The organism is Mesorhizobium sp. M0030 (genome assembly GCF_040323695.1).
In the GTDB taxonomy this organism is placed as follows: domain Bacteria; phylum Pseudomonadota; class Alphaproteobacteria; order Rhizobiales; family Rhizobiaceae; genus Mesorhizobium.
In genome coordinates this window covers 1-57671 of record NZ_JAMYVE010000017.1, presented here as the reverse complement: position 1 = coordinate 57671, position 57671 = coordinate 1, and the positions used below count along the sequence as shown (strand labels likewise).

Sequence of the window (57671 nt, the reverse complement as noted above, 5' to 3'; positions counted from 1 at the left end):
GACGATCATATGGAAGACCATGTTTGGCTGCAGAATCCACTTATCTTCCGCCATGAAGTCGCGTGTCGCCCATTCGCCGGATACCGGCGGGAAACCTACTCCCAGAGAATATCCCACGCGCGCGTGATAGGTTTCTCTTAGCCCTGCTTTGAGAACAGGCCTGCGGACTGCTTCATCAATATCGCCCGCCACCGCGCCTGGTCGCATTAGGCTAAACGCCTTCTCCTGACTTTCCAGCAGAATGTCTGCGGTCCGAACCAAATCGTCGCTTGGTGCCCCCATTACGACAGTACGCATCAGGGCAGCGCTGTATCGCTTAATGCAAGCCGTGATCTCAAACCTAACAGCATCTCCGTCTTCAAGCACCTTGTTTGACGGCGTGGCGTGACCAAGAGTTCTCCGACGACCAGACGAGATATAGTGAGGCAGACTCAGATACTCTGATCCTTCTCGAATTTGCGCCTCGTATATTGCTGCAGCGACATGGTTCTCGGTCTTCCCTACAGCCATAGCGGCATAGCCCGCAGATATTCCAATGTCGGTTATCTCAGCAGCGCGCCGGATGTAAGCAACTTCCTGTGCAGACTTAATCAGTCGAACCTGATTTACTAAACCAGATCCGTCTTCGAGAACTACCCCCCCTAATGCTAGGCGTAGCCGTTCGAAATGCTGAACAGTCAAGCACATCTCGGCCTTCTCAATGCCGATTGGTTGAGATGCCGAGAGCCATCCGAGGTCAGATATTAATCGCACGGTTACATCAACGGGATGCTCAGTATCGATATATATCGCCTGTTGCTGACGGGAGAGCCAGGAGTATTCATCAGCGTTAGTGCGCTCCAGCTCACGCACCAACAAGAGCGGATCTCCATGAGCGGGCAGTAAAAGGACCTGGTAAGCAAAAAATCCAGAGGTCTGGTAGCCGGTCAAATAGTAGATATTAGCCGGCGAAAATACCAATAGCCCAGCGAGGTTCTTCTCCTGGATCAATTTCTGCACGCGGTGGATGCGAGACCGGAACTCATCTGTCGAGAATGGCTGGTTGTTTGAGGAGGAGGGGTTGGCAATCATTTCGGCCTCTCGTCATTTTTGGTCATTGTCATCCTAGCCGCCACGGGCTCGACGAAATCCCCCGCCGCGCCGCCCGCACGTCAAAGGAGAGGTAACAAGGGACCAGACTGAACGTCCGTCACGTTCCTGTCAAGAAATTTTTTGGTTAAATAATGTACATATCTTTTCACACTGGGAAAAATATCTTTTCGAACCGCATTGCATGTACCCGCGTCTTTCCGGCAAGGCGCCCAATGTGGCATCGTGCCTGATACTTCTCCTTCTACTTGCAGCCTAGGGCGATCCTGCTTTTCCGGCAGATTTTTTCGCCGGTGTACGGTTCTCGGCTTGACGCCTCTGGGCGTTTGCGAACTGCGAAGCCTTCATGGCTTCCATTCTATGGTCTACCCAGGAAATGACCATACGAGTGCATTAGCGAGGCAGGCCACGTCTGGCTTGCCGAAATTGCTGTTGTCGCGATGTTCGGTCGACCTCAAGAGGAGACCACACTGTTAAAACGAAGTCAGTCGTTCCCTGCTCGAATCTCTGGCTGCCGGTGGCTCCACGGTCTGGCGTGCTCCAGATCACGTGCGATCTGGACTAGTGTGGCCTCGTCGCCAAAGCGGCCGACGATCTGAAGGCCGATCGGTAGCCCGCTGGTGCTTTGTGCCAAAGGCAACGATACCGACGGATGTCCAGTAACATTAAATACGCCTAGGTACTGATAGAGCGCCGCATCCGCTTGCATAAATTCCTCTGCGGACAGAATCGGGTTGGTCGTACTGTAGATGGCACTATGCGGCAGGGCCACGGTTGGCATTGTAGGCGTCAGCAAAATGTCAAAGGCTTGGGTCCCCTCGCCCACGCCAAGCCGCATTCTACGCATGGCCTCATGGACGTACTTTGGATCGGATACTTGTGAATTCCGGTAATGTTCGTAGAGCTTGAGGTTGACCGGTTCCAAGGTATCTTCGTTGATGGCCCGTCCCGTTGCTCGTGCAGCCTCCTCAAGTGAACTTCCGCCGAGGCTTGACAGGCCGAGCAGTATTTCAACGTACTCGAAAGAGTTATACGGCGGCTCGAAGTCTGTCACCATGTGCCCCAGGTCCTCAAGAAGTGTGGCCGTCGATTCGACTGCCCGCAGGACTTCTGGATCCAGGTTGACCGCGCCCCGTTCTAGCGACCCCGACCCGCAAAGTGCCGGTGGGCTGTGATAGTTCCTCTACATACGCGCGGTTCGGCTGCATGATGATAAATGGATCGCCGGTCAGGACGCCGGGATGCGAATCGAGCCACCTCCGTCGGTGCCATGTGCAATCGGTGTAATACCAGCAGCCACTGCCGCTGCGGCTCTCCTGACGAGCCTCCCGCCGACCGCGTTAAATCCCATGGATTGCGCGTTAAGCCATTGAGGACGCTTTCCGTGAAACCGGATGTGCCAAGCTCAGGTGTTGTTGTCCTTCCCAGAGTTCGAAGCCCGGCCTCCTGGGAGCGACGAAAATAATAGCTGTCGGTATCGGGACGAGAGCCTTTGAACAGGCGGCTGCCTTTTTCCTGGAGGCGGCCAGCTTCGGTGGCGCTAATATCCTTTCGAAGGAAAGGCACACCGTCAAATAGCCCTGCGCGCGCGCCTGCAACAGTTTCAGCATCTTCGTAGAATTCAATGACGGCATTGATGCGCGGATTGACCTCATCGTGGGCCTGGCGCGCCAACCGTGCCAATTCCACAGGTCTCACTTTGCTGGCGCTCACGAGAGAGGCCAAGCCGGAGGCGTCGTACTCTACGTATTCACCTACCCTCATTTCCAATTGTCCTTTCTCGTTTGCCTCGTGCAGTGGGAATTGGCACAAAAGCGCGAATATAAATTATGCCGAGCAAGAAGCACACCGAGCGCTACCGTGTTAGGAATGAACCGGCGAAAGCACATGGACCGCTACAGGTTCCCATAGTTCGGCGTCCGGCATGGCTTCAGGAAACTGCCGGCAGGATGGTTTTTTGATACCCATTCACTGAAGGCTTTCCACAGGCCAGATGCATTTCTCCGCGTCCGCAATCCATGACAATCGAAAACGCCGTCTCGGTTGGTTCGTTCGCCGACGCCGTCTTGCAGACAGCATTGGGTGCTCCCGTTTCGTCGCAGAGCACTCGCTTCACACCCTCCACACTCAGCTCCTCACGCTCAAGCGCGCCTCGGAGCGCTTGAAGTCGTGCAGCCGACGAGGGATAGGTGCCGTGTAGGGCATCCTGATTTTCCTCGCCACGCGTTGCGGGTAGCAACGAATTGTTGGTGTGAAGATACGCATCTGCCGGCGCCAGAAAATTTGCACCGCTCTTCGCGGACACCTCTGCGGCACCGATTTGTCCAGTCCCATCACCGATTAGGTAAGAACGACCACCCATGTGCGGCAGGGCCGCAAGCATATCAGCAGCGGATTTGACGTCGGGCGTTGCCAGTAGGATCCGCCGTACCACTTGGCTTGGGATGCCGTCCTTGTATCCATCAAACAAGAGGTCGTTGTTAACCAACGCGAAGCCATGCCGATTCATTCCAACCCAGCCAAGGCCCCCAAATGAAGCGACAACGGCGAATTGGAAGGCATTCTGCGAGATGTGCACAAACAGACCAAGTTCGGAATGTTTCTCAAGGGGCGCATCCCAGTTCTGGGCAACAACTGCCCCCGTTTCCGTCTTCAGTGCGATTGCGCTGCATCCAGAGTCGCTGTTTCGCTTGAAGAGTTCGAACCCACTGCGCAGGACAAGGTCGTGTATCGACTGACCGGCGCCCTCAGCGATACCTGAGATCTCCTCAGCTGTGTCGGGCGATGCCGCCCGAATTCTCTCAAAGGCGGCGGCGGCGCGTCGGCGTGCGGCGGACCGCTCGGTTCCCGGTACAGTGCCAAGGTCCCGCGCAAGAACACTGGCGATTTCATTTTGGAAAAGGGTCCCATGGGCGACACCTCGCTCATAAGGAGAGCCGACCAAAACCACTACCGGCATCTGCATCTCAGAACCTCCGCGACTCGCTGGAAGACGCGCAGCCGCATTAGCTGTCCCGCAAACGAGATCTATCGTCCATCCTATTTTCTAGGTCATGCCATCATGCCGGACCATTTGCAAGGCTGATTTTTCACGGTAGGATAAATCTCATTTTTTATAGGTTATCTACTTTTCACAACAAGGGAAATCGGTTCGGATTCGACCCAAGCCGCCGCAACGGGTGTCCCCAATGGGCGTTCAATCGAGGCGGTGGTCCAGTGGCGCGTCGAAGATGATTTCGATGATGATCGCCTAGCCTTCGCGACTGGCCGGTCATTGCCTGAGGCAATGACTGGTGAGATCCTTGTAGCGGTCCCAGTACTTTCGGATGAGCCATCCGACGGCTCGGTAACCGGCATGCCGAGCAGGTCGCGGCAGTGGGCGAGCTTTTGCGCGCGATAGTGATTGCCGAGAAAGTCGTAGTAGCAGATAGGATGGAAGCCTCGGGCAGGACGTGCAACAAGAAGCGGCGAATGAACTCGTCGCCCGCAACGGCCAACCTTTTCCCGACTGCCGTGCCGATAGTCCTTCCAGCGAAATTCCCTTTGCCGTCCTCGATGGCGACGAGGCGATCGTTGGAAAAATGGCGACGGGGTGGGTATAATGACAGACGTAATCGAGGACCTGTTCGGGTCCAGCGAATGGCGGCTTGGCATAGATGACCCACTCGGCCTTTCGTAGCGGCGCCAAATATCCAGGAAGAAGCAGGGCTTACAGGCGACCCATTAATCACTGTCGGCAGAAGGGCCGCACCGCGCTCGCTCAAGGGCTGCAAGTCAGAGAAGAACTTCAACTGGCCAGCGTCGAAGGCTTTCTCCAGATGTTGCAGGAACAAGCGGCGGAACAAGCTGCCGGTCCGGGTGCTCTTGCGTGGATGAGAAGCAGGTTTTGGCCCTAGGTGAGCAACACGGCGAAGAAGCCGATCTCTTCACCCAGATGCTTGGGATCGGCAGAAACGGTGCGCAGGGTCTCGGCGGCGGCACGGAAGAGCAGGGCGTAGACAAGCGCCTTGTTTTAGTAGGCGGTGGCGCAATGTCGCCGGGCAGCATGAAGACGACGTGAAAGTATTGCGTGTCGAGGAGCTCGGTGCGACGATCCTCCAGCCATTGCGCGCGGGCGAGCGACTGGCACTTTCGGGCAATGGCGATCGCAGGACCGTGCCGGGCGCGTCGAATAGACTTTGCGCCTTTCGTTTCTTCTACGGCGTGAGGCTGGGTCGAACTGATCTGCCTGAGCGCCCGCTTGGCTCGATTGCCCCGAAAAAACCGTGTCCATCGCTCGCCTCTTTACTGTATCGGGAGCGGACTGTGCCTGTCGCGATTGGACGCTTTGCCAAGGACCCTCACAGATGGAGAGGAAGAATTCAGATACTGTCTAGCGCAACCGGCACCGAGGCGCGTCAGCACCTCCTGTGGATTAACGCCAGCGGCCGCTGCAAGGTCATCGACAGTGAAGTCTTGATTCAGCAATTCCACAAAGATACCTGGACCGCAAATCGCCTCAGGAACGTCTGTTATGTCTATCGTTATGCTCTCCATGGATATTCTTCCAATTAGAGGAGCCGAATATCCAGCAAACCGAACCGATATCTTATTCGCGCAGGTCCATGGAAGACCATGCTTGTAACCGATCCCGGCGATCGCTATGCGGCTCATTCGGGCCGTACGAAATGTAGCGCCATATCCAACAGCCTCCCGCCTCGCTACATTGCGCACATCGAGTATTTTGGCTCGGAGGCTTGCAACGGGCTGCAGCGGATTTGGTTGAACGCCAGCATTGTTGAGCCCGTACAGTGCTGAACCCACCCGTACCATGTCGAAATGATAGGACTTTCCTAGCCAAATGCCGGCGGAGGCAGCCAGACTGCCGAGGGTAGGGTTAAGCATATCGTAGATTGCCCGAAAGCGGTTCCTTTGCAAAACATTAGTCGGGTCTGCAACTCGTTCGCTGCATGCCAGGTGGCTAAGTACAACCGAAGGGGGGTTCTTTTCGAAGGTCCCCAAAAGATACGCGCGGCGCACGTCAACAAAAGCGAGCCCAAGCCGGGATAACCCCGTTTCCACGTTGAGAAAGTATTTCTGCGCCTCCCCTGCAGCGCCAATCGCGTCCAATTCAGTGCGGTTATTCACAACTGGTATGAGGCCATTGTATCGATAGCATCCGCCGAACCTCGCAAATTCATCAAAAAAAACCGCAACAGCCGCGCCTATGCGGGACGACCTTAGAAGCAGTGCTTCGTGCAGATTGGCGACAAAAAGCAGGTCGCAGCCGGCATCAATGAGCGCTCTTGCAACCTCTACGAGACCCAGCCCGTAGGCGTCACATTTGACGACAGCGGCCGCCCTTACGTGCGGCCCAATGAGGTCCGAGATGGTCTGGAAGTTCGCCTGAATCGCCCCCAGATTGATTTCGAATACAACATCGACAGGCCGTACCAAAGACACCATCTTCTGCTCTCCCATCGTGCCGGGTCCCGCTTTCTCGCCGGTCGCGACGCGGCATTTAACCGTCATACCGAGTAAGCTGAGACCTGCTCGGTGCCATGTCGTCAGCAGAACAAGCGTATGGTCGCAGTTGTAACAGATATAAGGCAGAAGCGCGGCAATAACTATTCCCTAATATTACAAGATCATAAAGTTTTTTGTTATTTCGTTTACAGATTTGTAATAGCCAATAGCCTAAGTTTTATAGTTAGCTCCCTTGTCTTTTCGACAATTACTGTTGTATGTTGCGATATCACGAACTCCCATTGGTACCTTATTCCACAATCATCTCGGAGTCATTCGATGCAAGACCGCGTAAATATCCTGATTATTGGCCACGGCGTGCTTGGTGGGGCAGTCCTTGATTTTCTCAGTCAGAGCGGCAGACCCTACAATCTCTATGTCGGAGCAAAGGATGTACAGCGGGCCTCACTTAGGGCGAATCTGGCTGAGCACACAGCCTTAAACCTCGGCCATCACCCGAGCATTGAGGTGGTGCCCATGGATCTCATGAATATAGAGTTTACAGCAGAACAGCTTGCAGTTCTCCGTCCTGATATCATTTTCAATGCAACGACATTGCATTCATGGTGGGTGATAACCCAATTGCCGCCCGATGCTTATCGGCAGATCGATCGAGCACGCGGCGGCGTATGGACGCCGATGCATCTCGTTCTCGTGCGACGCCTGATGAGAGCTGTGCGAGAGGCCGGACTTGAGAGCGTGGTCGTGAATGCATCCTACCCTGACGTGACAAATGCCGCCCTTGCAGCCGAGGGGCTCTCGCCAACGATTGGCATCGGTAACGTCGCGAATGCCGTACCTGGCATCAGGTTGGCGGCCGCGCATCTTTTAGGTTGCGAACTGAAAGCGATCCACGTGCAGTTCTTTGCCCAACACTACGTCAGTTATCGTATGCCGCGAACCGGTTCCATGGACGGAGCGCCCTACTATTTGGCCATATATCGGGAGGGCCAGAGAATTGGGCCTGAGGACGTGGCTCACGATGTGATCTTCGCGAACGTTGCCGGGCGTTTTCGGCGGGTGGGAGGCCTCGAGGGACAATCGGTGACTGCATCCTCGGCGACAGCTGTCCTTCGTGCGTTGGCTGATGGGGTAGAATGCGTCGTTCATGCGCCGGGTCCATTGGGTCTCGTAGGAGGCTATCCCGTTAGGGTAGCTCCAGCAGGCATTTCGATCGATTTGCCTGAAGGCCTGTCATTAGACGATGCGGTGGAGATCAACAGGGGGTGTCAGAAATACGACGGTATTGAGGCCGTCGAATGCGATGGGACGGTGCGCTTTACGCCGGAGTCTGCAGAAGTTATGCGCGAGTTGCTCGGCTACGATTGTGAAGCAATGGCGCCGGACGAGTGCGAAGATCGTGCGGAGGAATTGGCAGCAAAATATGGTGAATATCGTCGTCGCTTCCAGTAGCCTGGCGCCCTTCGCGCCGTCTGCCGACAAAGGCACACCGGCGGCCGCAGTGGCAAAGCTAACCCGGAATGTACGAATGACCGCCATCGCATGGTAGGATCGGGCAGCCGCCGAGCGACGGTTGCGATTGGCCGACGGGCTTGCGGCTGCGTTCACGATCCGCGTCACCGGCAGCGGCTTAGCTCCGCCATGGCCGAGATCCTGCGCGCCCGCATCTTTGCGATCGAGCGCGGCTTAGGAGGAGGCAAACGATCTCGACCGGCTGCGCGCCAATCCGGCCTTTGGTCGCCTGCGGACGGTTGCCCGCACCGGGCTGGACCTTTGTCCGCAGCCGATACGCTCGCGGCGGGAGAGCGTGCCAACCTGAAGACCGTCATCCTTCGGCGATGCACTGTACCTTTGGCTGTCGAGCTATGCCGCCCCGCCCAAGACGGGATGCTCGACACGCTCGATGTCGTTCTCGGCCACCAGCAGCTGTCGCTCTGCCACGCCATTATGACGAGCGATGCTTCCTGCCGATCCATTTCTAACGCCGCCACCGGCCGCACGGTCGCTACTGCGGCCCGGCTGAGGCTGACAGGCAGGGAGATCGGCGATCGTCTGCCCTTTCGTGCGACGCATCCAAGCCCCGGCCGACCACAGTGGGTGGCGATGCCATTAAGGCCGGCGCAAGCCAAGGCATGGTGCGAGGACGACGGCATCGATCACATCTTCGGACCGTCCGTGCCTGCCTGATCGCTAGAGGCCAGACCCCGGCGACCTCGGAATGGAAGTAGTCGATTCGTCACCGGCTTGGGTTTGTGCCGTAGCGTTCGCTCAATTCCTTGATCGAAGCTTCGATCGCTGTCGCAGCTCGGACCGCGTGAGTGGTCGTGGCGCACCCGTGAAGTAGTTGTCCCATAGAGAGTCCTTGTCGATGGCTGTATTAACGCTACCACCACACAGCGGGACTTCTCTATTCGCGTGTCGGGGTCAAGCGCCTTCTAGCCTTGCTCAGCCATGACTTTTGATGTCTTTCGCGGGGCCTTGCTTCTCTTCGGAATCGGCGCGCGCGGCTCTCTCGGCAAATTCGGCCATTGGCTCGAAGGCTTACGGATTTCCCTGCGCCTTTTTTGCTCGGATGAACAGCGATCTAAAAGCCGAGCGCTGTTTAGCCATTCTCGAGTCAAGCGGTTCGCCAACCGCTCCAGGGTATATCCGTTCGTGGATCTGGCGCGCCAAGGAAACGGCGCTTTCGTAGTCGCTATCCAAGTGGACCCGCAACACTGAAGAACCGAGTTCGGTCACCACGGTTCTTGATCCAATGACCGACTGAGTGCTCGTCAGTGCGACAAGCCGCAGCGCGAAATCAATGTCGCTTACAATGCATATACCGGCCCGGCAGTTGCCCTCCAGACAGATCGTGCTGATGTCGTATTGATTGAGAAGCGCGCGGAGGTTATCGCGTTCTGTGATGCTGGCGCACAACAGCATCGCTGCGTCACGAGCCACCGTCACTGAAGGGGCGTTCCCATTGCCTGTTACAATCGTGCCCATGACGGCTCCGTCGTTGGTGAGCGATTTGCAAACGATCGCGACTGCGTGCTTCTCGGCATAATCCACCGCTCTGTGGTGCAGTACTTTTGCGCCATGTCGCGACATTTGTGCAATTGTCCCGTAGCCAATCTCCCGAATAAGTAGTGCTTGTGGTACAAGATAAGGGTCTGCCGTGTAGATGCCGGGAACATCAGAGTAAATTTCGCAAGCTGGCTCTCCCAACATGGATGCAATTACGATAGCTGTCAGATCAGAGCTGTTTCTCCCGAGAAGCGTCAACCTTCCGTACTGATCAACTGCCTGAGCGCCCGCAGCGATGACTACATCATTCTCCTGCAATCCTGCAATAATTGGCTTAGGATCTACACTATCCACTGACGCGCGACCGAAATCTGAATTCGTCCGTATTCCAAGGGAATAGCCGTTCAACGACGTTACAGGAATCCCTAGCCGGCTGACGGCAGCCTCCAGCAGGCAGGCACTGAGCATCTCTCCGGTTGCGAGTGCCGAATCGAGGTTCGAAGGCGATGCTTGGTTGTTGACTTTGAGCATGACGTCTTTCAGCTCATCGGTTATCCCCGACATTGCGCTGACCACGGTAACGATTTTCTTCTCGCCAGCCGCTAGCCGGTCGGCTATGTGCCTAGCAACTCGACCATAGTCGCGAGGATGCGAAAAACTAGAGCCCCCGAATTTCAGAACGGTCGCGTTCATATTCCACCTATCAGGTTGTTGGCAATTGTGAGCTGCGCGATGAGGAGTGCGTTAAGCGTGTCCCGACCTGAAGATTGTCTGTGACCAGCCACATCCCCCCGCAATCCAGTACGGTTCTCGTCCCTTTCAGTAGCTCGTCCATCCCTACCAAGCCCCCGAGGCGGCCTGACGGGTGGTCAAAATGGATGTGATGAGCATCAAATGCAGTTGCCGCAGCGGCCTCAGAACTCGGACCTTGGATCGTGGGGCAATTTGGACTTGCCTTGATGCCGGACCGGCGGGCGGACGGCGAGCGCACTCGGATTGTCACGAGGACCGTTCGGTGGCAGGTCCTGGCTTAGGGCGTTGCTTTCTCCCGTCGAGATCATTCAGGCTCCCGACCGCGGTGGGGTCGGCGATACCGGCCACAAACTATGCGGGGATGAACTTCTCAAAAACTACCAAGATGGGTAGGTGGGCATAGTTGGTGCGTTCGCGTGCGCTGAAGAACATCCCGTATGCCATGCTGTATGTCCGGAGCACGTAATGCGCGAGTTCGCTGCGGTTCTAAGCTTTTTGATTTCATGGACTGGCAGTGCGCTTTCGCGGGCCATCGGCAGATGCAATCCCGGTGAGCCCACGCAGATGATGACCGTGAGGAATCGTTTTTCGACTAAATGCTAGAGCACGTCCTGTGATGGATGAATCGATTTTGATGTGATGGCTGCGTTTTGTGCTGATTCAACATCCACCTCGATGGAGGTGGACGATGGGAAGAGCATTGAGCGGTGATCTTCGGTCGCGGGTCTTGAAGGCTTCGGACGAGGGCATGTCGGCGCGGCAAGCGGCGGCGCGGTTCGGCGTGGGAGTGTCCAGCGCGATCCGCTGGATTGCGCGGGCGAAGATCGGCGAACTGGCGCCCCGCCCGCAGGGCCGCCGCCGCGCCTCCAGCCTCGATGCGCATGAAGCCTTCATCGTCGGGCTGATCGAGGAGCGCAAGGACATCTCGCTAAACGAGATGGTGGAGCGGCTCGTCGCCGAGCAGCCGGTGCGGATCAGCCGCAGCGCCTTGAGCGCCTGGCTTCGCGGCCACGGCTGGACATTCAAAGAAGTCCGCGCACGCACTGGAGCAGGATCGCCCCGACATTCTGAAGCGGCGCCGGGACTGGTTCGACGGCCAGCTCGACCTCGATCCGGCGAAGCTCGTGTTCATCGACGAGACCGGCCTCTCCACAATGATGGCCCGCATACGTGGAAGAGCGCCGCGCGGCGAGCGCTGCCGGGCCGGCGTGCCGCATGACGACTGGAAGACCACGACCTTCACCGGAGCGCTACGGCTGACGGGCATGACTGCGCCCTTCGTCTACGACGGCGGCATGAACGGCAACGTGTTCCTGGCCTATGTCGAGCAGGTGCTGGTCCCGACTTGTCGGAGGGCGACGTACTCGTCATGGACAACCTGCCCGCCCATAAGGCCGCCGGCGTGCGCGACGCGATTGAGGCCGCAGGCGCGAGCCTGCTCTACCTGCCGCCTTACAGTCCCGACTTCAATCCGATTGAGAACGCCTTCGCCAAACTCAAGGCGCTGCTGCGAGGCCGAGAGAACCGTCAACGCTTTGTGGACGCCTTCGGCGCGGTCGTCGACCTCTTCACCCCAGCCGAATGTGCCAACTACTTCAAGCCGCAGGATATGAACCGGATTAAACAGGACGTGCTCTCTAGCGCTCCGGACAACAGCAGAGGCCGAGCCGATCTGGCAACGCCCACCCCCGACCGATCGCGACAAACGAGACCTTCGGCGCCTCAGTTCCTGTGCGCGGACACGCTCAGATTCAGACGCACACCAGTGCATAGAACCACTGGGCAAGGTGGGCCTTCGATCCAAATCTTGCCTAGCCAGAAGTTCGCGAGGTCTCGACGCCTGACCAGCAGCTCAAAATCCCTTGCGTATAGATCAGCTCCGTTGCAACAGACGCTTCAAATAAATTCACACAACCTTTGTGCCAACGGATGACTGACAATGGTACCTTCGCGGAAAAGTCGGAGCTCAGTGACGAAGACTGACACCTATTTACGGTCTGTACCAACGCAAAGCGGGTAACGTGGGAGTCAACAGCCAATGGGAAGAAAAAGAGCGCTCATCCTGATTGAAGGCGCAGGTAGTATGCTGCAATTCGTGCAAGCAGCCAAGCGTCTTTGCCTTCATCCAATTGCCCTGTCGGTTGATCCGGCTCGATACGACCACCTTGCGGCGGAAGGAATTGAGGCAATCCGTGTCGATACAGGCAATCTCGATGCGCTGATTCGCGAATGTTCCCTGCTACGGGCGACCTATGATATTGCTGGCATCACCAGCGCCCAAGAGTCGTTCTATGCGACAGTTGGCAAGCTCTGCCGGCATTTCGATCTGGCGGGACCGAACCCTACATCGATTGAACGATGCTGCGACAAATTCACTCAACGCCAGCTCCTTGAAGAGGCCGGCGTTCCAAACCCTGCTTATCGCCTGGCAACGAATGCGACGGACGTAGAAAACTCTGCGGCCGAGATCGGCCTGCCAGTGATTCTTAAGCCAGCCGTAGGCGTCGGCAGTAGCGGTGTCCGATTGTGCCGCACCGTCCAGGAGTTGGCCGACCATACGACCTATCTGCTGGGCGAAAAACACCTATGGAGGTCTTCGCCGCGGATACTCGTCGAAAAATTCGCACAAGGCCCTTACTACTGGGCTGATATAATGGGAGATAAGGTCATTGGAGTTGGCACAGCTGACTTCGGCCCCCCGCCGCATTTCGTTTTTCGTGAATTCACCCTCCCCGCCCTGCTGACCCATGACGAGCATCAGCGTATCACCGATGTTTCGCTGAGCTGTTTGGGAGCTCTCGGCCTTGGCTGGGGCCCAACCTGCATTGAATTACGGTGGACGAAGCTTGGCCCAGTCGTCATTGAAGTGAATCCGCGTCTTGGTGGCGAACCCGGTCCTCAACTGGTTCAACTGGCCTACGGTCTCGATCTTGTCACCGAGCACATCAAGCTCGTTATCGGCGACGAATGGGATTTGCGTAAAAAGCATTCGCAGATCGCGGCCGGGCGGAACTTGGTTCCTGATCGCGATGGTATCCTGGATTGGGTCCGTGGCCACAATCGGGCGGCTACTCTAACGGGTGTCGCAGAGGTGAAATTTTTTGTTGAACCCGAGACGCCGATCCTGAGAAAGGGCGACTACCGAGACAAGATTGGACATGTCATCGCGGCTTCACCCAGCCGTGCTGAGACCGAGGCGATTCTGCAGCGTGCGGTCGACTTAATCAACTGGTCGATCACACCATTTCCGAGCGTTGGCGAATAGATACAATCTGCGGCCGCTGATCCTCAACGCCGAACTGACGACCGCTTCACCGATACTGCTGGCATGGACCTCATGTGGCAGGAAATCGCAGTTGCCGGGGGCTGGGCCGAGAGCCACCTGTGAGTCTTCACATCCGTTGTAGCGCGGCACAATTTCATTTAAAGAAAAACCATTTTTGCTGATTTACATGTGATTTGCCTCCTTCCCAAGAATTCCTGATTTCACCTCACCGGAACCTGCCTCGAAATAACAAGGCAGCCTTCTTCCTCGACCGGGATTGTTGATGAATCGGAAGGACCATGCCAAACTGTCTGCCATCCAAGATGGGAAAGGTGAAACTTTGAGCCTCGAGACCGCACACGACGATTTGAGGCTGGGGCCGACGTCGGAAGACAACATTGGCCAAGTGGTGGGCCAGCGAATTCGTGAGGCACGAAAGGCTGCGGGGCTAAGCCTCGAGGCGATGGCTCAGAGGGTTGGCATTTCCGTACCGCAACTCTCGAAATTGGAGAACGGCAAGAGCACAGCAAGCATCCGCTCGGTGGCCAAGATCGCGGTAGAACTGCAACGGCCGCCGAATTACTTTTTGCTGAGCGACTCGGAAATGGCCCGCTCCCTCGGCACTCTCGTGCCGTCATGGGACCCGGAAGGTCGTGCAATCGAGAAATTTGCGGAATTGGTCGGAACCAAAACCGATTCCCGGGTGACTATGGTGGTCTTTCCGGCCGCGCAACTCGGGTCGGCTGCTACCCAAGTTCAAGCGCTAACAAACGGCGCAATCGATTTGTTTGCCGAAAGCTTAAGCTTTTTTGAGGGGTTCTCTGACCCATTGCGACTGGCATCTCTCCCCTTCTGCTTTACCAGCGAGGCTCACTATGAGAGGTTCCAGGCGAGCCCGCTCTTCCACGTCGAGGTGAGGAACGCCCTCCGTGCCAACTCTGTTGAGGTATTGAATCCGACCTTGAAGTGGCGCCGGGGGCCCTCCGTAGTGCTAATCTCGAAAAAGCTGATCACATCGCCGGATGAGCTGCGGGGCGCGCGTATCCGATGTTCCGAGAACAAGACGATATTCGCTTACCTACAGCGCCTTGGTTGCGAACCAGTCGTCGTTCCTTGGGCACAAGTCGAGGATGCCTTCGAGGCCGGCCATATTGACTCGATGATCACAAATCTCAGCCACGTCGTAAGCATGCATTTCACGCGCTTCGCGCGCTTCATGACGCAACTTGATTATAGGCCTCTCGATCTATCCTTTGCCATGAACCGACAGCGCTACCAGATGCTCTCGCCCGCTCTCCAGGAGGGCCTGAATGAAGCTGCCGCTGAGGCGGGGCAGTATTGCGTAAATCTGATGAATCAAGCCGCGAATCAACTTCCAAAACTGCTCGACCAGGACCGCGCGGTCCTGGTGAAAGCCGCCGCAGCGCCCTGGCACGCCAGATCGCTGGCGATCTTCGATGATTTGGAACGCGCAGGTTGTTGGCGTAAGGGCTTGCTTGGGGAATTTCGGTCATTGGTGGACGACTAAACACAACAGCGCGCGCTGGGTAAACTCGGCAAGCTGACGGGCAGAACAGCCGCCAGAAAGCGGGGTGGCCGCACGCAGATGCTGCGTGCGCCTCCATCAGTGTCTGAGACTGCCAATTCGGCGCGCGGCCTGCCTACTCATGCGCTCCTGCCAATCATGAGCACCTAAGGCTGGAGCCGTCGACGAATTGGGTTGCAACTCACGGATATCGACTGGAGCGCCGCGACTCTCAAGATCGCAGACCCAAGACCGGCATAGCCTTTTAGCTGCCGCTGCTGCGAGCCGTGGCCAAGGCCCCACAGCCTGATCGGGTGCGGCTGAGAGCGGTTCTTGAAGCGCCATGACTCGTTTCCGGTCTCGACGATTCGGCAATGATGGGTGAGCCGGTAGAGCAGCGCGGTGGTCATCTTGGCATCGCCGAAGACAGTGGGCCATTCGCCGAAGGCAAGATTGGTGGTGATGATCATCGAGGCGTTCGTAAAGCTTCAGGACCAGATGGAAGAGCAACTGCCCGCCCGCCAGTCTGGGCGAGGGGAAGATAGCCGAGTTCATCGAAGACGACGAAGTCGAGCCGGCTAAGATGATCGGCAATGCGGCCCTGCCGGCCGGCACGGTTCTCGGTGTCGAGGCTGTTGACGAGGTCGACGACGTTGAAGAAGCGCCCGCGTGCGCCGTCGCGGATGAGAGAACGGGCAATGGCGATCTCCAGATGCGACTTGCCGGTACCTGTCCCGCCGACCAGGACGACATTGCGCTGATCGGCGACGAAGGCGCCGGCGGCGAGGTCGCGGATCAGGCTCTCGTTGGCAAAATCGAAGTCCTCGATATCCTTGGCCAGCGGAAGCTCGGCGACCGTGAGCTGGTACTTGATGGAGCGGGCCTGCTTCTCCGATATCCCGGCCTGCAACAGATCGCAGACGATCTTCGGCGGTCCGTGCTGCCGCTTAATGGCGACGCCCATGATCTCATCATAGGCCGCGCGCATCCCGAAGAGTTTCAGCGCGCCCATCAGCTCCAGTACTTAGGTGCGTTCCATGGCTGTTCCTCCTCCTGAGGCTGTCCATAGCTGGCGCAGTCGGCGATCGGCTCGTGAGCCAGCTTCAGCGCCTGGGGAATGGAAAGGATCGTGCCCGGCCCCGGATCGCGGCTGCGGGCCAGGATGTTGAGGATCACCGCTGCCGACGAGACGCCGTGCTCGATGGCTCCCTGGCAGGCGGCCTCTACCGCGCTCAATCCGTCGGTCAGCACGCAGGTGAGGATCGACACCATCTGCCGATCCCCGTGATCAATCGCCTTGAGCTTGCGGCGCACCTTCAACATTGACGACCGCAGGACCCAGCCAAGGAACGACGCGCGGTTGCGCAATTGAGGCGAGTTCGTTGAAGCACTCGGAGGGGTCGCTCAATGCAGCCGAGCAGGCCGCGAATCAGATTGTGCCGCTTCATTCTCCTGATCCCATGCTGGGAGGGCTAAAGCCGATCCTGTAGAGAAGCGAGGCCTCGCGAAATCCGGAGAAGCCACAAGCTCGAAAGCGCTTGCCTCAACATGCCGAATAGAGAAGTGCTTCAGAACGACTTCAAGCGGACTTTTTGACACACGACCTAACGCGATGCCCAAAAAGATTTTCAAAGTTTCTTGACAAGAAATTTTCGCCGCTCCACCATTGCATTGTCTTTCAGGCGGGACGCTTTGTTGCCTCCATGGACAAGGCGGCAAATTGTCCGGGTTTGAGACCGTCAGTGGGAGTGAGGGAAATCAGATTAGTGCCAGGCAGCGCGTCAGGGCGTGCCTTTCACCGGGAAACGAGCCGAGGGTCGGCCATGCTCGCGGCTCTGCACCTCTCGGAGCGGGGTATAGTCATCGGGGCGCACCCGGGCGAGCACCGGAATGCGGCGGCCCATTGTTCACAATACGGGGAACTATGATTGCATGAAATTAAGTGAATATGTAGAGTATGATGCCACCGGGTTGGCTTCTCTCGTGAGAGCCGGCGAGGTGACCGCTGTGGAACTGGTACGGCTGGCCCGCGAGGCTTACAAAGAGGTCAATCCTCGCATCAACGCTGTGATCGAATTCTACGAAGATGCTGAGACTGTTGCCGGCGCGGATGCGGGGCACTTCAATGGTGTGCCATTCCTCCGCAAGGATATCGGCGCTACCGAAGCTGGCCGCCTTCAGGAACAAGGGAGTCGTCTGTTCAGAGGCCATCGCCCGGACACCGACAGCTATTATTTTCGTCGCGCGCGAGATGCAGGGCTCCGTACAATCGGGAGAACAACGTGCCCCGAGTTTGGCACCTCAGGAATGAGCGAATCCATTCTCAATGGCATTACTGGCAATCCATGGGATTTGGAACGCGCCGCAGGGGGCTCGTCCTCGGGATCCGCGGCGGCGGTCGCCGCCGGCATCACTCCTATTGCACATGGTAGCGACGGCGGCGGATCAATTCGCATTCCCGCCTCCTGGTGCGGCGTTGTCGGACTGAACCCGTCCCGTGGACTTGTGGAGCCGAGCAACGACGAGTTTGGCTTTAGCCGAAAGTTTGTTCTGTGTCGGACGGTGCGCGATATGGCAGCAGCATTGGATGTCTTTTCCGGGCCTTATCCGGGAGATCCCTTTATCATTTCCCAACGGAGCCGCCCCTATTTGGACGAGCTCTCTCGACCTACCGGCACTCTCCGGGTCGGAGTCGCACGAACGAAATGGGGCGCCGTTGATCTCGATCCGGAAGTCCTTCAAGCAGTCGATACAGCTGCCTCGCTTCTGGAGGAAATGGGCCATATGGTCATGGAGATCGACCCGCCATATGAGCCCGCAGAGAAAACGAGGATATCACTCGAGCGAGGCGATCTCTTTGCAAATTGGCTCGAAGATGCGGCGCGGACCATGGGGAGGACTGTCAACGCGGACACCTTGGAACCGATCAATCTCAAGTATTATGAACGTGGCCGGAACTCCCCAGCTGCTCCTACGGGAAACTTACTTGAGGATATCCGGAAGTTCCGGTTCCGTGTGGGCGAGGCGATCGATAGCTTCGATATTTTGCTGACGCCCACGATGCCCATCTTGCCCCCCCGGCACGGGGGTATCTACTGTACGACGAATCCGACACTTTCCGCAGTGGAATTTAGGGAAGCGGATACTGCGCTTTATCAGTACCTAGGTGTGTTCAATGTCACTGGACATCCATCAGTGTCGCTACCGTTGGCTCACAGCGCTAATGGCTTGCCAATTGGCCTTCAGATCGTTGGCCGTTTCGGTGACGAGGCAACGTTGGTACGTATCTCGCGCGACCTGGAGCGGGCTAGCCCCTGGAGCAGCCGGCGACCGAACGTTCGAGCAGGGGACAACTGACGATCACGCCAGCTTCTCAAGTGAGGTCGTCAGCGGTTCGCGGATGCATCCACACAGCCGACCGAGTGAGGCCTAACATACTCCCTCCAACGGAGGAGTGCTATGGCAAACGCGGCATTCCGTCCGACGACAGAATGATTGGTGCTCTCACGTTGATTGCCGCGCCATGCCTTTGCGCGAAAACGACGCGCATCGGCTCTGCGTCCGTGGGTCTGCAGAAGTCGTTGGCAGGATGTCGCCGGGATGACAACGCTTGCGCACGCAGGCTCCGTCCCGCCCTCTCCGGCCTGCTCTGAAGGAACTGAAAGAAGTTCACGAACAGCCGCACCGCCGGGATGAGTTGTGCCAGAGGCGTCACGCGCCTTAATCTCGCTGACCAGCTTTTCCCGTGCCGCCATGCTGACCTGCCTCCTCTGATTTGGTCCTACCACACAAACACGTGAAGCAAATCAGATGAGGACTCAACGTCCAGAAATCATTCAGGCGAGGCAATGCGCGCGATTGCCGCGCTGCAGCCCCGTTATTCGCGTCCTATTTCCCGACGCGCGGCTCGTGCTATCGCACCAATGTTCGGTGACCATCAGCCCTTGCCAGCGGGCACCTGCACTGGTGCGGAAGTGTGAGAGGCTGGTGATTGTTCCTGTTCGATCGGAAAGGGCACGATTGACCAACCAATTAAGTCGATGGCACGCTGAAGTATCTCCTCAGCCTGAGCGCGGCTGGGTGAAACGGCGATGACATATCCAAGAAAGTCTCGGCGATCACCCTTCCTGACGATGGGCGTATTCGGTTCAACATACAATGTGACCTCGGCAACGCCCGAGATAGTAGCTGCCAGATTGTCGCCGTTGATCCACTCGAGCGTGCCATCGCGATCAGGAAGTAGGTTCTGCCAGGCCGCGAACTGCGAATGCGTTTTGCGCAAATTGCAGCCATCGCCAATGACAAGCTTGATGTGCTCGGCAATGAGATCGACACCGCAAGCCAGCTGAATGTGTTGAGGACCGCCACCGAGACGCGGATTCACTTCAATGACGACTGGACCGAGCCTCGTCCACCGGAGTTCAATGCAAGTTGGCCCCCAGCCAAGGCCGAGAGCTCGCAAACAGCTCAGCGAAACATCGGCAATACGTTTATGCTCGTCGTCGGTAAGTGGGGCTGGAAAGATGCCCTTACGAAAGACGAAATTCGGTGGGCGGTCGAAATCCGCAGCCTCAATCCCAAACACCTCATTTCCCATTATATGAACTATGTAATGTTGACCTTCCGCGAATGCCTCGACCAGTACCCTTGGCGAAGACTGCCATATATGCCCCCCGCCCAGTAGATAGGTCGTATGTTTGGTTAACTCATCGACGCTGCGGCACAATCGGACACCGCTGCTGCCGACGCCCACGGTTGGCTTAAGAACCACCGGCAGGCCAATCTCAGCGGCAGAGATTTCAATATCCGCAGCATTCGTTGCCAAGCGGTAAGCAGGTATCGGTACGCCGGCCTCCGCTAGGAGCTGACGTTGAGTAAACTTGTCGCAGCATCGTTCAATCGATGTAGGATTGGGTCCCGGTAGAGCGAAATGCCGGCAGAGCTTGCCAGCGGTTGCATAGAACGCCTCTTTCGCGCTTGTAATGCCAGCAATGTCACAAGTCGCACGTAGCCGGGAACATTCGCGTATCAGCGCATCTAGATTATTTGTATCGACTCGGATTGCATCGGTGCTCTCGGCTGCAATATAATCGTACTGAGCTGGATCAATCGACAGGACAATTGGATGAAGACCAAGCCGCCGAGACACTTTGACGAACGGCTGACCATTACTGTTATTGCCTTCAAGCATGAGAAACGCTTTTTTTCTTGCCATTGTGCCGACCCTTGTTGGCGTTGTACGGTGGTTTGAGCATTGGCATCATCTTTTTAGCCGTCCGTGACCTCAAACGCTGCAGTGAAGGTAGCATTGTCACCGATCCACGATTGCAAATATTTTATAAATGAGTTTAAGAATCTGTTGCGACGTTTGGTTGCCGAATTTCGCGGGTTCGATATTCAACGGGCGTCGTTTAACCGGTCCGTCTTGCGAGCTTCTACCTGGCTAATATGGTGCGACTAGGTCAATTTCATGGGCGACAGATGCTGCCCACCACAGCCATGTGGACTGTTCTGTGTTCGACCACTGTCGTCAACTAGCGCACGAACCAGCGTATCGAACAGGCCTCGCCTGCCTGACGCCTCTATGGCAACTGGGTCTGATCGACCGGCATAAGCCGTTCATTTCTTCGGCCGCCGGGAACCGGCAAAAGTCACTCGGCGGGGGGCGCTCGGCGTCGAGCGTCTACTCGCACGCTGGCCGACCTCATCGCAGCGGCGAGCGCCAAGTCCGATCTCGATCCAGGGAGGGTTGGAAACTGAAATCGAAGCCCGCGAGCGTTTTGATGGTTGCCAGCCGACCCATCCGCAACGCCGTCTTTATGCGACTGTTCTCGCGCAGGGTCAGCTCTTCGGAAAGGAGAATATCGATCGCTTTGAGTGCCGATAGCTCGCCATGCTCCAGGCGGCGGACAATATGGTCGAGTGCTTCAAGCGCACGTGGCATCTTCAGGCCGACAAAGTCATCGCGAATGCGCTCGATCATTGACGGCACGGAATCCAGCGCGGCGCTCATGGGCGGTTCTCCTGTGCCATAGCTTTGGCTACGGCGTCGTAGAAGGCGAGCGGCCGCTGTGTGACCCGCTCTACGGATCCATGAACAAATGATCTCGTCATTGTGACGCGCGATCGCGATCGCGGCGGTGAGCGAAGGGTTCTGTGTCCTGGTTCGACGCGGCGCTGATGACGCCACAACCCACCGCTTCATTTTCGAGGCCTTCGCGGAAGAGCGCCCTCATCTGCCGCCCTTGCCACTGGCTCCGTTCCGATCCGTTCTGCGGCTTGAGCGCAGGATATGCGGCGGCTCTCTGGGAGCCAACCACCGACGACGCCACTGGCGACGCGACTGTCAATGGATTCAACCTGGACCCGTCCACGGACGCCGATCTCAGATCAGACACAATCCGTCAGCCAGCGACCTCAAGGACGCGACTGTGCGGTCTAATCCAGCGCGGGTTCGGCAAGCACGACGACATTATCCGAGAGCGCTACCCGACTTAACCGTCAGCCGCGGCCACGGCGAACCAGCCCGTTGAAAGCGTAGCTCAGCAAATACCAGGTGGCGAGGAACGCCAGGCATTCCAAGGCGAAGCTACCGAGCTTGTAGAACATCTCAGCGATAACGAACGCGATCATGAACGGCACCAGCTCGCGCTTCGCCATGCCGCTTACCCCGATCGCCTGGCTCAGTGAAAACATGTTTGTGCTCCTTTTTGCTTCCAATAACAATCGGCCCGCCATCATCGTCTGGCCAGTTCTCCCTGGGTCTGCGCCGCATCTCAGCGGCGCATGGGGTTTTTCGGTGATCGAGAAGATCTTAGCCGGCACACCGGACACGATCTCGATCCTAGAAGAGAAGACTAGCGGTGCCGCATTGCGGCGCGTCGGCGGAGCCAACGGCGGGCGACCACCATCCCTGCGAGGACAAGCGCAACCGCGATGTATAGCATCTCGGTCGTGCCATCGCCCCCATCCGGAGCTAGGCCGAAAATCTGCTCGATGAAAGTAATGTCTGTCTCCTTCCTGGGACGAATGCTCACTGAACCAAATCGTCACGGCACACCTAGGCCTTGCAGGTCCCGAGCAGCTCGACGCCGGCTTCCTTGAGCGCGACATTGAGCGCAGTGATCTCTTCCCTCACAAGCTCGTCCAGTTTTCTGATCTCGTCGTCGATCCTCGACATGACCTCTTCGGAGACCTGCCGTGCCTGCAGCGTCGGCGCCGCGTCGGCGAAGGCAACTACGTCGACGAGCTCGACCAGCATATCGTTCAAACCGGCCGGGTTGCGGCGGTCTCTCGGCGTCTCGCGCTTGAAGTCGATCAGCGCTCCCTCTATCTCCTCGAGCCGCCCGACCAAGGATTGCGCACGCCCGCCCAGCGATTTGTCACCGTCGTCGAGCCGCTTCTGCACATCCGCGAGCTGCCGCTTCAGGAGCCGGATGCGATTGACCGCCTGATTGAGCGCCGAAAGCATGCCGAACAGCTCTTGTAAGAGCGCGAACTGCTCGGCGAACTCCTTTTCGGTCGTGGCTACGCGGGGATCTTTGACGATCGCGAAGTCGACCGTCCGGCTTTTGCCGTCGGCCTGTATCTCAACCTGGTACCTGCCAGGAACCACCGCCGGGCCGCTCGGGCCCTCGCCCTCTGGCGCCAGAGGCTTGTATTTCCGGATCGTCAGAGACTGCTCGAGCTTGACCGGTCCCGGAGACCTGAGATCCCAGACGAAGCGGTGAAGCCCGGCCTTCGTGCCTGGCTTTTTATGCGAGGGTGCGTCCAGGTCGTCGCTCGAGAAGGCAATAATGGTCTTGTCTGCGGCGTCCCGGAAGGTGAGCTTGACCGGGCCCTCCGCGTCATTAGGCAGCCAGTAATAGACAATCGCCCCGTCCGGCGGATTCTCGCCGCAGTCGAGATAGTGGCGATCGCCTCGCCCCTCCTCCAACTGCACGACCTCTGTGGCGGCACCGATCCCCCAACCCGGGCTGTAGCTTATGCCGGCTTTGGACAAACCCTGCCCAACGGCCCAGGCTAGCTTGGTCCGGATTGTGGGGCGCGGGCTCACCAGTTTCACGTCTTTCTGATCTGCGGCCAGTTCGCGCAACGGCGTGAGGTCGTCGAGGATCCAAAAGGATCGGCCATGGGTGCCGGCGACGAGGTCGCTTCCCTTGATCTTTAGATCGTAGACCGGGACCACGGGCAAGCCGCCGGCCATGCGCGACCAGTGTTCGCCGTCATCAAGACTAAAGAAGACCCCCGTCTCCGTGCCGACGACGAGTAGGCCTGGCCGCACGGGATCGGCGCGAACCACGCGGGTGATCTCTCCCTTCGGGAAATCGCCGACGATCGACTGCCAGCTCTTGCCGCCGTCCTTAGTGCGGAGGAGATAGGGCTGATAGTCGGCGAGCTTGTAGCGCGTAGCCGCTACATAAACGGTATCGGCGTCATGCGATGAGATCTCGACGCAACCGACATAGGCGAGTTCTGGCATGGCTTCGGGCGTGACGTTCCTCCACTCGGCCCCGTCGTTCCGCGTCACATGGACGAGGCCGTCATCCGTGGAAACCCAGATCTCACCCTTGCGGTGTGGGGACTCCACGACCGACGCGCATGTCGCGTGCACCTCGGTTCCGGAGTTGTCGCGGGTCAAGAGGCCGCCCGAATAATCCTGCCTAACCGGGTCGTTGAGGCTGAGATCGGGCGAGATCGTGGTCCAGCTCGATCCTTCGTCGCGGCTGCGGAAGACGTGGTTACCCCCGGCATAAAGTGTCCTCGGATTGTGCGGGGAGAAGGCGATCGGGAAAGTCCAGGCGAAGCGGTAGCGCATGTTCTTCGGCGCGATACCGGTCGTGTCTTGCGGCCAGATGTTGACGAGGCGAATCTGTCGGGTTCGGTGGTCGTAGCGCTCTAGTGCGGCACCTCCCGGACTCGAGCCCATCGCGCCGCAATAAACAATGTCGGGATCCTCGGGATCGACGGCGATGAAGCCGCTCTCGCCATTTCCCGGATAGGTGCAGTCGCCCAAGGTGATGGCGCCCCATTCCGAAGCGCTTGGGACCGACATCGCGGTATTGTCCTGCTGGGTGGCGTAAACCCGGTAGGGATGCTGGTCATCGACATCGATTCGATAGAACTGTGCCGTCATCTGATTGTAGATCGACGACCATGTCCTGCCCCGATTGAAGGTGACGCAGGCGCCGCCGTCATTGCCTTCGATCATGCGCTTGGGATTGACCGGGTCGATCCAAAGATCGTGGTTATCTCCGTGAGGTGTAGTGACTTCCGTGAAGTTCGTCCCACCATCGGTCGATTTCCACATCACATGATTTGTCACGTAGACAGTATCGGCGTGTCCGGGGTCGGCGAAGACATGAGTGTAGTACCAGGGACGGTGCATCAGATCGCGGTTTTGCGAGATTTGGATCCAGTGGTCGCCGTAATCGTCAGTGCGATAGAGCCCGATCTTGTCGCCGTCTGCCTCGATGAGGGCGTAGACGCGCCCGCGTTGCCCCTCCGAAACGGAGACGCCGAGCTTACCAAGCACTCCGCCCGGCAAGCCGTTCCGGCCGGACAGATCCTCCCAGGTGTCGCCGCTGTCCAGAGATCGAAAGATTCCACTCCCCACCCCGCCGCTGTTCAGGTTCCAGAAGCTCCGCCGCGTTTGCCAGGTCGTGGCGAAAAGGATGCGCGGATTGTTGGGATCGATCGAGATGTCGACGGCGCCGGCGTCGGGGTTGCGGTAGAGGACCTTCTGCCAAGTCTTGCCGCCGTCCTTAGAGCGGAACACGCCCCGTTCCTCGTTGGGCCCGAACGCGTCGCCTAGCGCCGCGACATAGACGATGTCAGGATTCTGCGGGTGAATGCAGATCTTCCCTATATGGCGGGTCTCTTTCAGCCCGAGATGACTCCAGTTGCGACCGGCGTCGGTCGACCTGTAGACGCCATCGCCGTAAGAGACGTCGCCTCGAATCGTCGTCTCGCCCATGCCGGCATATATGACGTTCGAGTCCGAGCGGGCGACTGCGAGCGCGCCGACGCTGGCGCTCCCAAAGTAACCGTCGGACACGCAGCGCCAATAAACGCCGCCGTCGACCGTCTTCCACACACCTCCCGCGCAGGCGCCGAAATAGAATACCATTGGGTCGTTGGCGTCGCCCGCAACCGCCACAACACGGCCGCCTCTGGCGGGCCCAATGCAGCGCCATTTGAGGGCCTCGAGTGCCTTCGGGTCAGTGACATGAATCTGCGTTGACATCGAAATTTCGCTTCTGATTGCCACAGGGTTATTGCTGGTTCTGGTCGGACGACTGAGGCGCTCCCAAATTAAGCTGCTGGGCTACCGCGCCCCTATCGTGGTCTAAGATAAGAGGGTTTGTCGTAAGATCTATGAAAATCCTCGCCATGGATGGAACATGTGACTTTTCGTGTCAAGCAATTTTCTAATACGTTTTTCCGAACGCGCTCCTCTCAGAAATCACTCACGCTATCAATCTCCCGAGAACATCGTCGACCGTGTGGTAATTTGGCGATGCTACTGTTGCGCGTGGGCTCCGACGGTTCCTAGGTCGGCGTCTCAAGACGGACGGGCCTGCGCGGGCACGCAGCGACGTGCCGTCGACAGTGCGGGCCTTACCCTCGTCAAAGTGACGCTCCACATTCTGGGAGAGCAGGGAAATGTCTGCTCGATCATAAGCGAATTCTTCCAGTGCAGAGTAAGCTTGGCGAGCAGGGAGAACCGTCGAAGAGGCTGCTCAGGCGCCAAGACTGCTCGCGAGAGCGGCGGCGCACGCGCCGGGCAATCGGCCGAACACCACCGTCCAGGTTATGGTTTATCAGACACAATCTTTAAAAACTGAAGCTTCGTGCGCACTCGAGCCCGCCAAAGGCCGCACAAGCGACTCCGGTCGATTTGGCCTCACCGTGGTGCGAGCAAGAAAGCGCGACGGCGTCATCCTGCGGAGCTGCCGGTCATGGCCTCAGTTGGATCACTCCAACGCCTTCTTTGATGGTGATCTGGGTCCCAAATGGTTTCGAAAGCCTCTGCAGATGCTCTAGAATAGCTTCAGCTTGCGGCGGCGGGGCGATACGCGGCAAGCCGCGGTTGGCTAACCGCTTCGAGTAACCAAGCTCAACAGGATAAAGCAGCAATTCGGCAAGCTGGTTCTGCTCAAACCGGCTGACGGTGACAACACTCTGAAAGAAGAATGGGTCTATAAAACCATCCTTCATCGCTGCGACCATCAAATCGGCAGTCGTATCCACCCGAGGGTCCTTGCCGTGCTCCGCGAAGAAGTCCGCCCCCTGAGCCGTCTGCAGGGTGTCCCAGATGAAGTTTCCCAAGCTGTAAAAGATCGGTCGCCCCTTGTAGATCTCGATACCGCGCAACTGATGCGGTCCATGTCCGATATATGCATCGGCCCCGGTATCAATAAGCATATGCGCAAACGATTGTTCGTGGTCAGGCAGTTCTTGGCTCCAATTCCCTGGTTCGTGGCCGTGATTCGTGACGATCAGAAAGTCGGCGAGCTGCTTCCCTTGACGAACATTTCGTAGAATGTTGGCCACATCGCGTGAGTCGACTTCGTAGCTGTAAGCGACTTTGTCGCCAATCTTGAATGTCGCCCCGGCTAGCCGGATCCGGTTTTGATCGTCAAGGCTAAGCATGCTGTCTGGCAACGAGTTTCGTATCCGTCTCACGCTCTCGAACATCTCCGGCGGGACTACAATGGTTTCTACCAAACGGAGGGCGCAGAGTCCCGGCCTGCTGGGTGCCTCGCCAGCGGAGTCGGCGGCGCGTGCCGCCGGCGTGAACGTCGAAGCAAAAGACACCAGTGCCACGCGGCCACGCGAGGTCTCCAGAAAGCGAGCGGCACCGGCTTGCGCCAAACTCTCCCCGACACCCGCATGGACAATCTTGTTCTGGTCGAGCACTCGGCTCGTCTCGCGCGTGCCCTCAATGCCCCAGTCATATGCGTGGTTATTTGCGCGACTAAGAACGTTGAAGCCCATCGCCTTCAAATCAGGTCCGACTTCCGGGACACCGCCGATATAACTATCGTCATTGACCTGGGGACTTCCCTTAAACGCTCGGAGGTCGATGATGTTCGTTTCGAGATTGCCGAAGGTAACGTCAGCATCCCGAAGGATCTGGATGACCGCTTCGAAGCCCAAAGCCGGGTTTTTCGAAGCCGGGCGCCTTACTATCAGGTCGCCAACAGCTACCATCGTAAAGCCATCAGCAACGTTTGTGGTTGTCGAACCTACGTCATCAAACCCATGAGCTTGCATTGTCTCTTGCCTTTCTGCACTTTTTATTCGAAAATTCGCGCACTACACGGATGTCATAAAGGACGTAGTCGTCCGGGCTTGCTAGGTTCAGGATCGCGAGGCCCTTCCTTTAGTCCTGGACCGCGCCGAGGACCACCGGGCCCCCATGCGCCATGCGCTCGACGTGTTTCATCAGGAAAGAGTCTGAGATTGTGCCACAGGCTGGGTCGGGATTTCTGTGCTCGGAGCGCGCACATGACAGGCCACGACGCGCCCGTCTGCCATCGGCACTAAAGGCGGCACGTCGATGCGGCACCGCTCGACGGCCAGTGGGCAGCGCGGGTGGAACGCGCACCCACTCGGCGGATTGATGGGGCTCGGCACCTCGCCCTCAACGGGCGCCTCCAGCCGGACCCGCGTCGGATCCGGCACTGGTGCCGCCGCGATCAGCGCCTCAGTGTAAGGGTGTACTGGTTTGGCGAACAGCGCCTCGCATGGAGCGAGTTCCACGATCCGCCCCAAATACATGACCGCCACGCGATGCCCGATATGCTCCACGACGCCAAGGTCATGTGAGATGAAGACGAAGGCGATGCCCATCTGCTGCTGGAGATCCAGAAGCAGGTTCAAGATCTGTGCCTGAACGGAGACGTCAAGGGCTGACACCGCTTCGTCGGCGATGATGAGCGAAGGCTGGAGGGCCAGCGCCCGCGCGATACCGAGCCGCTGGCGCTGGCCGCCCGACAACTCGGATGGCAGTCTGTGCATCATCTCGGGCGACATTCCGACCTTTCGGAGAAGGTCCGCGGCAAGTGCCTGGCGCTGCCATCGGCCGAGGCGCTCAAAGTTCTCGACGGGTTCGGTAATGATCTGTCCAGCGGTGAGGCGCGGGTTCAGCGACGAGTAAGGATCCTGAAAGACCATCTGCATCCGACGGCGGCAAGCGTGAAGCGCGTGCTTCTTGAGACCCGCAATGTCGATCCTGTCGATCAGCACGCGCCCGCCCGTCGGTTCCACGAGCCGCATCAAGAGCCGCGCGACAGTCGACTTGCCACAGCCGGATTCGCCGACGATGCAAAGCGTCTCGCCCGCCTCGACGGAAAAGGATACATCCTCCACCGCCCGGATCACGGGAATGCTTTTTTTGAAGATTCCCGCACCGAGCGGATAATGCTTGGTCAGATTCTCGACTTTCAGCAAAGGACCGTTCATACGCCCATCACCTCTTCGGCGCGCCAGCAGGCTGCGGCATGGCTCGACCCGACATCACGCAGGGCGGGCGTCTTCTCGCGACAAATGTCGATCGCGAACGGGCAGCGAGGCGCAAAGCTGCACCCGACAATGGGCTCGCGCAGACTTGGCACAATGCCGGGAATTTCCGGAAGGCGGCGCTGTCGGCCGCGCCGCCGGTCAGGCACGGATCGCATGAGGCCTTGAGTGTAGGGATGCGCCGGACGCGCAAACAAATCTATTACGTTCGCTTGTTCTACGATCCGGCCAGCATACATCACGATCACGCGTTGACATGTCTCGGCCACAACACCCAGGTCATGCGTGATAAACATCACCGCCGTTCCCGTGCGCTCTTTCAGATCGATGATAAGCCGTAGGATCTGCGCCTGGATAGTGACATCGAGGGCCGTCGTCGGCTCGTCGGCAATCAACAGTTCCGGTGAGCAGGCAAGAGCCATGGCGATCATCGCCCGCTGGCGCATTCCGCCGGACATTTCGTGAGGATAGTTCCTGACGCGACGCTCGGGATCGGCGATGCGGACAAGACGGAGCATCTCTTCGGCTCTCTTCATGGCCACCGAGCGAGATGCTTTCGTGTGGATCTGCACCGTTTCCGCAATCTGGTGGCCGACCGTATAGACCGGGTTCAGGCTCGTCATCGGCTCCTGGAAGATCATGGCGATCTTGTTGCCGCGGATCCTTCGCATCTCCCGATCGGACAGATCCAGCAGGTTGCGCCCGTGAAAGCGGACCGCGCCACCGACGATCTCGGCGGTCAGTTTCGGCAGCAGACGAAGGATCGAGAGAGCCGTCACGCTCTTGCCGCATCCGGATTCGCCGACCACGCCGAGCGTCTCGCCCTTCTTCACTTGGAAGCTGATGCCGCCCAGGGCGCGGGTGACGCTCTCCTCGCCAAAAAAATGTGTCTCGAGATCCCGGACCTCGAGGAGCACGTCATTCGCGATGGCTCTATCCTCCATGAAGTTCTGCATCAGCATCTCAGCGCCTCCGCTTCGCGCGGGGGTCGAACAGGTCGCGCAGGCCATCGCCGAGGAGATTGACCGCAAGGACTGTGACCGCAAGGCAGATGCCGGGGGCGAAGACCGTCAATGGCGCGATGGCGAGATAGAGGCGCGAGCCTGAAATCATGTTGCCCCAGCTCGGGATCTCGGGCGGCACGCCCACGCCGAGGAAGCTCAGCCCGGCCTCCGTCAGGATCGCGCTGGCGCAGACAGTGGCGCTCTGCACCAGGAGCGGTGGAATGCTGCTCGGCAGGATATGGCGCCACAGGATCTTCGGCAGGCGCGCGCCGCCGCAGAGCGCGGCCTCGACATAGGGGCGCTCGCGAACACCCAGGACCACCGAGCGAACCAGCCGCGTGACGGCCGGCGTCTCGGGGATCACGATGGCGACGATGAGGATGCCGATGCCGGGCCCTGTCAGGGAGATGAGCGCAATGGCCAGCAGGAAGGTCGGGATCGACATCAGGCCGTCCATGACCCGCATGATGATGCTATCGAAGGTGCGGACATAGCCGGCGATAACACCAATCAGAAGTCCGGCAATCGCCGCGCAGGCGGCCGATATCAGCCCGACCAGGAGGGAGATGCGCGCCCCGAAGATGGTTCGGGCAAACACGTCCCGGCCCAGATTGTCGGTCCCGAACCAGTGTTCATCGGAGGGCGGCTGCAGGCGGATGAAGGGATCCATGTTCTGTGGATCGCCGGCGTAAAACGGCGCGGCGAGCGCCAGAATGATCAGGAGGATCAGGAGGCCGCCGCCGATCACGACCAGCGGGTGCCGCCTTGCCAGACGGGGGAGATCGGATAGCTGCAGCCGACCGATCGGCACGACGTCAATGGGTGGGGACAGAAGCGTCATATCAGTACCGGATCCGGGGATCGATCAGGGTGTAGGCGAGATCGACCGTGAGATTGATGAGGACGTAGAGACCCGAAACCAGGATGAGCACGCTCTGGATGATGGGATAGTCGCGATTGTTGATCGCATCCACAACCAGACGACCGATACCGGGTATGTTGAACACCGTTTCCGTGAGGACGACCCCGCCAATGAGATAGGCGAAGCTCAGGCCGATCACGGTCAGGATCGGGACGCCGGCATTCTTCAAGGCATGGTGGAAAAGCATCGCATAGGACGACGCGCCCTTGGCGGCGGCCGTCCGCATGTAGTCTTCCGACAGGACCTCGAGCATGCTCGCCCGCGTGATCCGGGCGATGTAGGCAATATAGCCAAGACCCAAAGCCATGGTGGGCATGATCAGGTGCCCGAACCAGGAACCGAGGCCAGCAGCGATCGGCAAATATCCCTGGACCGGGAGCGAGTGCAATCTGATTGCGAAGAAGTAGATGAAAAAAAAGCCTACGACAAAGACCGGGAGAGAGAATCCAAGCGCCGAGAACGCAGAGAGGATGCGGTCGATGAGACCGCCGGTTCGCCAGGCGGCGAGGATACCGAAGGAGACCCCGATGGTCACAGAAAGGATCATCGTCAGGATCGACAGGGAAAGGGTCGGTTCAAGCCGCTGCGAGATCAGCTCGAGAACCGGGCGTCCGGCAAAGATCGAGGTGCCGAAATCGCCGCCGAGCATGTCGCGCACCCAACGGATGAACTGAACCGGCAGCGGATCGTTCAGTCGCATCTGTTCGCGGAAGCCGGCAATCATGTCCTCCGTCGCCGACTTGCCAGCGATCATGTCCGCCGGGTCGCCGGGCGCCAGCCTGAGAAGCAGGAAGACGAAGATCCCGACCATCGCCATGACGGCGATGGCCGAAACCAGCCTGCGTAGGATATAGGCCGCCATCAGCCCGGAGCCTTTTGCATGTTCCACAGCGGGACGACATCAGGCATGCCGATGAGGCCGGTGAGCGTCTTGCGTCGTGCGATCGGCGCGACGACTCCACCTAGCATAACCTGGGGCACATAATCCCAAGCTATTCGCTGCATTTCGCGGGCCAGCGTCTTGCGCTCATCCTCCGTCTCGACATCGGCCCATTTGGCGCGAAGAGCCTCGTATTCGTCGTCCTTCGGCCAGCCGTACCAGCCCTCCTCACCGTTCGCCGAAAGGATCGCGGAAGTGATAGGAACGCCGAGGCCGAAGTCGCCAAAGGTTGTTATGTGGATGCTCCAGCCACCCTCGTCAACCGGGCCCTTGTTGGCACGGCGCGCCGCAACTCCGCCCCAATCGCTCGGCGCGAGCTCGGCATTAACTCCGATCTTGCGCAACGCATCCCCTAGAAGCTGCGAAGTATTGCTGCCTTCTGCCCAGTCCGTCGGCTGAAGAATAACGACTTTTTCGCCAGCATATCCTGCTTCCTTGAAGAGCTGTTTCGCCTTCTCCGGGTTGCCGCCCTTTTTAAACCATCCGGTGTTTTCGTCATTGGTTATCGGATTACCGCTGCCAAAAAGGGACGTGATGGTTTTAGTGTATCTTGGATCGGGAGAAACCACACGCAAAAACGCTTCCTGATCAACGAGGTGAAGGACCGCCTGGCGCGCCTTGACGTTGTCGAACGGCTTTTGCAGACAATTCATACGCGCGATGAAGTCTTGGCCGTACTTATCAAGGACTTCGAGTGCCAGGTTGGAATCACCCTCGACCCCCGAGTACAGATCGGCTGGCGGCGTCTGATAAAAATCAACCTCACCCGCCTGCAGGGCTGCGATAGCAGTCTGCGGATCGCCAATGTTTTCCACGATCACGCGGTCGACGTTGACGATCTTCCCACCGGCCAATCCGTCGGATGGCTCCTTGCGTGGGACGTATTTTTCATTGCGGTCGTAGGCAAAGTTTGCGCCCGGCTTGGCGAGCGCCTCATTGAACGTAAACGGCCCAGATCCGATTTGCGCAGTCACCGCTTCGGTTGCCGGCTTATCTGCATCCTTCTCGCGCATGATGAAAAGGTAGCCGCGCGCCAGAATATCGGGAACGAGCGATAGAGGTTCCCTGAACGCGATCGTGAAGCTCTTGTCGTCCTTCGTGGCGATTTCTTGGACCCGCGACATCATAAATTGGCCGCCCTGACTTACTTGGGCCCAGCGACGAATAGAAGCTATACAATCTGCCGCAGTAACTGGCGTGCCGTCGTGCCAACCCAATCCGTCCCGGAGCTCGAACGTATAGGTCTTCTTATCGTCGGATAGGCCCCACCTCTCCACCATTTGCGGTTGCGGCGTTAATTTGGAATCAAGTGAGAATAGCGTGTCGTAAATCGCCGCAGCGTAGTCCGTAGTTGCTTGATCGGTTCTAACTACGGGATCGAAGACCGTGGGAAAGCTCATCACCATGCGAACTGTACGTCCGGCTGCGGGTGCCGTCTGCGCCCGCAATACCGACGGCATCGATGCAGCCATTCCGGCGGCCAAACTAGTTTTGAGCAGGTTGCGTCGAGAGACTGCCATGTTCTGTTCCCTTCTTTGCGCCAGGTCACGAACTGAGAGGCCCAGAAATGCGCCTTCCAGCATACCTATCAAGTTTTGGCCAACATTGTAGCAGGTGAGTTTTCATGTCAAGCAATTTCTACCTCTTATCGAAGATGAAATCTTTTCACATTTCTCTCATATAATCAAGCTTCAGCTCCATCAGCGGCTAGGAGGAAAAGCCGGCCATGTAGCCGCGCAACGGCTAATTAAATGGAAAGGCGCGCGCCGTCACGGTCGCGCTGAGGATCCAGAAGCTCACGAAGGCAAGCTATTTTCGGGGTTCTCAACGCGCCGCTTGGCCGAGAAGGCGCCGAGCGCAGTCCGGGAGGCCTACGCGCAGGGCTGAAAGCCGGCGGACACGGGGCGATCCGGTCTAGCTGGCGCCGCGGCGAACCATCATGTGCATTTTCATGCCGAGGTCGGCCTCCTGGATCGACCAAATTGAACGCTGGTTCGCGCTTGCCCCGCGCAGCTACGGCGCAGCGTTCACACTTCGACTAGCTGTGAATCGGGAGGTTGTCCATTCGGACCGGACTGGGGAGACTGGAGTTACCAGGCTTCAGCACTCACCGGAGGGTCCGAATGAACATCCACAAGAATGCCCGCCTCACGCCGCTGCGTCGAGAGGAGATGGCGCTGTCGGTGAGATAGAATGCGCTGTGTCCAAAGCACCGGCGCGCGTCTACGGCGTGTCGGCCAAGATCGTGGCGCGTTTGGGTCGAGCGCTATAAGTCCGAAGGGCGGGCCGGCATGATCGAACGTTCCTCGCGGCCCGCTCATATGCCACAGGCCACCGCTGCGTTGATCGCCGAGCGCATCATGGCGCTGCGGCGGCAACGTTGGACCGGCAAGCACATCGCCCATGAGGTCGGCGTCTCGCCCGCCACTGTTAGCCGCGTTCTATAGCGTGCCGGACTGTCGCGGCTCAGGGATATCGAACCGGCCGAGCCCATCAGACGCTAAGAGCGCGAGCATCGGCGAGATGATCCATATCGACATCAAGAAGCTTGGTCGTTTCGAGCGCATCGGTCATCGCATTACCGGCAAGCGCACCGGCAATGCCAGCTCGCGCGGCAGCAGTTGGGAGTTCGTCCATGTCTGCATCGACGACGCCTCCCGCATCGCCTTCTCGCAGATTCTGCCCAACGAGAAAAAAGAAAGCGCCATCGCCTTCCTCAAGGCGGCGGTCGCCTACTACGCCAGCCTGGGCGTCGCGATAGCCCGCGTCATGACCGGCAACGGCTCCTGCTACAGATCGAAGGCCTTCGCAAAGGCCTGCCGCGATCTCGGCCTCAAGCATGTCAGGACAAGGCCTTACACGCCCAAGACCAATGGCAAGGCCGAGCGCTTCATCCAGACGGCGCTGCGCGAATGGGGCCTATGCCAGCGCCTATCCGACTTCAGCCGCCGCAGAGCTGCCGGTCTGGCTGCATCGCTACAATTGGCACCGTCCCCACGGGAGCTTGAAATCCAAAACACCTATCAGTCGCCTCGCTCTCACCCTGGACAACCTGTTGAGGCTCCACAACTAGCCAACTCGAAGCCGATCCGCACCTTCGTCGAGCGGCACAACGGAAAACCCAACTCTTTAACTGGACCAAGGCCGCCGACGAAGATCCGCTCAACGGTCAGTCTGCGGCATCTTGGAAAAATCAAGATGCCGAAAGTTTAACATGGATTTCTCAAAAGTCACATCTCCCGAAGAAAGGTAACGCGGAGCTTAATCCAATTTAACGTTACGTGTCGCGTTTGAGATGATAGAGCTTCGGCGATGCCGATCGATGGCAGCGCACAGACTGGGCAGCTTTGTGCGACCACTCACGACATCCAGCAAACGGTGGGGAGGAAAGAGTATTCATGGTCCGCAGATGACCGCAGTGTCACACCGTCGGGGGGCCAGAATGTCCGACCAGTTTTCTTTAGTCCCGCCGATGCAGCTTCCGGGCGCGGTCAGGGAGGCGTCTGCGGTCGAACTCGGCCGACTTCTCGACCAGACTGATGGCGTCGCTCAACCCGAGCAGTTGTTCGACCTGCTATCTACCTTTGCCCTGAAATTCGATTGCCCATGGATCGCCTATGGCTCTGTCACACCGGACCGAAGATTTTTCAAGCCGGTCCGAGACGATTCGAGGATTATGGTGAATTTTCCAGATGAATGGCAGCAGCGCTGTTCTGAAATGGGTTATGGCAGAATAAGCCCCATCATCAAGGCCGGTCTAGCACGGGTAGGCGCCTTTCGATGGAGCGAGGTGCATCACAATGCAAGTACGACCGAGGGCGAACGGCGCGTTTTGGACGAGGCTGCGACGTTCGGTTTGCGGTCAGGCCTTAGCGTTCCATTGCACGGTCCCTATAGCAGCTTGGCAATTATGAGCTTTGCTCGACCCTGGAATCGCGAATTCCCTAATAGAACGATCAGCTACTTGCAACTTGCCGCGATTCATTTCCACCTGAGGGTCGCGAAGCGCGAGAATTGGAGTCGCGTCGGGGAACTTCGTAAACTTTCTCTAAGGGAAAGCGAGTGCCTCCTGTGGGTTGCGAGAGGGAAAACGTCGTGGGAAATAGGAAAGATACTGGGAGTTTCTGTAAACACTGTCAATTTTCATATCAAGAACGTGATGCAGAAGTTGGACACGACCAGCAGAACCGCTGCCGCTATAAAAGCAGCAAACTTAGGAATTATTAAATTATAAAGCGTCTCTTGATCCATCAATCAAGATTTCGCCCAGTGAAAGGCGTGTCGCGCGATCGCCACGACCCAGGGCGCGCCAGGCTGACCCCGCCCCCGAACCCACGACGATCTTGGCCAGCTGGGAATAGGTCGGAAATTCCGCGGTTCAGAAGAGGTTGATGAGCGGAGTCGGGCCGTCGCGGCATTTGCCACACGAAACCGCAAACGCTGGAAAGCTGTCGGCCGAGAGATCCTCCAAGGCACGGGCCAGCGTCTCCACGATATGCTGGCTAAGGTCGCCAGCCAGTGTGGTCTTTCGATCTGATAGTGGTCGTTCATAGCCGCCGGGTCGTGTCGTTGCTTGATAGCGAGATTGTCAAGCTCAGCCGCGTTCAAATGCTGCGCAATAAGCTCGAGGAGTTCGCCAGGAGGGAACTCACCCACGCTGATTATGTGGTGAGGGGCGAGCGGCAATGCTGCGGGCGTCGCTGAAGTGCTGTCGCCCTAGTGGATCGGATCCTGATCGCGAGTCCCAAGCAGGTGCACAGGCGCACGCGAAGGTGAAGACTGACATGATCGACGCCACTGTCCTTGCGAAGCTCTACGCCTCGGGCTTTCTGCCGGAGGTCTGGGTTCCGGATCCAAGACCCCTTGCGCTCCGAAGACAGGTCACAACGCGGACACTGCTGGTTCGCCAGCTTTCGCGGCTGAAGAACCTCGGTACTCCACGCACCTGATCCCGCCGTGTCCGCATGGGAACCTATCGGGATCAGCGGGTGCAAATGGCGGACAAGGCATATATTGCCTCCGGATGAGCGCGCCGCCATCGAGCGCCACCTCGGCTTGATTAACCACATCAAAGAGGCGTTGACGGTGGTCCATGCGGATATCGCGGTGCATGCCGTCCAGCATCCAACAATCCGCCGCCTGATGACGTTGCCCGGCATCGACGTCACGGTGGCTGCAAGTTGCCTCGGCAATCGGCGACATACGGCGCTTCAGCGATCCACAGAAGCTCGCCGCCTATCTTGGCCTCAATCCGAGCGTGCGGCTGTCCAGTCAGGGGCCAACCTCGGGCGCACACGAAGCAGGGCTGCGGCCATGCGCGGGTCGCCATCGCCCGCCTGCGATGACTGTGCGGGCTTTTAATGGAGCCGTTCTCATGCGCGATGCCGCGGTTGTTGCGGGTTGGCGTCATACCGTAATGGCCTCACAAGTCCTCATAGCGCCGCGCGATGAATTAGTGGGTGCGGTAAGGGAGCGCTACATTCAGGGCGGCCGTGCTGAAAAGGCGCGGATTCTCGGTGAGCCGTGAGTAGCTTCAACGCAAGCACCAATGCGGCTGCTTCGCAAAGGTTCGCCGCCAGCTCGTTGGGACCTCGGCCTGAGGGTCGTATTTGCGATATGCCGTTCGTGAAGCGTTGATCGTGATCTGGGAGGCTTCGGATCGCATCTGCGGCAAGCGACTGAAGGCGCTGATTCCGCTTCTGGCGGAGGCGACGGAGCGTCATGGGCATCTTCATCCAACCGCAGAGATCCGCGCGGTTTTTGACGATGAGCGCGGCCACGATCGACCGCGCCCTGCGCGAGGTTCGAGACACGACTGGTGGGCCGAGACGTCGTCGCAGCACAGCGTCCACCGCGTTCCGGCGCAGCGTTCCGATCCGAACCTTCTCCGACTGGCAGAATCCTCGGCCTGGATTCATCGAGGCCGACCTGGTAGCGCATAGCGGGCCGAGGGCGCGTGGAAGCTTCATACAAACGCTTTGTCTTACCGACATCGCGAGCGGATGGACGGAATGCGCGCCTTTGCTTGCGCGTGAGCAGAAGCTGTTGAGCGAGGTGCTGACGGAATTACGGCAGTTCCTGCCCTTCCCAACTTCTCGGGTTCGACACGGACAATGCCAGCGTGTTCCTGAACGAGACGATACGCGATTACTGCCTGAATGCTGGAATCGAGTCACCCGCTGCCGCCCTTACCGCAAGAAAATCAGGCGTTCATCGAGCAGAAGAACGGCGCCGTGGTGCGGCGCATTGTCGGGTATCGTCGGCTGGATGGGCTTGAAGCCGCTGCAGCCCTTGCGCAGCTCTATTCGACGGTTCGGCTGTTCGTGCACTTCTTCCAGCCCTCATTCAATCTGGCGGAAAAGGCGCGTGACGGCGGGCGAGTGCGCAAGCGCTATCACCTTCTGGCGACACCCTGCCAGCGCTTGATGGAAAACCCGCTTTCGCGCGAAGCTGGCGCAGATATCTGCACAGCTGAATCCTGTCAGCTGCTGAACGAGATGCGAACCGCACAACATCACCTTGTAGCCTGAGCCGACCGATTGCCCCATCAGATTCCGCAGTAACCGAGCCGGCGCTCGATCAGTTCCTCTCAACCTTGCGAACCGCGTGGAAGGAGAGCGAAATCCGCCCCAGTGCGAAGCCGAACCAAAACAGAAGCGTGAACGGCGGCGACCTGATCCATCGGCAGAACTCACACACGAGCTCCGTAGCTGGTTTGAAGAAGAGCCGTGGCAAACGAGTCGGGAACTGCTGGCGCGGCCGCAGTCGGAATACCCACCGATCTCCTTCTGCGCACGATGCAACGTCGGGTAAAAACATGGCGAGAGGAGAAGGCTCACGAAATGGTGTTTGGCCGGTCCAAACTGGCGCTAACTTGAGCACTGACCCTTGTCATGGCACCTCAAGGCAGCACCAGCGATATAGCCAGCATTTGATCGCGCTGGAGCAAATATGCAGATTCATCGGTTGCCTCATGAAGGTCTGGCGGCTCGGATCCAACTTCCTTGCAACTGGCGAAATGCTCAGCCCTTTGGCCAGCTCGGCTATCGCAGCCAGACCGCCAGACCAGAAAGAGCACGCTTGCGAAATACGCCAGCTGAAGGGGCAGCGAACAAGCCAGCGTCGTGACGACTACTGTGCCGATGGAATGAGAAGCGAAGTAGACAGTTAGTGCGGTGCTGCACAGCACCAGCCCCAGGACGCGACAAAAGATTCTAAAGGGCAACGCCGTTCTCCATCTGGCAGTTCTTCGGGCAGACGCGGTCGCAGGCTCCGCAGCCAATGCAGCGGCCGGCATGGTCGACGACCATGATCATGCGATTGAGCTCGCCGTCGAAATCGTCATCCTCGTCGTCGCAGGCGCCGAGGGTTTCACCCGCGTCATCGATGCCGTAAAGATGCATGACCTCGCGCGAGCAGACTTTGAAACAGCGGCCGCAGCCGATGCAGCTCGTGCCGTCTATAGCGGTGAGATATTCCGGCATCCATCCGGAGCCGTCGCGGGTGGTGAATGTGCTCCTCATCGTAAATTCTTCATTGCAGCGAGCTCTCTCTTGGCACCATCCAACTCGGCAAAAACGGCGGACGTTTCCTTGGCCACGTCCTCTATCTCCGTCCATTTTCCCGGGAGATCCTCTGTAAGGTCGCGCAATTTCATCTTGGCGACTGCTGCGCGCAGCTGAATCTTTCGGACTTTCTTCCCCATTTCATCTAGCTTTGACATAAACCCTTCCTCGAAATCGGCTTCATCACGCCGGCGCCACACCGGGCCGGCTTCAGTGGCTGCATCGCATCGTCGATCAGTTTCGCACCGGCCTCAGCCAGTTTCCGGAGCATCTCGAAGCCGAACTGATGAACGTCTTGCCAGAACGACCAACTGCCCGGCCGTGGAAAGCATGCGGCCCAAGTCCTCGTGATTTCATCTCCATCATTGCCGATGTCATCAGGCCGGAGCGCTCCTCGATCGCGAGCCCGACGGCGGTTTAGAACATGTCGAGCCTCCACAGCACGTCAGGGTCGGGATCATCGATGACAGGCATCCCAGGGCGCTGTTTTCTGGTGACGATGAAGTCGGCCAGCAACGTGGCGTCCGATTTGCCTTCCCACGAGCCGTAGGAGTCTTGAGCACGGATCAGCCGCACGAGGCATCTGACAAAAGGCGTGGCAAGCGCCGCCTCGTCCTCGGCAGATCGCGGTATCCGACATTTCGCCTTCTCCTCAATTTCAGTCCTCTTCCTCGAAGCACGCTGCCTGTTTTCGGGGACGCCTACTTCGGGACCCCTTGCGCAGCCGACGCCCGGCTCGGGGCGGCCCATTCCACGCAATTGATGTCCCCGTGGCCGACCTTGAACACCTCCTCGACTGCGAGGTCTTCCACGCGAACTCGCGTCGAACATCACTTCCGCCGCAATGCGGCCGGAGGCCATGAAGATTCGAGCCTCGATCCTGCTGCAAACGATCGACCAAGTGCTGCATGGACCCTCCTTGCTGCGGTCACGCCAGGGAAATGGACGAATTGGCCAGTAAGCCATTTTGACCAATCACCCCTTTTTGTTTTTTCTCCTCGGCCGACCGCGCTTTGGCACCTTCGGGAAATTGTTTTGCGGAGCCGCACAGAGAGCGCCGTAACAAACCTTCACACCCCTGTAGGTGGCGAGGGCCTGCAGCAAATCCGGCAGATGCTGCTTTTTCAATTCGTCCGGGACAGGCTCCGGACCGTCCAGCGACTGCAGTGCCAGTTCGACCAACTCGATCGCGCGATCGTTGTTGCCGTTCTCGTAATAGTACCGGGCGACCGCGGGGTAAGACCGGAACTTAGGGCTGTCGCCTTGCGGGGGATTCAGTGCCAGAATGTGTTCGGACAGCTCCTTGCCCATCGCGAAGCGCTCAGCGGGGGGAAGGCGCGAATGGTCATTGGCCGGATGGAAAAGCTGGTCTAGCGCCGAAACCATCCAATCCTGGGAGTTCTTGTCGATCGCGTCGCGCACGAATTCGCGCATCACGGGCAAGCCGGTCCACATGTCTTGTATTTTGTGAAGCAACAGGTGTGCATGAGCCAGGCGGAAATTGATGTCGTCGGGCATCAAGGCGATGCCCTCTTCGATCGCCCAGAGCGCCGTCTTCCAGTCTTCTAACTTCACCGCCGCCCAGAATCTGTCATCGATCGGCTGCTTCAACGCTTGTTCGCGCGCCATGGGTTCGCTTGTGGCGATCCGCTCCGTATCGGCGGCTTTAGCTTTATCGCTGATGCGCCAGCTGCCGTTGAGCACTTTTGGCAAAACCTCATCGAGTTGGCTAGGATGACCGATAAAGGCGATGTGACCGTCTCGGTCGACCACGAACGAGGTCGGAATCCCAACAGAAAAGCTGGGTTTCATCCAAAGCCTGTTCATTTCGCCTGTGTGGTCGAACGCGATCCGATAGTTCAGATTCGAGCACTTTTCGGTCAACCACGCGTCCAACTTGGTGCGAGCCTCAACGGCCGTTGGAGCGTCTTCACTAGCCGCGACTCCGACGACCTCAAGTCCGCTGTCCCTGTATTTCTCCTGCAGCCGCATCAAATGGAGCATCTCCCCCACACCTGGTCGGCACCAAGTTGCCCAAAATCCGACGATATAGACTTTGCCGGGCTGGAAGTTCGCGAGAGGCTCGCCACGCAGCCAGTCCTCCACTTTGATCGAAGGAGCCGGCGACCCCATCGGCAATACCATGTTGCTCTCCAAAACTGTTGCCAAAGGCTGCGTGACCTTATGCGTGGGCTTGTTGCCCCTTTCAGACTGATACGAGGGTTCGAGGAAGGAAGAGCATCGGTCGTCTTGCGCATCTGCCTGCAGTCAGCCTTCACTCAGTGTTGCTGACTCTCAACTCGCAAAAGCCGTGCCAACGCGCTAAGCGCGCTCTAAACGCATCATTACACTTAAAAAACCTCCGGGTGCCCAAGATGGCCGGTTGTATTGGACGCGACATTTTTCTGCCACTGTCAGGTCTTGGACACGCATCGCGCTTCGCGTCGCCAGAGAAGCGTGGCCACGGACGACTCGATATAAATTCGGGCTGAGGGATGAGCAGAGGGACATCATGACTGCATTGGCTACCGCCAGGCTCGACATCATCGTCCGCGTCTCGCCTTGCTTGAGCTTCTTGCCGTTTCGGTCGCTCAGGCGGTAGCGGAACGCCATGTGCGATTGCAGGGGCCGCTCCATCCGAGCATCGCCTCTGCCCTACCTCTTCCACTTTGCGCTTGAATTCCTGGCTCGCAACGCCAGAGTTTCACGAGGAAGCCGGTCATGTCCGGCTGCGGGTCGCGAACAACGCCAGATTGACGATGAATCGTGGCGAAGAGAGCCGGGATGTGTGCCGGCATGTGCCAGGCCGGTGAACTCTCCCGGATTCCTGCTTTTGTTGTTCTGTATCCCTGTGCACGTGCTACAGGGACCGCCTGGTGCGAATGTGAGCGTTGTCAGAATTGACCAGCCTCAAGGCCGCTCGGTCGCCACGCGGTCGGCCGGGCAGACTGAAAGCGCCGAAGATGCGGCCGCCCCCGCCGCTGACCCGGCTACCATCCCAGGCAATAACACGTGATTGATGCCACCGTTCGCGCCGAGGGCCGGCAAGAGCCCGACCGTAGGACTCGAAGGTCGGTGCCTTGGCCGCTGCACGGTCGTTGCCGTGTTCCGTTCCCGGCCAGTGGCGAACGAAATCGTGATAACCGCAATACGATGAGGCTACGGTCCGAACGCGGCGTGCGCGCTGAAACGACTCTCTTTCTCGACCTGACGCCCCACGGCGCTTGCAAGTGCGCGTGAGCATCGCGAAACCTGCGCTTTTGCGGCGACCTCCCTCCGGCTGGGTATCAGGTGACCAGCGGAGGAGAGCTTGGACAGCATCGGTGCTACTTCAGAACCCGTCAGCGGGCCAAAAACAGCGGCAAAGGGCGGCTTGCCGACTATCCATCTCGTCACGCTACCGAAGAGCCGCTCGCGCAGCCGGCGATTGCCATAAGCGCCCATGACTATCATGTCGGCAGACGTGTCGATTGCGTGCTGCGCTAGCACCGTGGTTGCCGATTTTCCGGCGCTCGCCAGCCGGTCGACCGAAACCCGAGCACCGTGCCGAGTGAGATAGGCAGCGATGTCGGCTCCCGGCTCGGCGCCGTTTCCGGTGCAGGTCGCCTCCGGATCGACGACTGCGACACGAACTTCCTCAGCGCCTGATAGCAGATCCAGCGCTTCCCGAACCGAACGGGACGCCTCGACTCGCGAATCCCAGCCGACCAGGACGCGCCGCGGAGACAGAGTTGCCTCAGCGCCCTCCGGTACGACAAGCACCGGCTTTCCCGTATCGAACAAGCTGCCGTTGATAACAAGGGGTCCCAGACTAGCCTCATTGAGAAGTGCGGGGCCGACAATTGTCAGGTCGATGCAGAGCGCCCGCTGTCGCACCGCGTCACCGACGCCAGCCTTGTCGCAGTGTTCGGTGTCGACATCATAGCAGCGCCACGTGGCTCTCAGCACTTTATGAATTTCCCTCGATGTCTTTTCCAGGTTGGCCATGTCCTGTGAAAATTGTTCCCGTGCGGCAATGTGGTGTGCGCGATGTCTAGACCACTCGGGGATGCCACCGCCCAACGGCGGAGGGGACCCAATAAGCGGAGGCGACATCAGGAGCGGCGGAGGCGATATAATTAGTACGGAAAGATACGCGCCGACCTCGGCGCACAAGCGAGCAGCTATTGCGACGTCGTGATCGGAATGGTCAGCTCCCGTCACACTGAGTATTTTCTTGAAGGCCATCTGACTGCTTCCCCCTGAGATGTCGCGCCCGTAGCGCGTTTCGAACCGCAAGACTTGCCTTCCAACAAAGATGGAGAGTGGCACACCGTCCGTTCGCGATTCAGTCGTCCAGCTTCTCGAGCGAGTAGCCCGCAGACCTGACAGTATGAATAACGCTACCTGGCGAGGCGGCCTTCAGCGCCTTTCTGATCCGGCTGATATGGACGTCGACAGTGCGTTCACCGACGTGGATATTGTCCGGCCAGGCCGCGTCGATCAGCTCGTCTCGGCTGAAGACCTTGCCGGGAGCCTCAAGAAATTGCCGCAGCAGGTTGAATTCGAGAGGTCCGAGATGGATGTCGTGGCCATTACCTCGAACCCGGTGAGCATCGAGCTTCATCTCAAGGCTGCCGCAACAGAGCCAGCTGCCGTTTTTTATCCCGTTTGAACCCGGCTGTGGCAGCGCCAACTTCGTGCGTAGACAGTCTAGCAGCTTGGCCGGTGCGAAGGGTCGCACAAAGCTCTCGTCAACACCTGCCTTCAAGAGATCGAGGTGCTGGTTCTCGGCGCCGGGCGCGATCAACGCAATGACAGGCAGGCGGCCGGTCCGGGGCTCCCCCTTGAACCGGGCGCAGATTGTGGAGCCTGCCGCGCTTGCTGGCCCGCAGTCCAGCACGACCGCCTGGAGCTCCCGTTGATCGGCCAATGCAAGTGCTTCCTTCACGCCGCCTGCCGGCTCACTCGTGAAGCCGTCCACCCCCAGAATGTGGCTGAGGAACAGATACAACTCGGCATCTTGCGAACAGATCAGTACCACCGGCTTCATCAGCGCTACCCCAAGAACCACATCGGCCTCGACGGCCTCGATTGAGAGGGCTCGCATGTCCTCAAGGCCTGACATGATCCCCTCGATCGAAAATCGGTTCCATCACGCCCGCGCCACCTCGGGATAAGCCTCAATGGCTGCGGTGGCATCGCCGGCCAATTGGGTACCGGCCGCAGCGAGTTTCCAGAACGTCTCGAAACCGAACCGGTGGACGTCGCGCAGCGTTTTCGACAGAACGACCAGTCGCCCGGCCGTGAAAAGCACGCGCCCGAAGCCCTCATGGCTCATCTCCATGATCGGGGATGCCATCAGGCCGGAGCGTTCCTCAATCGCAAGCCCGACGGCGGTGTAGAACTTATCGAGCCTCCACAGCACGTCCGGATCGGGATCGCCGATGATTGGAATTGCACGGCGCTGTTCCCTGGTGATGATGAAGTCGCCCAGCAGCTCGGCGTCCGATTTGCCTTCCCAAGACCCGTGGGAATCATTGGCACGAATCAGCCGCACGAGGCATTTGATGAACGGGGTGGCAAGGGCCGCCTCGTCCTCGGTGGCGGCAGGGCTAACAGCGGCTTCAAACATTTCGCCCACTCCTCATTTCAGCTTTCGTCCTCGAAGGAGGGTTTCTGTTCAGCGGCACCTGCCTGCGCCAGCACCTTGCGCAGCCAAGGGGGAGGACACGTCCTGAGCATCATCTGCGTGCGCAACAGCACCTCTTGGATGGTCTGGGGCTGCGGCACTTTGATCGGATGGATCTTTGCGGAAACAAGTTTGGCTGCCGAAGGTCCGCCGATCGCCAGACAAAACAGGAGATGACAGCCCTTCAGCGCCTCCACCTTCGGGGTGATGCGGTCATCGCCCTCAGTTCGATGCTTCCCGCTCTCGTCGGAAACGTCATCGAAGGCCACTGCTTCCACGAGATTCCACTCCTCGCGCACCACGTCGTAGACAGCAAAGCGCCTGGCCGATCCGAAATGGGCGTTGAGGTTCTTCATGTCCTGCGTGGCGATCGCCACGCGCAATGCGCCCGCTTGGCGTTCCGGCGTCGGTGCGTGAACCTCGTCAGTGACGAGCGAGAGGCGACGGACGGAGCTCATCTGGCATTTCTCGCTTCCGGAGTGGATCAAGCGCCTCAGGCGTCGGCGCTCGCCCGTTGGCTTCGAAAATGTTGGCAACCTCGAAGATCAGGTCGCGGGTCCCCTGGTAGAGGATTGTGAGCTTGTGCTGGGCCCCGAGCCGGTCGAAGATCGGGAAGCCGACCCGCATGAGCGGAATGCCGAGGTGCTGCGCCGCCTGGCGGCCGTGGGAATGAGTAACGAGAAGATCAGCGCCGGCGCCAAGCGCTTCCAAATCGCCGAGATCGCCGATTTGAACCGACTGCGCCGGCACTTCCTCCAGAATTTTCGACATAGCGGCCGTTGTGACCGCCGCCGCGATTTCGGAGCCCATGCCGATGAAGAAGCTCGCGAGTTGGTAGAGTTGGTCTGGTTCAGCAGCGATCGCAATTTTCTTGCCTCCAAAGTGGAAATGTCCGTCGAGCAACGCGTCCTGCAACTGCGACCGCTGACGGCGCACCCCAGACGGCGCCGCCGCGCCCGAAACCGTAGACAGCAGCGAGACGAACCGGTCGGCGTCTCTCAATCCAGTCAGTGACCGGAACAGTACGTATGGCACGCCGGTCAACCTATGCAGCACCTCGGCCGGGCGGCGCATATGCTCACCGATGACGATACATTGCTTGGCCGTGCCAAGCTCGCGGATATCCTCGACGCTGGTGCCGCCATAGGTGGTCGTGACCCAATGGTCGGGCACCGTACCGTCGAGCGAGCCGGAGACGTCCGGCAAAATCACCGGCTTCAGTCCAAAGCTCTCAACCATCTCGCGCACATGCTCGATGTCAGCCACAGTGAGGTTCCAGCCAGGCAGGATCACGATCTTCTTCGATTGCCGCGCCTGCTCGCCGGGCCGTGTAATCCCTTCGATCATTGCGGTGACAGCTTTGGCCCAGCCCTCTTCGATCGCGCCGTCGAAATCCGGTGTGTTGGCTAGCACCACCTCCGTACCTGCGAGTTCTTCCATGCGCTTCAGCCTGATATTGGCGACATCCCCTGCGCAGTCTTCGCCCCGGGTTTCCACCAGCGCGGTCGTGCAAACCCCGATCAGCGTTGGCTTTGTGCGGGCCTTGAGGTTGAGGATCGCCTGTTCCAGATGGTCCGCCCCGCCAAGGATCGTCGCCACCTCATCCATCGCCGTTGTCTGCAAGGGAATGGCTTCCTTGAAATGTCGCACCAAGAGCACGAGCGCGAAGCTGGTGCACCCCTGGCTGCCGTGGAACAACGGCATCGCGCCGTCGACGCCAAGAAAGGCCAAGGCGGCACCCAATGGCTGCGATGACTTCAGCGGATTGACCGCCGCCGCTTTGGTCTGGGGAAGGATCCGGCCCATTGGCTTCCTCAACACTCGCCGAAATCACCGGCCGTCGTGCCGGAGAATTCCTGGACAGCATGCAAGGTCACGGTATCGCTTCTCGTGCGCGGCCGTTCCTCCCTCACCGTAGGCTGACAATCCCATGGTGCCGGCTCCCGCACCTGCGCCCAGATCGGATTGTGAATGGCGATGTCGATCTGGCGTACGAGTTCCACCATGCCGTCATAGCCGGCGTAAGGGTGTTGGCGCTCCTGGTTGATATCGAGCCAGGGTGTCTTGGCCTTCAGCGCGATGAATTGCGTGCGCCCGCCCGACAGCAGGATATCCGCCTTGCGTTCTGAGAGCATGGCGTAGAGCTCGCGCGGCGCCATCTGCTCAAATATGTGGTTGTCGTCCTTGAGGATCTGCTTGATGCGCGCCTTGTCTTCGACGGTCGACTTCTTGACAGAGGTTCCGACGATCTCGATGCCGATCTCCATCAGCGCATGGACGACCGACCAGGACTTCACGCCGCCGGTGTTGAGCAGCACGCGCTTGCCTGCGAGCCTCGGCCGGTAGGCCGCTAGCCTCTTCCAAGCGATCGCCTCTTCCTCTGCAATCAATACCTCGGTACGGCCGAGGATCTCCGGATCGGCACCCTTCTTCACGAGCAGCTGAGATATTTGTCGGAGCGCTTCAGACGTGGCGCTGATGCCGTAGAAGGAGCCCTCGAAAAACGGGATGCCCCAGCGCTCGTCCATCTTGCGGGCGAGATTGATGAGCGCGGTCGAGCACACCACCATAGCCGCCCGGGCGCGGTGCGCGCAGGCAATGTCGAAGTAACGCGCGTCACCCGGAATGCAGGCGCGCACCCGGATCCCGAGCCGATCCAGCAGCGGCTTCACCAGCCAGAATTCGCCTGAGAGGTTGAATTCGCCAAGGATGTTGATGTCGTAAGGGCCGGGATCGTCGGGCTCGGCCGTGCCGATGACATGATCGAGCAATGCCTCGCCGGCAAGCTTGTTGCCAAGATTCTTGGAGCCAGCGAAGCCCGGCGCATTGACCGGTACAACGGCCAAGCCGAACTTTTCCGCCGCGCGCTGGCAGACGGCCTCTATGTCGTCGCCGATCAGCGCCGTCACGCAGGTTGGATAGACGAAGATCGCCGGCGGCCCATACGCTTCCTTGATCTCGCGGATCCCTTTGAAGAGCTTCCGCTCGCCCTGCCCCATGACAACATCGAGTTCGGTGAGGTCGGTCGTGAAGCTCGTGCGCCACAGCGTTGGCCCGGACGAAGCCGCACCGCGGTTGTCCCAGGAATTGCCCTCGCAGGCGAGCGGCCCATGGACCAGGTGTGCGACGTCGGTGATCGGCTGCAGCACGATCTTGGCGCCATCGAAGGCACAGCCGCCGGCCGCCGCCCCGGGGGTCAGTGGCCTCGAACAGCCCACCTTGCGCGCCTTGGCATCCTTGCCGCGGTTCTTTTCGCAGCCAGGCTCGTTGAAGACATCCTGGATTTTGGCTCTGAGCAAGGACATTGCGTCGGTCTCCAAAGTCCCTCGGGAAGACGACCGGCCAAAGCCGACCGTCAAGCTTAGCGGGTGAGGTCATACGAATAGTCCGTCACGCCCGTCTCGCTTGTCTCGCGATCGAGCTTGTCGAAGATCTTGTCGAGGATCGTCGTCAGCACGCGCAACCCGCCTTGGTAGCCCATCAGCGCGAACCGATGGTGATGGTGGCGATCGAAGATCGGAAACGTCAGCCGGATCAGCGGCGTGCCGGTGTCGCGCTCCAGATACTTGCCATAGGAGTTGCCGATCAGCAGGTCCACCGGCTCGGTGAAGAGCAGGGAGCGCATCGCCCAGAGGTCCTTGCCCGCCCAGACTTGAGCATCCTTGCCGAACGGCGATGATGCAAGCAGTTCCTTCAACTCCGCTCCCCATGCCGACGTGCCGTTGGTGGCGAGGCAATGGGTCGGCTCGCCGCCCGTCTCCATGATGAAGCGGGCCATGGCGTAGACAAAGTCCGGATCGCCGTAAATGGCGTATTTCTTACCGTGCAGCCAGGATTGGCTGTCCGCCATGGCGTCGACAAGTCGGCCGCGATCGAGGCGGATTGCCTCCGGGATTTGCTTGCCGGAAATCGCGGAAACCTCCATCAGGAAGTCGTCAGTCGCCTTTACACCGAGCGGGTAATGGAACGAGGCCGTCGCCTGCCCCACCCCCTCGCAATACTCCAGGGTTTTTCGGGTGTTGTAATGCTGCAGCGACAGCGTCGCCTCGGCGTTGAGTGCCTTCCTCACGTCTTCGATCTTCGTGCCGCCGTCATACATCCGGTATTCGCCGTCGGACGGCGTGTCGAACTGGTCAGAGGCGTCTTGGATCAAGGTATAGGACACGCCTATGAGGTCGAGCAGGCGCTTGAGTTCCCGGTTGTTGCCAACACAGAAGCCATCGAAACCCGGAATGACGTTGATGGTCCCCTCGGCTTCCGTTCGCTCCTCGCCTTTCCAGAAATGCTCCAAAATCCCCTTGAGCGTGACGTCGTAGCCATCGACATGACTGCCGACGAAGGCCGGCGTGTGGGCGAATGGTACGTCGAAGTCGCGCGGGATCGAGCCTTCGTCCTTTGCGTTCTCGATGAAGCTGTGCAGGTCATCTCCAATGACCTCCGCCATACAAGTGGTCGAGACGGCGATCATCTTCGGGTCGTAGAGTTGGTACGTGTTGGCGAGACCGTCGACCAGGTTCTTCAGGCCGCCGAACACTGCCGCGTCCTCGGTCATCGAGGAGGAAACCGCCGAAGCAGGCTCCTTGAAATGGCGCGACAGGTGCGAGCGGTAATAGGCGACGCAGCCCTGGCTGCCGTGGACGAAGGACATGGTTCGCTCGAAGCCTGCGGCCGCGAACACCGCGCCGAGCGGCTGGCAGGCCTTGGCGGGGTTCACGACAAGCGCTTGGCGAGCAAGGTTCTTTTCGCGGTATTCCCACGTCTTGGTGAATTCGCCTTGGTCGGTAACGATCTGGTCCGGGTGAGGACATTCGAAATTCAGCCTCTTCTCGGCGAGCATCTGCCTGTATTCCGGCTCGCGGAACAGGGGCGCGTGGTCGAGAACTTTTTCAGCCGACTGCGGCATGGGTGGTTACCTCTTTCCATCTGGCCCGCCATACGGCGGCACAGGGACGTCGAAACGTTTTCAGGTCTCCCGCGGACAAGCGGCCACAGGCGTTCGCGGCCTCCCGGCTTCCGGGAGGCCAGGGTTTCATTCGGCTGCGATCGCCGCCGACGGCTCGGCTTTTTTCTTCCAGGGGGCGTCGTAGAGGTTCCAGACCGGGTTGTTGATGGCCAGGTCCATATCGCGCGCGAAGATGGCGAACCCGTCGTAGCCATGATACGGGCCGGAATAATCCCAGGAATGCATTTGACGGAACGGTATGCCCATCTTCTGGACCGGGTACTTTTCTTTGATGCCGGAGCCCACGAGATCAGGACGGATCCCCTCGATGAACTTCTCCAGCTCGTAACCAGTCACGTCGTCATAGATCAGCGTGCCCTTTTTCACGTAGTGGCCGGTGCGCTGATAGTCGTCGTTATGGCCAAATTCATAGCCAGTGCCGACGATCACCATGCCCAGGTCCTCATATGCGGTGACGACGTGACGGGGGCGCAGCCCGCCGACATAGAGCATCACCGTCCTGCCTTCGAGGCGCGGCCGGTACTTGGCTATGACCGCCTCGACCAGCGGCCGGTATTTGGCGATGACCGCCTCGGCCTTGGCCTCGATTTCCGGCCCGAAGTGCTTGGCTATCTTGCGCAGAGAGGCTTCGGTCTGGGAGGGCCCGAAGAAATTATACTCCATCCAGGCGATGCCATACTTTTCCTCCATGTGCCGGCAGATGTAGTTCATCGACCTGTAGCAATGGATGAGATTGAGTTTCGCCTTTGGCGCTCGCTCTATTTCGGCCAGCGTAGCGTCGCCCGACCAGTTGCCGACCACGCGCAGACCCATCTCCTCGAGCAGGATGCGCGAAGCCCAGGCGTCGCCGCCGATATTATAGTCCCCGACCACATTGACATCGTACGGGCCGGCCTCGAACTCGAGGTCCTTCTTCTCGAACACCCAGTCGCGGATCGCGTCGTTGGCGATGTGGTGGCCGAGGGATTGCGAGACGCCGCGGAAGCCCTCGCAGCGCACCGGCACGATTGTCTTTCCGTGCTGCTTGGCCTTGTTGCGGGATACAGCTTCGGTGTCGTCGCCAATCAGGCCAATCGGGCATTCGGATTGCACAGTCATGCCCTTGTTCAGCGGAAACAGTTCCTCGATCTCGTCGATGATCCGTTCGAGCTTCTTGTCGCCGCCGAAAACAATGTCCTTCTCCTGGAAATCGGAGGTGAACTGCATGGTGACGAACGTGTCGATGCCGGTCGTGCCGAGGTAGTAGTTGCGGCGTTGAGACCAGGAATATTGCCCGCAGCCGACCGGCCCGTGCGAGATATGGACCATATCCTTGACTGGACCCCACACCACTCCTTTCGAGCCGGCATAGGCGCAGCCGCGAATCGTCATCACGCCGGGGATGGACTTGATGTTCGATTTGACATCGCATTCAGAAAGGACCTCGCTTTCCTCGCCAGCCTCGTCGCCGCTTTTTGCGACGCTGAGGTGCTTTTTGCGGCGCTTCGCCGACTTGTCAGGATATTGCGACAGCACTTCCTCGATAAGCTTCGCATGGAGGGCACCGTCATTCTCGTATTCCAGGCTCATGGGACCCCTTTCAAGGTTCAGGGACGCCTCACCTACGAGGCGCCGTTCTTTGAAAGGCGCACCAGGTCAGGCGGCGCCTTATGTCGCAGCGGTCGCTACTGTGCGGCCGCCTTAGCCGCTTCCTTGACCTGAAGCTCGGCAAGCATCTGCTCGTCGGTCTTCATGATGCCGAAGTCGAGCAGCATGTCCTCGAGCTCCTCCATGGTGATCGGGGTCGGGATGGTGCCCTGGCCCGAATTCCCATGGATCTTCTCGGCCAGCGCCCTGTATTCCCCGGCCTGCTTGGAGTCCGGCGCATACTGGATCACAGACATCTTCCTGAGCTCGGCGTGCTGGACGATGTTGTCGCGCGGCACGAAGTGGATAAGTTTGGAATTGAGCCTGGAAGCAAGCGCCTCGGCGAGGTCGAGTTCGCGGTCGGTTTGGCGCTCGTTGCAGATCAGGCCGCCGAGCCGCACGCCGCCCGAATGGGCGTATTTCAGGATACCCTTGGCGATGTTGTTGGCGGCATAGAGCGCCATCATCTCGCCGGACATGACGATATAGATTTCCTGGGCCTTGTTCTCGCGGATCGGCATCGCGAAACCGCCACACACCACATCCCCGAGCACGTCGTAGGAGACATAGTCGACGTCGTCGTAGGCGCCGTTCTCCTCGAGGAAGTTGATTGAGGTGATCACGCCGCGGCCGGCGCAGCCGACACCCGGCTCGGGCCCGCCCGACTCCACGCATTTGATGCCTTTGTACCCGACCTTGAGCACGTCCGCGAGTTCCAGGTCTTCCACCGAACCTTCCTCTGCCGCGAGGTGCAGCACCGTATCCTGCGCCTTCGCGTTCAGGATCAGGCGAGTGGAGTCGGCTTTGGGGTCGCAGCCGACGATGAGGATTCTCTGCCCGAGGTCGACAAGGGCGGCGAGCGTATTTTGGGAGGTGGTGGACTTGCCGATGCCGCCCTTGCCGTAAAAGGCGATCTGACGCAAACCTGACATGTAGCTTTCCTTCCTTCGTTCCATTCATCGCGGCTGCCGCGACATGAATGCCGGTCGGGCAGCTGTAGCCGCCTCGCACCTAAGGATCTCAAGACTCGTGCCAATTTGGCTGATCGAACCGAAGAATAATTTGATGGTTGCTTTTCAGGGGTTTAGCCTGAGGGCCAAAGAAAGGATCGTCGCAACAGACCGTGTAGCGGACCCGACAATGGCGACACAAAGCGTCGGATCGCGATCCTCAGTCACCGAATTCGTTTGAACCGCGTCGTTATGTTGGAGTGGACGAACAGCAGCTCGATCCTGTTGGGTGAATTGCGGGATGCTGTCTGTTCCGGCGAGCTGACGTGCTTGCTCACGCGTGTCATCGTGGACACTCCGCGGAATCTTGCGCCACGCTGGCATGCCTTCGATCCAGCCATCCATAGGGCCGCGGATCGAAAGTTCCGCTATATCAGCAACCCGAGGGGACTCGGCTCACTTATCGGCGCAGGAGTTCAGTATCGGCGTCATCGCCTTCACATGTTCGTCCATCCGCTTGAGCACTTTCGCTGCGACAACGTCGCGCTCAGGCAGATGCCACCAGTACTCGTTGACGAGTTTGACCGTCTCGACCACTGCCTTTAGGACTGCCGGCTCCGGAAGCCTTGCGCGGTTCGCAAATGCTTTCCATCGCGGTGCTGCTAGCGCCTTGAACGAGCGCTCTCCTCCAAGCGACAGCGCCATGGCGTCGGCGGGAATATATGGCACAGTGGACAGAACGTCGTAGATTGGTGCAAGCGCCGGCTTGTCGCCGTTTCCGGGATACATCAAAGACCAATTCTTCAGGTGCATGTCGCCATTGCCGGTGATGACGCTCAGTGCCAGGCGGCGGACGAAATCGAGAGCCGCCGTAGGCGAGACGGCCACGCCAAGAGCCAAGGCTATGTCGTGATAAGCGGCCCCCTCATATTTGCGCGAGGGGTAGACACCGAAGACCTGAGCGAAATCCTCGATGTGTATCCTCTCGCCACCGGCGCCGCGATCGAAGCGTTTGACGAGAAGGACCTTGCCCTCCGACAGCGTATTGAATTCTTCGGGAACGCCCTCAAAATCGGACTTCTCGACCAGTTCGCATTCAGGAACCTCCATGCCGATTGCTGCTGCCAGCGCCAGGTTGGCGAATTCGTTCTCGGAAACGCCCGGAAACGCCGTCGAAGGGAACTTGGCAATGTACCGGCCCTGCTCGTCGTCCATCGGCAAGGTAAGGCCGCCGCCTTTTCCAATGTTCTTCATGACCGACAGCTTCATCTGCACGCCGGCAAGCGAGAACCGTGCCTTGGGGTGATCCTTTGAGCCATCCTTCGAAACCGTTATCGCGCCGTCACTGGGCAACGCCCGTACGGCTCCCGGCAGATCGGCGCCCAGTGCCGCTAAAAGATCGAAATCATTGCCTGGCCGCACATTGCCTTCGTGATGCCTTTCCATCGCCTCCCGCAATTTCTCCTCCGGCAGGAGGTTCGCGAAGAAAGCGGGCAAGGCGCTTGCCAGAGGCTTTGGATCTTTCCGCAGTCCTCCCGTCGCTGCCCGGAACGACAGGCTGAGAACCGGAAAGCCGCCCGTCGCGCGGTAGGCGTCATCGAAGTTGAACGCATTGAAATCGCCCGGCGTCCTGACGATTGTGCCGATCTTCACTGCATTCAAGAGCACGTCCAGTGACGGGATCGTCTTAGGTGCGCGAAAGACTGGAGCCATGATCGTCATCGTCAGGTTGAGAAACAAAGGCGGGTCGATCGTCATCATCATGCGGACGCAATAGAGCCTGGACAGCCGGCACCATGGCTTGCGGAACCAGCATCATTTCCAGACCGAGCGCGCGAGCGATATTCATGAGCGTCGTCGCACGCGCGGCTGCGGCTCCCTTTTCGATGTCGCGATATCGGGGACGGGATATACCCGCCAAATCGGCGACCTGCTCCTGCGTCATCGCAGCGGCCAACCTCGCCTGCCTGAAAAACCCACCGATTTCCCGTAGAATTTCCGATTGAGAGTCCATAACGCAACCTATACGATCTATTCCAATGCGCGATGGTACGCAAAGGTATCTCATCCAGCGAGTAGTTTCAATGCTTTATGATCTGTTTACGTATCATATGTGAAGAAAATGATATGGAAAGAGATCAATCTTCCTCTCTCTTTAGCGCCGCGCGGCAACGTCGTTCCGCCGAGAACTGAACCGCACCGGGTTTTCCGGAGGCCGTTTCGTTGAGTCACGCGGCCATGGCTGGGTCATACAGAATGGCGTAGTAGCGTTCCTCAGCTTCGGCCGGCGGAATGTTGCCGATGGCCTCCAGCAGCCGGCGATTGTTGAACCAATCGACCCAATCGAGCTACCGAACTCGACGGCTTCGAAGTCGCGCCATGGTCCGCGTCGATGGATCACCTCGGCCTTGTAAAGGCCGTTGATCGTTTCGGCGAGAGCATTGTCGTAGCTGTCGCCGACGCTGCCTACCGAAGGCTCAACGCCGGCCTCCGCCAGGCGCTCGGTGTATCTGATAGAGTCGTATTGGGCGGCCTCTATCGCTGTGATGGATCAGCCTGCCCCCCTGCACGGGCCGCCGATCATGGAGAGCCTAGTCCAGAACGAAGCTGGCATGCGCCGTCCGGCTCACCCGCCAGCCGACGATCCTTCGCGCATAGGTGTCGATGACAAAGGCGACATAGACGGAGCCCGTCCAGGTCGCGACGCAGGTGAAGTCGGAGACCCACAGCATGTTCGGCGCCGGGGCATGGAATTGGCGATTAGCGTGATCGAGAGGGCAAGGTGCGGCCTTGTCGCTCACCGTGGTGCGGATCGGCTTGCCGCGGATGATGCCCTCAAGACCCATGGCCCTCATCAGTGGGGCAACCGTGCAGCGGGCGACGTCGAGCCCTCACGCTGTAACTCCCGCCAGACCTTGCGAACGCCGTAGACGCGGAAGTTGGCCTCGAACACGCGTCGGACCTCATCCTTCAAGGCCATGGCCTCATCCCGCTTCACCCTAGCTGACAGCCGGGAAGGATCGATGCGCTTGGCGACATGGTCGTGGTAGCTCGACGGGGCGATCGGCAGCACCTTCCAGATCGGCTCGACCCGATGCGGTTGCCACGTCCGAAGGCACGCCGGCGAGCACGGTTCATACAGCTGCTGTGGCCACCGTCCACCGGCTTTTCTTCGTAATAGGCCTAGTGCATGCGTCGCTGCAGACGGCCAACTGAAAGAACATTCAGCCAACGGCTATTTGACCTCGGCGCCGATGCACTCGACGGTGGTCCTATGAAAGAGACGGGCTGCTTCAGATGCCGCACAGCCTTCATTTAGCTGAGTCGAGTGATTTCGGAGCGCTGATTGGGTTTGTTTCGGACGGCGTCCACCCTTTCGCCCGCGTTCGCGGGCTGCCTGTAACCGGGGCACCGTGGGCATTTTTAGATTAATACCCGCTAAGGTAATTCGAAGTTGTTTGGATTGACCGGTTAGCTCGGATCGGCCTGGAGCGTTCCCGGGTCGGTCAATCTCGTTCCAGAGATAGTCTCTGGTGAATGCGATTGAGCCAAGGAGCGGTGCGACCTGGGAGAGCAATTCGACGGAATATCGATGCCCTGGCCGCGGACATAACCGACAGGGGCTGAGATGACGGTAAGCGCGTAGGCTAGGTCAGCATCACCAGAGCTGACAACCCTTGGACGGCCCGCAGCGTCGGGGACGACTATGGGGTAGCGACAAGGCGCAGCTTGAGGTGCCCAGACCGGCGCTTGAGAAGGCTCTAACTCAGGCTGGCTAGACCTCCGACCCGACAAGCTAACACAAAGACGCAACGCACCGTTCGAGTTTATTGCTGGCAACAAGCCGGCTCCCCAATTAGAGGATTTCCCGGCTTAATTTCCAGCGTCGACTTGACTGCAAAAGACTTTCGCTGGAAGTGTCGACCTAGATTCGGGGGGCTCCATAAAATGGCAAGCAAGGCAAAATCGCGGAAGCGCGTTGGAACTCTAGAAGACCGGTTTATGGACGCCGTTAGAGAATTGTCGGGGGGCGGAAAAGTGAGCGTTAAGAACGCAGCCCTTTTCAATAAACTGGGTTGGATAGAAGAACGTTACACGACAACTAAGGACCGCCTGAGGAAGAATGGACTGATAAGAGGAGGTCCCGGTGGGACTATGTCCCTCCCCCAAAATGCGGCTAGCCCCAGTCCCAAGCCTCTCAAGGCGTTTATCTCCTACTCGCATGCAGATGCGGCTATCAAGGTTGACCTTCTAAAGCACCTTACGCCGCTGAGCCGACTTGGTCTTGTCGAGGCTTGGCACGATGGCGAAATCGAGACTGGCGACAAATGGGCGGACGCCATCAAGGGCAATCTAGAGAGCGCCGACATTATCATCCTCCTGATAAGCGTTGACTTTATCAACTCGCGTTATTGCAACCAGATTGAGCTAACTCACGCGATGGAGAGAGAGGCCAACAACACGACGGTTGTTATTCCAGTGATCGCGAGAAATTGCCTGTGGCAGGAAGAGCTCTTCGGGTCTTTTCAGGCGACCCTCAAGGGTACATCGATCGCAAGTTTCAAGGATCGCGACGAAGCTCTGACTTTGGTCGCGGCAGATATCAAGGAAAAAGCCCTTTCCATGCTTGCCAAAAAGAACGGGGTTGCTCCTTCCTAGATGTGCAATCTGCACAACATCACCACGTCGCAAGAAGCCATACGCCAGTGCACCAGGGCTCTGCGCGACCATCTCAGGCAACCTGAACCGTCCATCGACATCTACCCCAACCAGCCCCCAACCAGCCCGGTCCGGTGGTCCGCAATGCGGCAGACGGGCAACGTGAAGTCGCCAACCTGCTTTGGGGAATGCCGACACCGCTCGAACGGGTCAAGGGCAAGGCCGACTACGGCACGACCAATATCCGCAACCCACAATACGGCCATTGGCAGCAGTATGTTGGGGTTGAGCATCGCTGTGTGGTGCCTGTGACGAGTTTCTCGGAGCCCAGCCCAACACCCGGCATAAGGACCCTGAGACAGGTATTCAGCGGATTGGTTCGCGCTCAATGAGAACCGGCCGCTTTTCTTCTTCGCTGGCCTCTGGACGCCATGGCATGGGGTGCGCAAGGTCAAGGACGGCGCCGGCGATTTCGAGCTTTACGGCTTCATGACGAGCGCGCCCAACGCCCTGATCAAGCCGATCCATGCGCCTCTAATGGGCGTTGGGCACCTTGCCGGGAAGTGCTGTGGATAGCCGGAGGCACCTCACGACCGACCGCGCATGACTCGGGGGCAATGGTTGTGTGCGTCAAGTTCTGCAAAATGGGGCAGCCATGATGCTGGTCATGCGGCTTGGCGCAGAGCGAGCTTCTTGTGCTCGCGCAGGTCGTCCATGTTGATGTATCGGTTGGCCTC

General features: G+C 58.9%; 40 protein-coding genes and 10 pseudogenes (1 of these 50 running past the window's edge). 12 read left to right on the top strand and 38 right to left on the bottom strand.

What is annotated here, in order from left to right; translation table 11 throughout:
• The 7 genes and pseudogenes from NKJ80_RS27705 to NKJ80_RS27675 all read right to left on the bottom strand — a co-directional run.
• Positions 1-1071, bottom strand: partial view of a M24 family metallopeptidase gene (locus NKJ80_RS27705; protein ID WP_352498698.1) — the 5' portion only. It extends 99 nt beyond the left edge of the window; the window shows 1071 of its 1170 coding nt (coding positions 1-1071); the start codon lies at positions 1069-1071; its stop codon lies beyond the left edge, outside the window.
• Positions 1072-1573: 502 nt separating this feature from the next.
• Complete coding sequence (locus NKJ80_RS27700) at positions 1574-2194, bottom strand: amidase family protein (protein WP_352498740.1); 621 nt, start codon at positions 2192-2194, stop codon at positions 1574-1576.
• A gap of 123 nt (positions 2195-2317) precedes the next feature.
• Positions 2318-2440 (bottom strand): amidase family protein, encoded by a 123-nt coding sequence (locus NKJ80_RS27695; RefSeq protein ID WP_352498739.1) that lies wholly within the window; start codon positions 2438-2440, stop codon positions 2318-2320.
• A 23-nt stretch (positions 2441-2463) separates the two neighbouring features.
• Positions 2464-2853 (bottom strand): annotated as a pseudogene (locus NKJ80_RS27690) (amidase family protein); the annotation flags it as partial.
• A 166-nt stretch (positions 2854-3019) separates the two neighbouring features.
• Positions 3020-4054 carry a C45 family autoproteolytic acyltransferase/hydrolase gene (locus tag NKJ80_RS27685; RefSeq protein ID WP_352498697.1) on the bottom strand — a complete coding sequence of 345 codons (1035 nt, stop codon included), beginning with the start codon at positions 4052-4054 and terminating at the stop codon, positions 3020-3022.
• A gap of 166 nt (positions 4055-4220) precedes the next feature.
• On the bottom strand, positions 4221-4646 hold the full coding sequence (locus tag NKJ80_RS27680) for a hypothetical protein (protein WP_502902240.1): 426 nt from the start codon (positions 4644-4646) through the stop codon (positions 4221-4223).
• Positions 4647-4711: 65 nt separating this feature from the next.
• A pseudogene (locus NKJ80_RS27675) lies at positions 4712-4777 on the bottom strand (hypothetical protein); the annotation flags it as partial.
• Between the two features lie 180 nt (positions 4778-4957).
• Here NKJ80_RS27675 and NKJ80_RS27670 point away from each other — a divergent pair.
• Complete coding sequence (locus tag NKJ80_RS27670; protein WP_352498696.1) at positions 4958-5149, top strand: hypothetical protein; 192 nt, start codon at positions 4958-4960, stop codon at positions 5147-5149.
• Between the two features lie 224 nt (positions 5150-5373).
• Here the strand turns inward: NKJ80_RS27670 and alr are convergent, their stop codons facing one another.
• The gene (gene alr / locus NKJ80_RS27665; RefSeq protein ID WP_352498695.1) at positions 5374-6549 is read right to left on the bottom strand and encodes an alanine racemase; all 1176 of its coding nucleotides are present in this window, start codon (positions 6547-6549) and stop codon (positions 5374-5376) included.
• Positions 6550-6873: 324 nt separating this feature from the next.
• Here alr and NKJ80_RS27660 point away from each other — a divergent pair, with 324 nt between their 5' ends.
• Together NKJ80_RS27660 and NKJ80_RS27655 are read left to right on the top strand one after the other, a co-directional pair.
• Positions 6874-8007: a hypothetical protein gene (locus tag NKJ80_RS27660; protein ID WP_352498694.1), complete on the top strand. Its 1134-nt coding sequence runs from the start codon at positions 6874-6876 to the stop codon at positions 8005-8007.
• Between the two features lie 435 nt (positions 8008-8442).
• Positions 8443-8742, top strand: coding sequence for a hypothetical protein (locus NKJ80_RS27655; RefSeq protein WP_352498693.1), 300 nt, complete (start codon positions 8443-8445; stop codon positions 8740-8742).
• 354 nt (positions 8743-9096) lie between these two features.
• Here NKJ80_RS27655 and NKJ80_RS27650 read toward each other — a convergent pair whose 3' ends face one another.
• Positions 9097-10257 carry an aspartate kinase gene (locus NKJ80_RS27650; protein WP_352498692.1) on the bottom strand — a complete coding sequence of 387 codons (1161 nt, stop codon included), beginning with the start codon at positions 10255-10257 and terminating at the stop codon, positions 9097-9099.
• A gap of 748 nt (positions 10258-11005) precedes the next feature.
• On the opposite strand from NKJ80_RS27650, the pseudogene NKJ80_RS27645 reads away from it, so the two are divergent.
• The 3 genes and pseudogenes from NKJ80_RS27645 to dctP all read left to right on the top strand — a co-directional run bounded on the left by NKJ80_RS27645 (position 11006) and on the right by dctP (position 15110).
• Positions 11006-11940, top strand: a pseudogene (locus tag NKJ80_RS27645) (IS630 family transposase).
• A 415-nt stretch (positions 11941-12355) separates the two neighbouring features.
• A complete protein-coding gene (locus NKJ80_RS27640; RefSeq protein ID WP_352498691.1) occupies positions 12356-13582 on the top strand; it encodes an ATP-grasp domain-containing protein in 1227 nt (408 codons plus the stop codon).
• Between the two features lie 283 nt (positions 13583-13865).
• Complete coding sequence (dctP, locus tag NKJ80_RS27635; RefSeq protein ID WP_352498690.1) at positions 13866-15110, top strand: TRAP transporter substrate-binding protein DctP; 1245 nt, start codon at positions 13866-13868, stop codon at positions 15108-15110.
• 164 nt (positions 15111-15274) lie between these two features.
• Here dctP and istB read toward each other — a convergent pair.
• Both istB and NKJ80_RS27625 read right to left on the bottom strand, forming a co-directional pair.
• Positions 15275-16119 (bottom strand): annotated as a pseudogene (gene istB / locus NKJ80_RS27630) (IS21-like element helper ATPase IstB).
• The gene (locus tag NKJ80_RS27625) at positions 16119-16430 is read right to left on the bottom strand and encodes a hypothetical protein (RefSeq protein WP_502902236.1); all 312 of its coding nucleotides are present in this window, start codon (positions 16428-16430) and stop codon (positions 16119-16121) included. Before NKJ80_RS27625 ends, istB begins: the two are co-directional and overlap by 1 nt.
• A gap of 567 nt (positions 16431-16997) precedes the next feature.
• On the opposite strand from NKJ80_RS27625, the gene NKJ80_RS27620 reads away from it, so the two are divergent.
• Positions 16998-18464 (top strand): amidase, encoded by a 1467-nt coding sequence (locus NKJ80_RS27620; protein WP_352498689.1) that lies wholly within the window; start codon positions 16998-17000, stop codon positions 18462-18464.
• A 580-nt stretch (positions 18465-19044) separates the two neighbouring features.
• Here the strand turns inward: NKJ80_RS27620 and NKJ80_RS27615 are convergent.
• The 10 genes and pseudogenes from NKJ80_RS27615 to NKJ80_RS27570 all read right to left on the bottom strand — a co-directional run bounded on the left by NKJ80_RS27615 (position 19045) and on the right by NKJ80_RS27570 (position 33020).
• Positions 19045-20322 (bottom strand): ATP-grasp domain-containing protein, encoded by a 1278-nt coding sequence (locus tag NKJ80_RS27615; protein WP_352498688.1) that lies wholly within the window; start codon positions 20320-20322, stop codon positions 19045-19047.
• A 513-nt stretch (positions 20323-20835) separates the two neighbouring features.
• Positions 20836-21120 (bottom strand): annotated as a pseudogene (locus NKJ80_RS27610) (ATP-binding protein); the annotation flags it as partial.
• A gap of 488 nt (positions 21121-21608) precedes the next feature.
• Positions 21609-21941, bottom strand: a complete 333-nt coding sequence (locus NKJ80_RS27605) for a hypothetical protein (RefSeq protein ID WP_352498687.1) — start codon at positions 21939-21941, stop codon at positions 21609-21611.
• 226 nt (positions 21942-22167) lie between these two features.
• A complete protein-coding gene (locus tag NKJ80_RS27600; protein WP_352498686.1) occupies positions 22168-25353 on the bottom strand; it encodes a WD40/YVTN/BNR-like repeat-containing protein in 3186 nt (1061 codons plus the stop codon).
• Between the two features lie 713 nt (positions 25354-26066).
• On the bottom strand, positions 26067-27386 hold the full coding sequence (locus tag NKJ80_RS27595) for a CapA family protein (protein WP_352498685.1): 1320 nt from the start codon (positions 27384-27386) through the stop codon (positions 26067-26069).
• Positions 27387-27557: 171 nt separating this feature from the next.
• A complete protein-coding gene (locus tag NKJ80_RS27590; protein WP_352498684.1) occupies positions 27558-28577 on the bottom strand; it encodes an ABC transporter ATP-binding protein in 1020 nt (339 codons plus the stop codon).
• Positions 28574-29596: an ABC transporter ATP-binding protein gene (locus tag NKJ80_RS27585; protein WP_352498683.1), complete on the bottom strand. Its 1023-nt coding sequence runs from the start codon at positions 29594-29596 to the stop codon at positions 28574-28576. The genes NKJ80_RS27590 and NKJ80_RS27585 overlap by 4 nt, the downstream gene beginning before the upstream one ends.
• 1 nt (position 29597) lies before the next feature.
• Positions 29598-30479 (bottom strand): ABC transporter permease, encoded by an 882-nt coding sequence (locus NKJ80_RS27580; protein WP_352498682.1) that lies wholly within the window; start codon positions 30477-30479, stop codon positions 29598-29600.
• 1 nt (position 30480) lies between these two features.
• Positions 30481-31422 carry an ABC transporter permease gene (locus NKJ80_RS27575; RefSeq protein ID WP_352498681.1) on the bottom strand — a complete coding sequence of 314 codons (942 nt, stop codon included), beginning with the start codon at positions 31420-31422 and terminating at the stop codon, positions 30481-30483.
• Positions 31422-33020 (bottom strand): ABC transporter substrate-binding protein, encoded by a 1599-nt coding sequence (locus NKJ80_RS27570; protein WP_352498737.1) that lies wholly within the window; start codon positions 33018-33020, stop codon positions 31422-31424. Before NKJ80_RS27570 ends, NKJ80_RS27575 begins: the two co-directional genes overlap by 1 nt.
• Positions 33021-33623: 603 nt before the next feature.
• On the opposite strand from NKJ80_RS27570, the pseudogene NKJ80_RS27565 reads away from it, so the two are divergent.
• The 4 genes and pseudogenes from NKJ80_RS27565 to NKJ80_RS27550 all read left to right on the top strand — a co-directional run bounded on the left by NKJ80_RS27565 (position 33624) and on the right by NKJ80_RS27550 (position 38378).
• Positions 33624-34573: pseudogene (locus tag NKJ80_RS27565) on the top strand (IS481 family transposase).
• Between the two features lie 369 nt (positions 34574-34942).
• Positions 34943-35734 carry a LuxR family transcriptional regulator gene (locus NKJ80_RS27560; RefSeq protein ID WP_352498680.1) on the top strand — a complete coding sequence of 264 codons (792 nt, stop codon included), beginning with the start codon at positions 34943-34945 and terminating at the stop codon, positions 35732-35734.
• Positions 35735-36673: 939 nt separating this feature from the next.
• Positions 36674-36760 (top strand): annotated as a pseudogene (locus NKJ80_RS31520) (transposase); the annotation flags it as partial.
• 174 nt (positions 36761-36934) lie between these two features.
• Positions 36935-38378, top strand: a pseudogene (locus NKJ80_RS27550) (transposase).
• Between the two features lie 23 nt (positions 38379-38401).
• Here the strand turns inward: NKJ80_RS27550 and NKJ80_RS27545 are convergent.
• The 17 genes and pseudogenes from NKJ80_RS27545 to NKJ80_RS27465 all read right to left on the bottom strand — a co-directional run.
• On the bottom strand, positions 38402-38797 hold the full coding sequence (locus NKJ80_RS27545; protein ID WP_352498679.1) for an exopolysaccharide production repressor protein: 396 nt from the start codon (positions 38795-38797) through the stop codon (positions 38402-38404).
• A complete protein-coding gene (fdxB, locus tag NKJ80_RS27540; RefSeq protein ID WP_352498678.1) occupies positions 38715-39023 on the bottom strand; it encodes a ferredoxin III, nif-specific in 309 nt (102 codons plus the stop codon). Before fdxB ends, NKJ80_RS27545 begins: the two co-directional genes overlap by 83 nt.
• Complete coding sequence (locus NKJ80_RS27535) at positions 39020-39223, bottom strand: CCE_0567 family metalloprotein (protein WP_352498677.1); 204 nt, start codon at positions 39221-39223, stop codon at positions 39020-39022. The genes fdxB and NKJ80_RS27535 overlap by 4 nt, the downstream gene beginning before the upstream one ends.
• Positions 39211-39722 (bottom strand): annotated as a pseudogene (locus NKJ80_RS27530) (NifX-associated nitrogen fixation protein). Before NKJ80_RS27530 ends, NKJ80_RS27535 begins: the two are co-directional and overlap by 13 nt.
• Positions 39723-40040: 318 nt before the next feature.
• The gene (locus tag NKJ80_RS27525; protein WP_352498676.1) at positions 40041-41210 is read right to left on the bottom strand and encodes a TlpA disulfide reductase family protein; all 1170 of its coding nucleotides are present in this window, start codon (positions 41208-41210) and stop codon (positions 40041-40043) included.
• Positions 41211-42224: 1014 nt separating this feature from the next.
• Entirely contained in the window at positions 42225-43052 is an 828-nt protein-coding gene (locus NKJ80_RS27520; RefSeq protein ID WP_352498675.1) for a universal stress protein, read from the bottom strand.
• Positions 43053-43392: 340 nt separating this feature from the next.
• Positions 43393-44172 carry a winged helix-turn-helix transcriptional regulator gene (locus NKJ80_RS27515; protein ID WP_023694354.1) on the bottom strand — a complete coding sequence of 260 codons (780 nt, stop codon included), beginning with the start codon at positions 44170-44172 and terminating at the stop codon, positions 43393-43395.
• A gap of 27 nt (positions 44173-44199) precedes the next feature.
• Positions 44200-44679: a NifX-associated nitrogen fixation protein gene (locus NKJ80_RS27510; protein ID WP_352498674.1), complete on the bottom strand. Its 480-nt coding sequence runs from the start codon at positions 44677-44679 to the stop codon at positions 44200-44202.
• 17 nt (positions 44680-44696) lie between these two features.
• Positions 44697-45194: a nitrogen fixation protein NifX gene (gene nifX / locus NKJ80_RS27505; protein ID WP_352498673.1), complete on the bottom strand. Its 498-nt coding sequence runs from the start codon at positions 45192-45194 to the stop codon at positions 44697-44699.
• Positions 45160-46542, bottom strand: a complete 1383-nt coding sequence (gene nifN, locus NKJ80_RS27500) for a nitrogenase iron-molybdenum cofactor biosynthesis protein NifN (protein WP_352498672.1) — start codon at positions 46540-46542, stop codon at positions 45160-45162. Before nifN ends, nifX begins: the two co-directional genes overlap by 35 nt.
• An 8-nt stretch (positions 46543-46550) precedes the next feature.
• Positions 46551-48041, bottom strand: a complete 1491-nt coding sequence (nifE, locus tag NKJ80_RS27495) for a nitrogenase iron-molybdenum cofactor biosynthesis protein NifE (RefSeq protein ID WP_352498671.1) — start codon at positions 48039-48041, stop codon at positions 46551-46553.
• Between the two features lie 56 nt (positions 48042-48097).
• Complete coding sequence (nifK, locus tag NKJ80_RS27490) at positions 48098-49639, bottom strand: nitrogenase molybdenum-iron protein subunit beta (RefSeq protein WP_352498670.1); 1542 nt, start codon at positions 49637-49639, stop codon at positions 48098-48100.
• 126 nt (positions 49640-49765) lie between these two features.
• Positions 49766-51268, bottom strand: coding sequence for a nitrogenase molybdenum-iron protein alpha chain (gene nifD, locus NKJ80_RS27485; RefSeq protein WP_023690555.1), 1503 nt, complete (start codon positions 51266-51268; stop codon positions 49766-49768).
• 95 nt (positions 51269-51363) lie between these two features.
• Complete coding sequence (gene nifH, locus NKJ80_RS27480) at positions 51364-52257, bottom strand: nitrogenase iron protein (protein WP_023706403.1); 894 nt, start codon at positions 52255-52257, stop codon at positions 51364-51366.
• 474 nt (positions 52258-52731) lie between these two features.
• Positions 52732-53988 carry a type II toxin-antitoxin system HipA family toxin gene (locus tag NKJ80_RS27475; protein ID WP_352498736.1) on the bottom strand — a complete coding sequence of 419 codons (1257 nt, stop codon included), beginning with the start codon at positions 53986-53988 and terminating at the stop codon, positions 52732-52734.
• Positions 53963-54289: a helix-turn-helix domain-containing protein gene (locus NKJ80_RS27470; RefSeq protein ID WP_023690557.1), complete on the bottom strand. Its 327-nt coding sequence runs from the start codon at positions 54287-54289 to the stop codon at positions 53963-53965. The genes NKJ80_RS27475 and NKJ80_RS27470 overlap by 26 nt, the downstream gene beginning before the upstream one ends.
• Positions 54290-54503: 214 nt before the next feature.
• A pseudogene (locus NKJ80_RS27465) lies at positions 54504-55366 on the bottom strand (IS3 family transposase); the annotation flags it as partial.
• A gap of 857 nt (positions 55367-56223) precedes the next feature.
• On the opposite strand from NKJ80_RS27465, the gene NKJ80_RS27460 reads away from it, so the two are divergent.
• Positions 56224-56934: a toll/interleukin-1 receptor domain-containing protein gene (locus tag NKJ80_RS27460; protein WP_023727169.1), complete on the top strand. Its 711-nt coding sequence runs from the start codon at positions 56224-56226 to the stop codon at positions 56932-56934.
• The last annotated feature ends 737 nt before the right edge of the window (positions 56935-57671 follow it).

What these genes read in the sequence shown, in the direction of transcription:
- nifD (WP_023690555.1), bottom strand. Translation starts at nt 51,268, where the DNA reads ATGAGCCTGGAATACGAGAATGACGGTGCCCTCCATGCGAAGCTTATC.
- NKJ80_RS27520 (WP_352498675.1), bottom strand. Translation starts at nt 43,052, where the DNA reads ATGGCCAACCTGGAAAAGACATCGAGGGAAATTCATAAAGTGCTGAGA.
- NKJ80_RS27545 (WP_352498679.1), bottom strand. Translation starts at nt 38,797, where the DNA reads ATGCCGGCCGCTGCATTGGCTGCGGAGCCTGCGACCGCGTCTGCCCGA.
- NKJ80_RS27535 (WP_352498677.1), bottom strand. Translation starts at nt 39,223, where the DNA reads ATGTCAAAGCTAGATGAAATGGGGAAGAAAGTCCGAAAGATTCAGCTG.
- NKJ80_RS27640 (WP_352498691.1), top strand. Translation starts at nt 12,356, where the DNA reads ATGGGAAGAAAAAGAGCGCTCATCCTGATTGAAGGCGCAGGTAGTATG.
- fdxB (WP_352498678.1), bottom strand. Translation starts at nt 39,023, where the DNA reads ATGAGGAGCACATTCACCACCCGCGACGGCTCCGGATGGATGCCGGAA.
- nifN (WP_352498672.1), bottom strand. Translation starts at nt 46,542, where the DNA reads ATGGGCCGGATCCTTCCCCAGACCAAAGCGGCGGCGGTCAATCCGCTG.
- NKJ80_RS27510 (WP_352498674.1), bottom strand. Translation starts at nt 44,679, where the DNA reads ATGTTTGAAGCCGCTGTTAGCCCTGCCGCCACCGAGGACGAGGCGGCC.
- NKJ80_RS27685 (WP_352498697.1), bottom strand. Translation starts at nt 4,054, where the DNA reads ATGCAGATGCCGGTAGTGGTTTTGGTCGGCTCTCCTTATGAGCGAGGT.
- nifX (WP_352498673.1), bottom strand. Translation starts at nt 45,194, where the DNA reads ATGAGCTCCGTCCGTCGCCTCTCGCTCGTCACTGACGAGGTTCACGCA.
- NKJ80_RS27600 (WP_352498686.1), bottom strand. Translation starts at nt 25,353, where the DNA reads ATGTCAACGCAGATTCATGTCACTGACCCGAAGGCACTCGAGGCCCTC.
- NKJ80_RS27560 (WP_352498680.1), top strand. Translation starts at nt 34,943, where the DNA reads ATGTCCGACCAGTTTTCTTTAGTCCCGCCGATGCAGCTTCCGGGCGCG.
- alr (WP_352498695.1), bottom strand. Translation starts at nt 6,549, where the DNA reads ATGGGAGAGCAGAAGATGGTGTCTTTGGTACGGCCTGTCGATGTTGTA.
- NKJ80_RS27655 (WP_352498693.1), top strand. Translation starts at nt 8,443, where the DNA reads ATGCTCGACACGCTCGATGTCGTTCTCGGCCACCAGCAGCTGTCGCTC.
- NKJ80_RS27470 (WP_023690557.1), bottom strand. Translation starts at nt 54,289, where the DNA reads ATGGACTCTCAATCGGAAATTCTACGGGAAATCGGTGGGTTTTTCAGG.
- NKJ80_RS27570 (WP_352498737.1), bottom strand. Translation starts at nt 33,020, where the DNA reads ATGGCAGTCTCTCGACGCAACCTGCTCAAAACTAGTTTGGCCGCCGGA.
- nifK (WP_352498670.1), bottom strand. Translation starts at nt 49,639, where the DNA reads ATGCCGCAGTCGGCTGAAAAAGTTCTCGACCACGCGCCCCTGTTCCGC.
- nifE (WP_352498671.1), bottom strand. Translation starts at nt 48,041, where the DNA reads ATGTCCTTGCTCAGAGCCAAAATCCAGGATGTCTTCAACGAGCCTGGC.
- NKJ80_RS27660 (WP_352498694.1), top strand. Translation starts at nt 6,874, where the DNA reads ATGCAAGACCGCGTAAATATCCTGATTATTGGCCACGGCGTGCTTGGT.
- NKJ80_RS27595 (WP_352498685.1), bottom strand. Translation starts at nt 27,386, where the DNA reads ATGCAAGCTCATGGGTTTGATGACGTAGGTTCGACAACCACAAACGTT.
- NKJ80_RS27575 (WP_352498681.1), bottom strand. Translation starts at nt 31,422, where the DNA reads ATGGCGGCCTATATCCTACGCAGGCTGGTTTCGGCCATCGCCGTCATG.
- nifH (WP_023706403.1), bottom strand. Translation starts at nt 52,257, where the DNA reads ATGTCAGGTTTGCGTCAGATCGCCTTTTACGGCAAGGGCGGCATCGGC.
- NKJ80_RS27585 (WP_352498683.1), bottom strand. Translation starts at nt 29,596, where the DNA reads ATGCTGATGCAGAACTTCATGGAGGATAGAGCCATCGCGAATGACGTG.
- NKJ80_RS27515 (WP_023694354.1), bottom strand. Translation starts at nt 44,172, where the DNA reads ATGTCAGGCCTTGAGGACATGCGAGCCCTCTCAATCGAGGCCGTCGAG.
- NKJ80_RS27460 (WP_023727169.1), top strand. Translation starts at nt 56,224, where the DNA reads ATGGCAAGCAAGGCAAAATCGCGGAAGCGCGTTGGAACTCTAGAAGAC.
- dctP (WP_352498690.1), top strand. Translation starts at nt 13,866, where the DNA reads ATGAATCGGAAGGACCATGCCAAACTGTCTGCCATCCAAGATGGGAAA.
- NKJ80_RS27525 (WP_352498676.1), bottom strand. Translation starts at nt 41,210, where the DNA reads ATGGTATTGCCGATGGGGTCGCCGGCTCCTTCGATCAAAGTGGAGGAC.
- NKJ80_RS27620 (WP_352498689.1), top strand. Translation starts at nt 16,998, where the DNA reads ATGCGGCGGCCCATTGTTCACAATACGGGGAACTATGATTGCATGAAA.
- NKJ80_RS27695 (WP_352498739.1), bottom strand. Translation starts at nt 2,440, where the DNA reads ATGGGATTTAACGCGGTCGGCGGGAGGCTCGTCAGGAGAGCCGCAGCG.
- NKJ80_RS27650 (WP_352498692.1), bottom strand. Translation starts at nt 10,257, where the DNA reads ATGAACGCGACCGTTCTGAAATTCGGGGGCTCTAGTTTTTCGCATCCT.
- NKJ80_RS27615 (WP_352498688.1), bottom strand. Translation starts at nt 20,322, where the DNA reads ATGGCAAGAAAAAAAGCGTTTCTCATGCTTGAAGGCAATAACAGTAAT.
- NKJ80_RS27590 (WP_352498684.1), bottom strand. Translation starts at nt 28,577, where the DNA reads ATGAACGGTCCTTTGCTGAAAGTCGAGAATCTGACCAAGCATTATCCG.
- NKJ80_RS27625 (WP_502902236.1), bottom strand. Translation starts at nt 16,430, where the DNA reads ATGTTGAAGGTGCGCCGCAAGCTCAAGGCGATTGATCACGGGGATCGG.
- NKJ80_RS27475 (WP_352498736.1), bottom strand. Translation starts at nt 53,988, where the DNA reads ATGGCTCCAGTCTTTCGCGCACCTAAGACGATCCCGTCACTGGACGTG.
- NKJ80_RS27580 (WP_352498682.1), bottom strand. Translation starts at nt 30,479, where the DNA reads ATGACGCTTCTGTCCCCACCCATTGACGTCGTGCCGATCGGTCGGCTG.